Below are 57,671 nucleotides of genomic sequence, written 5' to 3' on the forward strand. Positions count from 1 at the left end.
AGCTAAGAATTGCGAAGCAATTCTGCTTCGTAAGCATAAGCTAAGAATTGCTTCGCAATTCTGCAGCAAGCGCTTGTGTATTGTCTATGCGGCGTGGTGTTACGATATGTTCGCCGCACAGGTTAATATTTCCTGCCGGATTAAACGTCTTTAAGTGCTTTTATAATATTTTCCCGTTCTTCTTCACGTCCGACGAATTGTTCCGGCTTGAACCGGTTTTCCGCCCAATGCATCATTTCAGGTCGGCTTACGAAGGTGTGGCATTCTTCGCCCCACTGGTCGGATATTTCACGGACGATCAAGGTTTTGCCTTGAACCTCCACGGTAAGCATATTGTATTTATCGGTTTTATAAATTTCGTGTTTTTTAAACATTAGCTGACTTCCACCTTTCTTGCCTAGATATACTGTTCATCATAGCCAAATTCATGGGTGGAAATCAATAATAACAAATGGTAGTATTAGGTTATTCCGCCCCGGGGCGGGAATGCTGGGATGCCAGATGCTGCTAATGCAGAGCTGAGATGAGAAGAGATGAGACGAGGAGCGTGTGTGAGATGAGTAGAGATGTGTATCAGCAGGTTGGCGTGGCGATGACATGCCGCGGGTTTGACGAGTACATGAGAATGTTTGATTTAACGGAGAAAGAGCTGAAGTTAGGCCGCGTGCTGGATGTTGCCGGAGGCGGTTCATCCTTTGCGGCAGATGCCGCCCTCCGTGGTTATGACGCGATCGCAGCGGATCCCCGCTATGTGCTGGACACTAACCAATGGATCGAAGAAGCGGCAGCCGAGATTGATACCTCTACAGCAAAACTTGATAAACTGAGAGATTATTTCGATTGGAGCTATTATGGCAGTCTGGAGCAGCACCGGGAAGGGCGGCTCGAATCGCTTCGGCGGTTTCGCGAGCATCTACATTCTGCAGAAGGCCGCAGCCGATATATAGCGGGTTCATTACCCGGCCTGCCATTCCGGAACGATACTTTTTCGCTTGTATTATGCAGTCATTTCCTGTTTCTATATGCCGAGCAGTTTGGCTTTGAATTTCATAAGCAATCCATCTTGGAATTAATGCGCGTATGTAAGCCAGGCGGAGAGGTGAGAGTTTATCCGCTTTATTCATTAGGCTGGAAGCCGTTCGAACGGATGGATGAGCTGCTGGCCGCTATTTTAGAGCATGGCGGAGAGCCGGAGCTTCTGCCATCGAGGCTTCCTTTTATACCCGGTTCCAGTCAATATTTACGGATTACGACTTGTTGATTTTTCCAAATTAGGGAGATATAATGGGTTTACTCGCCGCGACAAGCGGCGGCTATTCTAGGAGGTTGTGTCAGTTGAAGGGAACAGTTAAATGGTTTAACGCTGAGAAAGGCTACGGTTTTATCTCGGTAGAGAATGGCGAAGACGTGTTTGTTCATTATTCCTCTATTCAAGGGGATGGCTTCAAGGCGCTTGAAGAAGGACAGTCGGTAGAATTCGAAATCACACAAGGCAATCGCGGTGCACAGGCGTCTAACGTCATTAAATTATAAGATCAACCGCTTATAAGCACGCAAGAGAGCAAGAGAGATCCTTCTCGTTAACCCGAGAGGATCTCTTTTTTTTTTGCTTATTAAGCGTTGTTCTTTCCAAATAAATGCTTGCATAAGAAGAGTACCGCAGAGAGGAGGGCAAGCGCTGCTCCCATCTGATAAAAGCTGCTCCGTCCAAAATGCTCAAAGAAATAACCGCCTAACGTACCGCTGATGAGTCCGGCTAGTCCTGACCATACCACGGCATACACGGCTTGTCCGGAGGAACGGTATTCATCCGGGATCAATTGAGACAGATAACGCAGCGCCGTTGAGAAATAAATGCCAAAGCTGACACTGTGCATGAGCTGCGTGCTGAGCACAAGACGCGGATCGTCCAGCACCGAGGCAAGCCAAAAGCGCACCATGTACATCAGGCAGGCGAATACGAGTAACGGCAGCTCTTTAAATTTGTGACCGTATTTGCCCATCAGGAACAATACCGGGATTTCACTGATGGCGGAGAACAGCCATGCCAGCCCAACCTGGGAATCGGAAGCGCCCATTTGCCGCAGGGCAACGGCCAGGAAGCTTTCGTTCATCCGGTGGCTGATGGAGACGAGTAATATAATGAAGAAAAAATATAAAATTTCCGGTTTCCGCAGCAATTTGAAGAAGCCCGAAAACTCAATTTTGCGTGTACTGCCGCGGTAATCTTTCAGGAAGAACGACAGCACAATGGTGACCGAAATCGTGCATAAACCGAGCGGCAAAGTCCAGTCGGAGCCATACTCCTTCAGAATAAAACCAAACAGATAAGCGGATACGGCAAAACCAAGTGAACCAAATATGCGGATGAGCGCATAAGGGGTTTTGATACGCTCGCTTGCAAGCAGGAGCAGGCTGTCGCTGAGCGGGTTCATAGGTGTCTGGAAGAAGTAGAAGGCCGTCATGACCAGACAAATAATTGCGAAATGCTGAACCGGGAACAGCAAGGAGATCATGGCCAGCTGTCCAAACAATAGAATCGTCAGCAGCTTCTTTATCGTCTGAAACCGATCGCTGGCCATACCAAGGAGCAGATTGGCAAAGATCGATATAAAGGGACCGGTCGAATAAATAATGCCGATCTGATGCGCTGAGAACCCTTGATCCATAAAGTATAGCGGAATGTAAGATATAAGCAGAGCCTGCGTAGAGTACATCGAGAAACTGAAGGCTCGCAGGGATAACGTATCCCGTTTGACCGTAGCTGCGGAAGGAGCCGCGCTGTCTGAATTATCCATTCGTTTTCCTCCTGAAAAGAATTAACGCACGTTCTTCGCGATAATTCTTACTTCGTAAGCATGTACTTTACAAAACAACATTGTTTAACAGTATAGCATGATAGGCTGGATTATTGCTTGTTGAAATGGTACATTATTGTCTGGAGGTTCACGAATGTTTATGTATCGGTTTGAGTGGAATGAGCGGCTGCTAATCGCTTTGCCGGTGCTTGATGTGGACTGGGAGCAGTATAGTCCCGCAGAGCAGTTGGTCATTGTGGAGCAGTGGGAGCTCATTAGGGGAACAATACCAGATCGGGTAATGGAATTTGAGAGAATCATTAACCGCATGCAAAATGAATTGTTTGAAGAAGAAAATTTCGAAGAGTCTTGCCGTTTAAACGCGGAGATAGCTGAATACGCGAGCCGGATTAACGACTTGCATATCTGGTACCGCACGAATCAAGAGCTGGATTCCCGCCGGCATTCTTAAGGCTGTCTTAGAAGGGGGTGCTTTGTGAGATTAATGACTTTAGCCGGCAATCGGGTTCCCGAGAGCTCTCTTAAGCTCATGCACCGCGTCTATAAGTACATATTGCCTGAAGTCAATATCGAGCTGCGCAAGCTGCGCCGGTTGGCGGAGCAGATTCCCGATCCGGAGCTTCGGACACAAGCTCTGCAAAGTATGGAAAGCAAGAAGTTTCATTGCCAGGGCGGTGCGATTTATGCCGCGATGAATCTGGACGAACGATATGTTCTTATTCCGCTAATTGTGGCGCTGCAGACGATAAGCGATTATTTGGATAATCTGTGCGACAGGAGTACGTCACTCAACCCGGATGATTTTCGGCTGCTTCATCAATCGATGCTGGATGCGATTGATCCGTCAGCACCGGTGCAGGATTATTATGCTTTGCGCCAGGAACGAAATGACGGCGGCTATTTGCATCATTTGGTAAAATTATGTCAACACTGTGTTTCGATGCTTCCTTCGTATTCTGCGGCTCAGCCGTATGTTGCGGAGCTTGTTGGCTTGTACAGCGATCTTCAGGTGTACAAGCATATCCGCAAAGATTTACGGGAGGAGCGGCTGCTCGCCTGGTGGGACAAGTATGCCGGGCAATATCCCGGATTATGTTGGAACGAATTTGCGGCCGCAACGGGCTCGACGCTGGGCATGTTTATGCTGTTTACGGCGGCGAGTGACGAGACATTACGTCCGGAAGACGCGGAAGCAATTAAAAATATATATTTTCCACATGTGTGCGGTCTCCATATTATGCTCGATTATTTAATCGATCAGGAAGAGGACCGCGCCGGTGGCGATTTGAATTTCTGTCACTACTATGAAAGTCAGCATCAGCTTGTCGAACGGATTGTGACGATTGGGAATCGGGCGAGGGAAGATGTGAAGAAGCTCCCGTCAGCCGGCTTCCACCGGCTTATTATTGAAGGGCTGTTAGCTCTTTATTTATCCGATCCCAAGGTTCGGACCCAATCGGATGTGCTTGCCGCATCCCGCAAACTGATGAAGAAAAGTCCGCTTACCCGCCTGTTTTTTTTGGTCAACAGCATCTGGATTCGAAGACAACAGGTTTAGATAAACTACTTGGAGGAATGATTATGTCATCTGTAAAATCTATTGCTGTACTAACGAGCGGAGGCGACTCCCAGGGCATGAACGCGGCCTTGCGCGCCGTAGTCCGGAGTGCTTTGTATAACGGTCTTGATGTATATGGCGTTCAGCGAGGTTACCAAGGTCTGATTAATGATGATTTGTTCAAAATGGATCTGCGCAGCGTAGGCGATATTATCCAACGCGGCGGCACCATTCTTCAAACGGCTCGCTGTAAAGAATTCATGACACCGGAAGGCCAGCAGCGCGGTGCTGATGTTCTGCGTGCACGCGGTATTGACGGCCTGGTTGTAATTGGCGGCGACGGCTCCTATCAAGGCGCGAACAAATTGAGCAAGCTTGGTATCAAAACAATGGGTCTGCCGGGCACAATCGATAATGATATTCCGTTTACGGACTTTACGATTGGCTTCGATACGGCTGTCAGCATCGTGGTTGACGCGATCAACAAAATCCGTGACACGATGTCGTCGCATGAGCGCTCGTCGGTTGTGGAAGTGATGGGCCGTCATTGCGGAGATATCGCTCTTTATGCCGGTCTCGCGAGCGGTGCGGAGACGATTATCGTTCCGGAAGTGCCAATTGATATGGCGGAAGTATCCGAGCGCATGGAGAGCAACTTCGCGAAAGGCAAGCGCCACAGTATCGTAGTTGTAGCCGAAGGCGCAGGACGCGGCGAAGACGTTGCCCGTGAAATTACGAAGGGCTGCGGTCTGGAGCCGCGCGTAACCGTTCTTGGCCATATTCAACGCGGCGGTACTCCTACTGCGATTGACCGGATTCTGGCAAGCCGCCTTGGCGACTTTGCGGTTCATCAGCTGATGGCAGGCGAGTCCGGCAAAGCTTGCGGGATTATCCGCGGCGAGCTGGTTACAACGGATATCGATACCGTTGTTCATTCGAAGAAGCCGTTTAACATGGAAATGTATAACCTGGCTCTTCGCCTTTCCCAATAGGACATGCATAATTAACAGGTCGCCAGAGCAATTATTGCTCTGGCGTCTTTTTGTTTAAATTGGGTTTACAATGTCTGTGTATTCTTTAACTGTAAAGAATGCGATGAGGAGTGAATTCATTTCGATGAAGCAAGAAGAAATCACACGTAAAGGCGGAGGGAGCTGGCGTCCCTTTCTGAGGCTGATTCTCGAGACGAAGCCTTCAAAATGGATGCTTGGGATCGCGATAGGATTAAGCGTCATGTCTACGGTTGTAGGGCTGGCCGTACCTTTAATGACGAAAAATGTAGTGGACAGCTTTTCGATTACCGATATAAGTACTATGCAAATCGTTGGGTTATGCATAGCCTTCTTGGGGCAGGCGGCCGCATCCGGCATTTCCATCTATATGCTGAACCGGATCGGACAGTCGGTTGTTGCTAGTCTCCGTGACCGCTTGTGGAAAAAGCTTCTGGTACTCACCGTTCCTTATTTCGATAAACACCGGACGGGGGACACGGTAAGCCGGGTCATTAATGATACAGGCATTGTAAAAGGTTTGATTACGGAGCATCTGACGGGCTTTTTCAATGGACTTATCTCTATTATTGGGGCGGTATCCATCCTTCTGTTCCTGGACTGGAAGATGACGCTGCTGATGCTGACGGCTGTGCCTATTGCGATGCTTGTCTTTATTCCGGTAGGACGGAAGATGACGAAGATTTCGAGGGAGCTCCAGGATGAGACAGCCGTTTTTACGACGGTATTGGACCAGGCTTTATCGGAAATCCGGTTAGTAAAGGCATCTAATGCAGAAGACTATGAATATAACAATGGAAAATCGTCAATCGGCAAGCTGCTCCGTTTAGGAATCCGCGAAGGCAAGCTGCAAGCGATTATTTTCCCGATTATAGGGTTAGTCATGATGGGGATGCTTGTGCTGATTATTGCATATGGCGGAATGCGTGTATCGTCTGGCGAGCTGTCGGCAGGTGATCTGGTCGCCTTTATTCTATATTTAATCCAGATCGTATTCCCGATTAATCAGATCTCGCAATTTTTCACTCAGATGCAAAAGGCAATCGGGGCAACGGAACGGATTATCGCTACGCTGCATGCGGATGAAGAACCACTTCATCAAGGCCGTGAGCTGCACAACGCAAGACAGCCGATTGTCGTAGAACATGTGTCCTTTGCTTATGGTGAGCAGGATGATGTTCTTGAAAATATAGATTTTACACTCCAGCCGGGGACCGTTACAGCCATTGTTGGACCAAGCGGAGGCGGGAAAACAACCCTGTTCTCGCTGCTCGAGCGGTTTTATAAGCCGCAGCAGGGCACAATCCGGATCGGAAAGGACAATATTTTTGACCTCTCCCTTCATGCCTGGCGCTGCAAGATTGGTTATGTGTCGCAGGAAAGTCCAATTATTGCGGGAACAATCCGGGATAATCTTATCTACGGCACAGGCAGAGCGATTACGGAAGAAGAAATGAAGCAGGCGGCAAAGATGGCTTACGCCGATGTCTTTATTGAGGAGCTGTCTGACCAGTATGAGACGGAGGTTGGCGAGCGCGGCATCAAGCTGTCCGGCGGACAGCGCCAAAGGATTGCGATTGCCAGAGCGATCCTTCGCGACCCGCAAATTCTGATGCTGGATGAAGCAACCTCAAGTCTGGACAGCAAATCGGAGATTGTTGTACAGCGAGCGCTCGACAATTTGATGGTGGGGCGGACAACGCTGGTTATTGCGCACCGGCTGTCTACTGTTGTGGATGCCGATCAGATTTTGTTCGTCGAGAAGGGGACCATTACGGGAAGAGGCACTCATGAAGAATTAATACGATCGCATGAGCTGTATCGTGAGTTTGCCCATCAGCAGCTGCGTCTGGAGACGGTTGAATGAAAGAAGGAGAGATGACGGATGGCAACCATATTGGTGGTCGACGATGATGCTCATATTAGAGAGCTGGTTACTCATTATTTAAAGACAGAAGGTTTTGAGGTTCTGGAAGCAAGCGATGGCCAAGAGGCTTTGGATGTACTGGATTCCGCAAAAGCGGATCTCGTGATTATGGATGTCATGATGCCGAACATGGACGGCTGGGAGTTATGCGCCGAGATCCGCAATCACTATGATCTGCCGCGGCTCATGCTCACGGCGAAGGGGGAAACCGCCCAGAAGCTGAAGGGCTTCGAGCTTGGCGCAGATGATTATCTGGTTAAGCCGTTTGAGCCGCTTGAGTTAATCGCCAGAGTGAAAGCTCTGCTCAAACGCTACCGGATTGCTTCTTCACAGACCGTTCAAGCGGGGGATCTTATTCTTAACCGGAAGACATATGTCGTTCAGGCTAATGGACAGAGCATGACGCTGCCGCTTAAGGAATTCGAGCTGCTGTTCAAGCTGGCCAGCTATCCGGGCCAATCGTTCTCGCGCGGGCAGCTGATAGAAGAGATATGGGGATATGATTTCGAAGGCAATGAACGGACGTTGGATGTGCATATTAATCGGCTGCGCGAAAGGTTCCCGGAGTCACAGCATACGTTCCGGATCAGTACGATCAGGGGCCTTGGCTACCGCATGGAGGTACAGGGGTAAAATATGAGAGATAAGCTGAAGCTCGCGCTAAAGGTAGTCACTAGGCTTGGTCAAATCAGCCTCATGCTGCTGTTTATTACAAGTAGCTGGACGGCCGTCTATTATTTCAGTTACTGGTTATATAACAAAATCGATTGGACTCCTCATCATTATGTTGCTCAACTGCTGAATCTGCTTGGCGGTCTGTTTTTAATGGGGCTCGTGATTCAACTGATTGGCTTTTTATTTTTTCACAAGCGACACAAAGAATTTACGAATTCGATGAAAGACGCCCTTAGACGGATAGCGCAAGGGGACTTCAAGGTGCGTCTAAACTTCGGCAGGATGGATCCCAGATACATGGAGATTCTTGATGAGATTAACTTGATGGCGGACGGGCTTGAGAAGCTGGAGGAGCTTCGCCAGGAGTTCATCTCGGACGTGTCGCATGAAATTCAGACACCGCTGACGTCCATCAGCGGTTTTGCTCGTGCGCTGCAGAATGAATCGATTGATTCTGACACCCGGTTTAAATATTTGCGTATTATCGAAGGTGAAAGCTCCAGGCTGTCCAAGCTTAGCGAGAATCTGCTCCGGCTGGCATCGCTCGATTCGGAGAAGCATCCCTTCGAACCGAAGCGTTACCGGCTCGATCGCCAGCTCGGGACGCTTATTCTTTCCTGCGAGCCGCAGTGGACGGCCAAGTCAATTGATCTTAACGCGGATCTGGATGATATATATGTGGAAGCGGACGAAGATCTGCTCAGTCAGGTCTGGATCAATTTGATCAGCAACAGCATCAAGTTTACACCGGAAGGCGGGCAGATCGACATTACGCTTGCGCAGACCGAAGGCCATGCGGAATTCCGTATCAAGGATACCGGAATTGGGATAGCCGCTGACCAGCAGGCGCTGATTTTTGAACGGTTCTTCAAGGCGGATAAGGCAAGAAGCCGCAAGGTTGGGGGAAGCGGGCTTGGTCTGTCGCTTGTGAAGAAAATCGTAGAGATGCATCACGGCACGATTAAGGTCGAAAGTGAGCTTGGCCAAGGCTCTGTCTTTATCGTTACGTTGCCGACGGATTTGTAAGAACTTTGTAAGAAATGGTTACGAGTTCGTTTAGAATTCGGAGGTATGATAAACGATAGATTCAATAACTGCTGTAAGTCAGGGTGAGTATCGTTTGTCCATTCGAGTGAAGTTGTATTTGTCGTATGTGGCCATGGTATTTCTTCCGATGGTTCTGATCCTAAGTTTTGTGGTGTTTCTGCTGTATGCCGGCGGAATGCAGGATCTTCGGGAATATTTCCGCGTGGAAAAGGAGGAGAAGACGAATCAGTCCCTGATCTACGGGGAGTTGAAATATGTCATTGAGAATGATACCGACAAGCTTTCCTCTCCCGGCTACATCGAAGATCTTCAGCGAAGGCTGGCCGAACAATGGGCGGGTATCATTTTTGCCAAGGATGAAGTCATCACCGATGTTCCGCTCTTTCTGAAGGAGCTGTCGCCGCATGAAGACTGGCAGGCTTTGTTCAACGAATCACCGGATGCTGTATCCTTCAAGGCATTTAAGTTCCAGATCAATGAAATCTCTTTCCAATATCCCGATGGGCACAGCGGCCAGATGCTTCTTCTCAGGCGATATGATGTTGTACCGCCTCTCTGGCGGCCAGTGGGTGCGTTAATTTTTAGTGCGGTTGTTGGACTTACGAGTTTGCTCCTTACTTACTTCGTTTCCCGCAGTATTTTTCGGCCGATTCATGCGCTGAAAACGGCTGCCCTGCAGATCAAAGACGGCGACTTGTCACAGCAGGTTGTTGTCAGGAGCAAAGGAGAAGTCGGTCAGCTCGCTGCCGCGTTTGAAGCCATGAGGATTCAGCTTAAGGAATCCATCGACCAAAGCCTTCAGTACGAGGAGAACCGGAAGCAGCTGCTGTCTCACATTTCCCATGATTTGAAGACGCCGATCTCAGCTATTAAGGGTTATGTGGAAGGGATTATGGACGGAATAGCCAACACCGATGAGAAGCGTCAACGGTATATGGAGACGATCTATCATAAAGCCAACGATATGGATCAGTTGATTGATGAGCTGTTTTTATTTTCCAAGCTGGATTTGCATAAAGTCGCCTTTGATTTCAAGACGATAGACATGACCAAGTATTTGGAGCACTTCCTGGATGAGCAGCGGTTTGATCTGGAGAAATCCGGCGTGTGGCTCAGCTTTGAAAGTTTCTCCGACCAGCCGCTGCTTATTGCAGCTGATCCGGACAAGCTTGGCCGGGTGCTTACCAATATTTTGAACAATAGCGAGAAATATATGAGCCAGCTGCCAGTATCAGCGGACAAGCGAGTAAGGGTATCGGTTTGGGAGCGTGGCGATCATGTGCTGGTCGCAATCGAAGATTCGGGGCCAGGAATTGAGAAGGAAGATCTTCCTTATATCTTCGATCGGTTTTACCGGGCTGAGCAATCCCGTAATTCGGAGACTGGCGGAAGCGGGCTTGGTCTCGCAATCGTCAAACAAATCATTGAAGGGCATGGCGGTAAGGTTTGGGCGGAAAATGTAGAGGCTGGCGGAGCCAGATTCTGCTTGCTACTCCCAAAAGCGCTGCCGGTAAGAACGGTGACAGAGCATGAAGAGCATATTAATCATTGAAGATGAGAAGGCCATTGCCGAGTTGGAGCGGGATTATCTGGAGAGCCACGGCTTCTCCGTGGAGATTGAAGGGCGCGGGGATATCGGGCTGCAGAAGGCATTAGGCGGATCCTATGATTTGATTATTTTGGATGTCATGCTGCCAAAGCTGGACGGGTTCGAGATCTGCCGGCAGATCAGGCAAACGAACAATATTCCTGTACTCATGGTAACGGCTAAGAAAGAAGATATCGACAAGATCAGAGGGCTTGGTCTTGGCGCGGATGACTATATGACAAAGCCGTTTAGTCCCAGTGAGCTGGTCGCAAGGGTAAAGGCTCATCTGGCCCGATATGAACGGCTGACCGCTGACCGTGGCGAGAACCATGAGCAAATCCGTATCCGGGGTCTGCTGATTGATAAAACGTCCAGGCGGGTAACGATCCATGACCGGGAGGCTATGTTGACCTCCAAGGAATATGACTTGTTATTATTGCTTGCCGCACATCCAAACCGGGTATTTGAGAAGGAAGAACTGTTTGAGCGGATATGGGGTCTTGACTCGAACGGTGACGCAGCTACGGTAACGGTTCATATTCGGAGGCTGCGCGAGAAAATTGAACATGATCCGTCGAACCCGCAATATATCGAGACGATATGGGGCGTCGGATACCGGTTCAAAGTTTAGACAATAGAGAAGGAGTGGAAGGTTTGAAGAGCATTATTAAGTTCTCGCTGAACAACAAATTTGCTTTATGGATTATGACGGTAATCGTCCTTTTCGCCGGCCTGTATTCCGGCCTGAACATGAAGATGGAGACACTTCCGGACATCACAGTTCCGATTGTAAGTGTATCGACCGTGCTTCCAGGCGCTGCGCCTGAAGAAGTCATGGAGAAAATAACGAAGCCAATTGAGCAGCGGACACGCAATATGGAAGGTGTCGACAGTGTCAGCTCGACCTCTTACGAGAATGCTTCATCGGTCATTATTCAGTATAAATTTGGTACCGATATGAATAAGGCGGAAAGTGACGTGAAGAGCCTGCTTGCCGATCTGTCCCTGCCTGAAGGGGCACAGGATCCAAGCGTATCCCGAATCAGCCTGAATGCATTCCCTGTTATCTCGCTTAGCATTGCGAATGACAACCAAAGCCTTGAGCAGTTGACGGAACTCGTCAATGGAAGCATCCTGCCGGATCTGCAAGGTATTGCCGGTGTAGCGGATGTACAGATCTCCGGTCAGAACGTCATGCAAGGCGAGATCGAATTTGATCAAGCGAAGCTCGCACAGCTTGGCTTGAAAGAAGATATGGTGAAAGGCATTATTCAAGCCTCGGCCATGAAAGCTCCGCTTGGCATATTCGAATTTGGAGATTCCGAGAAAGCCATTGTTGTCGATGGTAACGTAACGACTGAAAAGGATCTGAACAATCTTGTTCTGATGCCAACGGTCAAACTGAGCGATGTCGCGAAAGTAACCGTGGAAGGCAAAGCGGAATCTGTATCCCGCACGAATGGAAAAGACTCCATCGGGATTAACATTGTAAAAGCAGCTGATGCCAATACGGTTGATGTTGTAAACGATGTGAAAGACGCAATCAAAACCATGGAGGAGAAAAACGACGGTCTTACCATCGTGACAACTCTTGACCAAGGCGCGCCAATTGAGAAATCAGTTGAAACGATGCTTAGCAAAGCGGTTATCGGCGCATTGTTCGCCGTTGTTATTATCATGATCTTCCTGCGCGACATCCGTTCGACTGTCATTGCCGTCGTATCGATTCCGCTGTCGATTCTGATTGCGATGCTTCTGCTCGCTCAAATGGATATTACGCTTAATATTATGACGTTAGGCGCGATGACGATCGCGATAGGACGGGTAATTGATGACTCGATTGTCGTAATCGAGAACGTGTACCGCCGCATGGCCTTAAAAGGCGAGAAGCTGAAGGGTAAAGAGCTTATTCTCGATGCAACGCGTGAAATGTTCGTTCCGATCATGTCCTCGACGATCGTAACGATTGCCGTATTCCTGCCGCTGTCGTTCGTATCCGGCATGGTTGGCGAGATCTTCACCCCGTTTGCCTTGACGGTTGTATTTGCACTCCTTGCTTCCTTGCTGGTAGCTATCACGGTTGTGCCGATGCTGGCGCATATGATGTTCAGAAAAGGGATTAAGGAAGGCAAAGCGGTTGACCACGATAAGCATGGCCGACTGGCAACCTGGTACAAAGGTGTTCTGGCATGGTCCCTTAACCATAAAGTCATTACATCCGTGATCGCGATTGTGCTGCTGATTGGCAGTATCTCGCTCACTCCGCTGATCGGTATGAGCTTCCTGCCGGGCGATGAGCAGAAATCGATGATTGTCACTTATAATCCGGCTCCAGGCGAAACGAAGGAGCAGGTTGAAGAAATGGCCCTTTCCGCGGAGAAAGAATTGATGAAGCGCGAAGGGATCACCATTGTTCAGTACGCGGTTGGCGGGCAAAATCCGTTTAGTCCGGCAGCATCGAAGCAGGCTTTGTTTAACCTGACTTATGATGAAGACATGAAGAACTTTGGGGATGAGAAAGAACAGGTCGTTCCGCTTCTTCAGAAGCTTGGCGGCAAAGGCGAATGGAAAGAGCAGGACTTTGGTGCCGGCGGCGGTGTAGGCGGATCGACCATTTCGATGGTTGTATACGGTCCGGACATGGATTCGCTTGATCCGGTCGTTACTGATCTAATGACGAAGCTGGAAGCGAATAAGGATCTGGAGAAAATAGATTCCAGCCTGTCTGAGCGGTATGATCAATACCGTCTGGTAGCGGATCAGGAGAAGCTCAGCCAATATGGTTTGACGGCTGGTCAAGTTGCGATGGCGCTTAGCCCGGTTAGAGATAATCCGGTGCTGACAACGATCAAGAAAGATAATGAAGATGTGAATGTGTATGTGAAGGTTGATACCAAGACATACAAGGATAAATCTGATCTGGAAAACGTAACGATCAAGTCGCCGGTAACCGGTGCCGAGGTTGCTTTGAAGGATGTTGTAACCTTTGAAGAAGGCAAATCGCCTAATACGATTACCCGCCTCGACGACCGTATTAATGCGGAAGTGTCGGCAGATGTCGTATCGTCCAATGTCGCAGCCGTATCTGCTGATCTGCAAAAAATGATTGATGAAATGAAATTGCCTGCAGGTGTGGATATTGAAATCGGCGGCGTAGCCGAGGATATGCAAGAATCGTTCATGCAGCTTGGACTTGCGATGCTTGCCGCAATCGCGGTCGTATACCTCGTACTTGTTATCACGTTTGGCGGAGCACTTACACCATTTGCAATTCTGTTCTCGCTGCCATTCACTGTAATCGGGGCACTCGTTGGCTTGTACATTGCAGGTGAGACAATCAGCGTTACTGCAATGATTGGTATGCTGATGCTCATTGGCATCGTGGTGACGAATGCGATTGTACTCGTAGACCGTGTTATCCAAAAGCAAAAAGAAGGCTTTACTGTTCGTGAATCCCTTCTTGAGGCAGCCGGCACTCGTCTGCGTCCGATCCTGATGACGGCTATTGCTACTGTAGGCGCACTCTTGCCGCTGGCATTTGGCTTTGAGTCGGGTGGCCTTATCTCGAAAGGGATGGCAATTACGGTTATCGGCGGTCTGATCAGCTCGACGCTGCTCACGCTGATCTTCGTGCCGATGGTTTACGAATTGTTCAACCATAAGAAAAAAGCAAAAGTAGCTGCTGAGTAAAAACAAAACGGCTTCTTCGACCGGTAGTGGTCGAAGAAGCCGTTTTTCTGTTTGTCATGGGAAGCGGAGGTTATTTCGCGTAGGGTGTGACATTTCCCGCGGTTGGCGAATAATTCTTAGTATTTAACACCCTCTGAATAATTGTTGCCGGCATTCCACAATAAGTACTCCTCTACACCGGCATCATGGAGCGCTTTGATCTGGGCTTCCACTTCGGCCGCACCGTATTTGATGTAATGTCCTTTGCCAAGCCAGCTGGCAGTGAAATCTTGAATCCATGGACGGATAATCGGCTTCTTGTCGCCGATCGGATCCAGCTTTCTATGCGTGTCCTTCATCGCTCCGGCAATGGTGGCGTAGGGGCTTTTGTCCGGATCCTGCTGACCGAACCAGCCGGTACTGTAATGGCTTGGATAGATCATAGGCGAGATGACATGGACATCGCTTGAGATCTTTACAAAGTCCTGGCCAATGCCTTCAGCGGCAGGGACAGATGCGGCATAGCCGAAAATATCGACGGATACGCGGACACCAAGCGGTTCAAGCTGCTCTCTCGCGTACTGTACAAAGCCGGCAACCGCATCAACGCGGCTTTGATCGGTTTTCGTGAAGGCAAGGGAATCTGCTTTTTTCTCGAAGCCTTCCGGAAATCTTACATAGTCAAATTGAATTTCTTTGAAGCCTAGGCTGACCGCTTCTTTGGCAATCGCCACATTGTATTCCCACACTTCAGGAATATACGGATTAACGAAGCTGTCTCCGTTGCCGTTGGCCCATAAAGAACCGTCTTCGTGACGATAGGAAAACTCAGGATGTTTCTTGGCAAGAACCGTATCCTTGAACACCACAATCCGCGCGATCGGATAGACCTTATGCGCCTCCAGCTTGGACATCAAAGCGTGAACGTCAGAAATGTATTTCTTCGCCGTACCCAGCTTCAGAAGCTCAGGTGATTGTGTCGGATAGGTTATGTATCCGTTATCATCTTTAATGTCAATAACCATGCTGTTAAGCTCTGTATCGTCCATGAGCTTCAGCAGCGTGTTGAGACGCGCTCCACCAGCGCTGTGCGCCGTTACGAAGACGCCTTTGACTGCGGGTGCATCCGGCTGCGGATCCGTCTTAATGCCGTCTTCAGTCGCCTCTGGTGTAGTTGCGGTGCTGGCGGGCACGGCTGAAATGATGGTTTGACCGGCAGCTGCGTTAAAAAGTGAAGCGGCGAGCTGCTTCGAGGCGGCATTCTCTTCTCCCGTTCCCGTAACAAGATGATACAAAAGCATCAGCGTCGAAAAGATAATGTCCATATTATGCCCTCTCCCCGTTAGCGTTTTCATTCAAAGTATAAAGCAGAAGAAGGTTTCGTGGCATTATTTTTTTCGAGCGGGACCCTTTCTAAGCAGGCAATTGTTTCATGTCCGGCTGCAAACAAAAAAGCCTGCCGGCACGAAGCCGACAGGCTAAACATTCTAAAATCTATACCCCATTTTGTCATTGCAGTAAAGCTTCTATTTGATGCTCGCAAATGCTGTGGTGTACAATTTCCCTTGCATCTTCCGGTTCCAGAACGGCTAATCCATCCCGCAGCACGATGTTGATCGCAAGCTCGCGCTTCGTGAGGAAAGAACTTAGCTCGGGCACCAGCTTTTCCACAATCTGTGACAATGTGACTGTTTCCATATCCACCTGAGCATCACCCTTTCATCATAGGTTCAGGGCAAATCATATGGCAAGAAAACAAAATTAACGGGATAACCACATTATAACAGGATGAATTGTAAAAACATAGGGATATGTATATGATTCCATGTTTGTCTATATTCATTCATGACCTATTCCTTCGACCGGTGGAAATCGCCGATCACCCCTACCGTTTCCACGATGTTAACGAATGCCCGGGCATCGATGGAAGCGATCGTTTTTCGCAACTCAGCCAGCTCGTACCGGGTACGAACGGTCATCAGCATGTCTTTTTCGGTTGAGGTGTAAGCGCCTCTTGTCTTAATTATAGTGATGCCGCGAGGATGGCTGAGCAGCTTCGCCAGCATCTCGTCGGTCTTGGTTGTAATGATAAAGGCAGTGACTTTAATGTGCCGGACATGGATAATATCAACGACTTTGCCGCAGGTATAGATGGACAGCAGGGAATAGAGCGCCAGATTCCAATCCCTTGTAAACAGGACAAGAGCTGCGATGACAAGGCCGTTCAAAGTGAAAATAATGGAACCGACAGGTAAATCCCTTTTGCGTGTTATAATAGATGCGATGATGTCAAAACCTCCGGAGGAGCCGCCGTAACGAAGCGTCATACCAGTGCCTATGCCGAGTATGATTCCTCCGAAGACGGAGCCAAGCACCACATCTTTGGCAATCGCAGTAACCGGGATGAGCTGGAGAAATAAGGTCGAGGCGAGGACCGTGTACATGCTCCAGATAATGAACCGGCGGCCGACGATGAACCAGCCCCAGATCAGCACCGGGAGATTAAGCACCAGATACAGCCATCCGATATTTCCGCCAGTAATATAGCCAATCATCATGGCGACACCGGACAGGCCGCCGCTTAGCAATTGATGGGGAATAAGGAATAAATTAAATGCGCCTGCAATTAGCAAAGCGCCTATAGTCATAACGACTGCCGTAACGGCAGGCTTGAAGGTCCATTTGTTCATTTGTGGTTAGCTCCATGATCATTTCTCGCTGAAATTCAGCGGTTGTTAATCCATGGTAGTATGGCTTTTTGCCCATTGCTGGTATTCGTAAGTTGTTATGTGCTATAATGGTTTGGATATTTTTTAGTAGGCTGCAGATAAAAGGAGTATGAGAAAAGTTTGAAAACATTTGCTGAATTTGGCCTGGAACCTAAAGTGTTGCAGGCAATTACGGAGCTTGGATTTGAGGAATCTACCCCTATCCAGGACAAATCGATTCCCATTGCTATGTCAGGGAGCGATATGATTGGTCAAGCACAGACTGGTACAGGCAAAACGGCTGCATTCGGAATTCCGCTCATCAACAAAATTCCGACTAGTGAAGAACGTATCGTTGCACTGATTATGACGCCGACCCGTGAACTTGCTATCCAAGTAGCAGACGAAATTGGGAAGCTGACTAAATACAAAGGTCTTCGTTCACTGCCGATCTATGGCGGACAAGAAATCGGCCGCCAGATTCGCGCGCTGAAGAAGAAGCCGCAAATCATTATCGGTACACCGGGCCGTTTGCTCGACCATATTAATCGCAAAACGATTAAGCTTGAAGATGTACAAACCGTTGTTCTTGACGAAGCGGATGAAATGCTGGATATGGGCTTCATGGAAGATATTCAATCGATCCTGAAGCAAGTGCCGGATGAGCGTCAAACACTGTTGTTCTCGGCTACAATGCCGGCGAACATTCAAAAGCTGGCACAACAATTCTTGAAAAACCCGGAGCATGTATCGGTTATTCCGAAGCAAGTAACTGCACCGCTTATCGAACAAAACTATATCGAAGTGCACGAGCGTCAAAAATTCGAAGCTCTGTCCCGACTGCTCGATATGGAATCACCAGAGCTCGCCATTATTTTCGGCCGTACCAAGCGTCGGGTTGATGAGCTGAGCGAAGGTCTGCAAAAACGCGGATATTCGGCCGATGGTCTTCATGGTGACTTGTCTCAGAACCAGCGCGACAACGTAATGCGCAAGTTCCGTGACGGCAGCATTGATGTCCTCGTTGCAACGGACGTTGCAGCACGTGGCCTTGATGTTTCCGGCGTAACGCATGTTATCAACTTTGACCTCCCGCAAGATCCGGAGAGCTATGTTCACCGTATCGGCCGTACTGGCCGCGCAGGTAAAGAAGGTTCGGCGTACTCGTTCGTGACGCCTCGTGAAACAGATCACCTGCACTTCATCGAGAAAGTTACGCGTCAACGCATCAACAAAAAACCTTTGCCAAGCCTTGCTGAAGCGATTGAAGGCAAACAACGCCTCACTGCTGAACGCGTTCTGGAAATTGTTCAGAATGATGAATTCACGGAATACAAAGGTATTGCAATCCAATTGCTGGAGCAATACGATTCCGTTCATTTGATGGCAGCTGCCCTGAAATTGCTCACAGGCGAGAAGAAAGACGTCAACGTTGAACTGACGCCTGAAGAACCGCTTCGCGCGAAAAAACGCAAGCCGGATATCCGTTCGAATGGGCGCCGTTACTCCGGCGGATCGTTTGGCGGCGGCAACCGCGGCGGTCAAGGCGGCAGTGGCGGCGGCGGTGGATACCGTGGCCGTGATGACAAACGCAGCAGCGGGGGTTCCCGTGGCGGCTACGAAAGCCGTAATCGCGACAACAACGGTGGAAGCGGAAGCCGCGGACGCAGCGGTGAAGGCCGCAGCAGCAACAGCAGCAGCAACAGTGAGCCGCGCCGTCCGAAATATTCGTCTGAAGACTTCGTAAACAACTAAGTTATCTAGATCAGGGGAAGTCCGTGATGCCTAGCGGGCATCCGGGCTTTCCCTTTTTTTCCTATTAATGAACTTATTCTATGAGGTAGGGGCGAATCAAATGGAACCAAAAGGCCTTGTTGGCGGTTTGTATCGGATTTCCGAATGGATAATGCGTCTGGCGGTCATTAACATCTTATGGCTGGTATGTTCGATTCCGTTTGTATTTATCGCTTGGAGCGGACTTCTCGCTGCGCCGGCAGATACTTCTGATTCTGCGATTACGAGTCAGGTATATGCGACATTAATTATGATGGCGGTTATCGCACCGTTCACTCTATTCCCGGCTACGGGAGCCATGTTTACGATTGCACGTAAATGGGTGATGGGTGAAGTAGATGTACCATTGTTCAAAACGTTCTTCCGCGGTTACAAAGAGAATTATTTTCAAAGTATGATTGGCGGCATTTTTTATTCTTTAGTACTCGGAATCATGATTATTGATTTTGTTGTTTACAAAGATCAATTCAACCTGTTCTCCTACTTGTACCTGGCAATTTGTCTTCTGCTTGTGGTTTCCTTGTTTAACTTTTTCTCGATGCTTGTGCACTATCATATGAAAACGTTTCAATTGCTGAAGAACGCCATCCTCATTACAATTGGACGTCCAATCCGTTCGTTCTCGACGGCTATTATGGCCGCTGCGGTAATGTACTTCAGCACGCAGTATACGTTCCTCATTCCATTCTTCATGGGAAGTGTCATTGCTTATCTATCGTTCTGGAACTTCTTCATGATTTACCGCAAGCTCCAGGATCAGATGGACAAGGAAAAACAAAAAGCAGAAGAAGAGCAAGCAAACGAGTTTGCGGAGCTTGCTGATTCGGAGAGAGACCGGAACCAGTAAATAGCAGCAAGCCCAAGTTTACTTTTGCCGGATTTAAGTCTATAATAGCAATACATCCTGCGATGTTCGTTTCGGCTTTACGTTGTTTTGAACCAATGGCTGTTTCTAGGGAGACCAATATTGGAACGCGGCTGACAAGCCCTCGAAAAAGGGATTTCAAAAACGTTTCTGCGGACACCCACCTGCGAGAGCGGGTTCAGAAACATGTGAGTCGGACGGCATAGGCGGGTTTTTTTCTTGCCATTATAGAGACCGGCAGTTCCTTGGTCATCGTGCTGTGATGATCAAGGGGCTGCTTTTGTATGTTGAAGCATGTTTTCTGGTCTTTTTTCAAGGAAATAAACATGCTACAATTATTTTGACGTACATAGATGCTAGAGGGGGAGATCATCGTTGTTGAAGCGCACTCTAATCGGACTGCTTCGCAGTCACGAAGCGACGGGCGATAAAGCTAAAGACCCACTGCTCAAATCACATATCTACAAGCTCTCAAAGGAAAAAGCGTGGGAGGAAGTTGTGTCCACTCTGAAGAAGATGCAGGGTTACAAGCTGCTCCACGAAGTGAAGTCAGTTGGGGAGATTGTCATGGAGAAACGCACGATGACCGGACGTACAATGGATATTACCGTAACCGTCATTGGCGTGAATCCTGTTACCTCGGCAGTTGATATTTATTCCGCTTCCAAAGGATCGTTAGGGGATCTTGGTTCCAATTACCGGGTTATTCTTGATATTTACCGTACATTGGACAAGAAACTTGCCGCATTCAAGGCATAAAAGGAATCACATAAATAACAAAAAAGCGAGGAAGGTAAGCCTTCACTCGCTTTATTCATGCTTAAATTATACGAGCGCTTTAACCGCGTTAATCGCTTGCTCGTAGTTTGGATGTTCTGTCATTTCGGACAGATATTCTACGTATTGTACTTTATCGTTCTCGTCAATGACGAAGATCGCACGCATATCCAAGCCAAATTCTTTTATGTATACGCCATATGCTTGACCAAAATCATGCGATTTGAAGTCCGACAGCATAACCACTTTATCTACGCCGGCTGCACCGCACCAGCGGGATTGAGCGAAAGGTGTATCTACACTGACAGTCAGTACGATAACTTTATCGCCCAGATTTGCAGCTTCTTCGTTGAAACGGCGGGTTTGTGCATCGCACACGCCAGTATCGATAGAAGGAACAACGCTGATCAGCTTTACTTTACCTGCGAAATCTTTCAAGGAAACGGAGTCAACGAGCGATTTGTTGATTGTGAAATCAGGAGCTTGGTCTCCAACTTTTACTTCCGGTCCGATTAATGTAATAGGATTGCCTTTAAATGCGGCAACGCCAGTGCGTTCTTGTGACATAATGGATATGTCCTCCTTCTCACGTTTAGGGTTTGTAACAGGATATATTATAAGCTTTATGAATCGGCATTGTCCAATGGTTGGAAGGGGAGATTCGTAATGATTTTTTTAAGATATGAAAGCTTTCGCGGATATCTTCGTGCTTATCCGGTTACTTCCGTCATCATTGCGCTCAACCTTATTTATTTCATTGTAATCTTGGTTACCGGGGATATTAACGACAATTACCATTTGGTCCAATCCGGTGCTTTTGTCAGCTTTATGCCGGATAATTCGTTTGGTCTGAATGAGCCGTGGCGGATCATCACTTCGATGTTTATGCACTCGAGCCTCCAGCATATCTTTTTTAATATGTTCTCGATCCTTGTGTTCGCTCCACCACTCGAACGGCTGCTTAAGCCGGTGAAATATGCGATTTTTTATTTGTTATGCGGTATCCTCGCGAATCTGTTTACCGGACTTATACACGGCCTAACCGGGGATGAGCGGATCTTTTATTTATCTACCGGGGCTTCCGGAGCTATCTACGGGGTATTTGGGGCTTTTCTATTTATCGCCATATTCCGTAAAGCATGGCTGGATCAGGGCTCGCGAAGGACGGTTTACACGATTTTGGCGTTTGGGCTTATCTTCTCTGTGCTAACGCCAAGTGTCAGCCTGCTTGGCCATGTAGGAGGCGGAGTTGCCGGGTTTTTGCTTTATGGCTTATTGGACCGCGCTATGACGAAGAAACGGCGCACGTATTAGAATCAGGATGTACGGGAGATAGGAGACATTATGGAACTACGTCAGCTTTATTATTTTGTGAAGGTTGCCAAGAAAGAACATGTGACACAAGCGGCAGAAGAGCTGCATGTTGCGCAATCTGCGGTCAGCCGTCAAATCCATCAGCTTGAGGAGGAGCTTGGCGTTAAGCTGTTTCTGCAGAAAGGGCGCAATTTGCAGCTGACGCCGGTTGGTCAGTTGTTCCTTAAACGTGCGGAAGTGATTCTGGAAGATCTGGAGAAAGCAGTCGTGGAGATCCACGAGTTTATGGATCCGGAGAAAGGGGAGATCCGTCTGGGTTTCCCGCATAGTCTTGGCGTATCTGTTGTTCCTCAGGTTGTGGCATCCTTCCGCAAGCTTCATCCTAATGTCAAATTCCGTTTCCGTCAGGGCATGTACCCGTCTTTGATTCGCGATATGGTGAAGGGGGAGATTGATCTTGCTTTTATCTCTCCATTTCCGGATGAGCATGAGCATGTTTGCGGTCAAGTATTGCTGACAGAGGAGCTGTATGCGATACTTCCTCCTAATCACCCGCTCGCAGGCGAGCAGGAAATTGATCTAAACCAGCTGCAGGAAGATACATTTGTTATGTTCAGCGAGGGATACTCTCTGCGGCCAATTGTATGGGAAGCCTGTCAGGAGGCCGGGTTTACCCCGAAGATCGGTTTTGAGGGTGAGGAGACAGAGACCATCCGCGGTCTGGTTGCGGCCGGCATGGGAGTAAGCCTGCTGCCCGAGATGGCCCTGTATCATGCGGGGGTGCTGCAATCAGCCAAGGTTCGCATTCGTTCGCCAAGGGTAACCAGGAATATCGGCATCATACATCGCTCGAATGAGAAGATGCCTCTGGTGGCTAAAGTGTTCCACAGCTTCTTAATAAAGTATTTCAGTGAGCTTGAAGATAAAAAGGGGAAATCAGAAACGGTAATCACCTAGGTGATTACCGTCAATGATGAAAAAAAGAACGGTATCGCCAATGCGATACCGTTCTTTTGTTATGTTCTATTAGTCATCATCGCTCGATGACGTAAAGATCATAATGTATTTGACCAGCTCAAGCAAAGAGATCAGCGCTGCTGCCACATAAGTTAGGGCTGCTGCGTTCAGTACCTTCGCTACGCCGCGTTCTTCTTCGTTTGTAATAAAGCCTTCAGCAACCATTAGATCACGTGCACGGTTACTTGCGTTAAACTCAACCGGCAATGTGATGACTTGGAAGGCAACAGCAACGGAGAAGAAGATGATGCCAAGTCCAACCAGATTCATCGCGTGGAACAGGAAGCCGGCAATCAGCAGGAATGGTGCGATACCGGATGCGATGTTAACGACCGGGAAGATTCGGTGGCGGAGCACAAGCATCGGATAATGTACTTTGTGCTGAATCGCATGCCCAACTTCGTGGCAGGCAACCGCAACAGCCGAGATGGAGCTCTCGTAATAGACTTGCTCGGATAATCTGACAACACGGTGAATCGGATCGTAGTGGTCCGATAAAGTGCCGCGTACGGGCTCAATGGGTACATCATGCAGGCCATTGGCATCCAGCATACGTCTTGCTGCTTGGTAACCGGTCAATCCGTACGTTGTTTGGACGCCGGCCCATCTGTTAAACGTTCCTTTCACCCGAAACTGCGCCCATATGGATAGAGCGAATGCAATCAGGATGAGGAAGTCCATAGGGTGAAAAAACATGTGATCATACCTCCATTAGAATCATCAAGGATTGTACCGATGGGACAAATGCTTACATGAAAGGTCCCTTGTTAATAAGAAGCATTAACGCTTCGATACAAGCTGCGGTTTGAGGCATCAAGCGTGTATACAAACGATTGGCCTGTCTCGGCTTCAGCTGCTTGATTACCGGCTCCAGCTCCTTCACTTCACGCTCAAGCTGGCTTAAGTGATTCTGCAGATCTGTGAGCTTCTGAGACACCTGCTCCTCGGCTGTAATCTTGCTCCAGCCCTCCAAAGCTTCCCTGATTTCGTCCAGCGTATATTTTTCTTGCTTCATTTGTTCGATACGTTTGAGCCTGACTAAAGTTTCATCATGATATAAGCGATAGTTTTTGGCGGAACGTTCCGATGGTTCTATTAGGCCCATGGATGTGTAGTAGTCAATCGTCCGAGAGCTGACATTCGCTATCTTCGCAAGCTCACCTATTCGATAAAGCTTCGTATCCCCAATCTCTCCACCTTCCTTCTATATAACTGTTCCTTAATCATAATCGGAAACTAACCATACAGTCAAACGTGTTACATGAAAGTACAAATTTCGCCTCTTTATTGAAAGATAGTAAATACTGATTCCAAAGTAATAGATTCAAAATGCGAAGAATATATAGGCTATAGAACCAATTCCCTAGCTCATTTGTGAAAAAACTTAACATTCCGTTCGTTTTCAGACACGAACGTTAGATTTTTTTTCTATTTTAGAAGATTATATATTGTCAAAATAGGTGCTTCTGACTATAATGACATTAAGTCTTTCCTAACATGTTAGTAAACATCACATTAAGGGAGTGGTCGTATTGATTAAGAAAATGGTGTTAACTTTAGCTGCATTATGTTTGGTGTTCCCGGCAATGGCTTTTGCCGATGACCCGACAGCAGGAACACTTAACATGGGAATTAACTCGCTGTGGGTAATGGTAGCTTTCGTGCTCGTATTGCTCATGCAAGGCGGTTTCATCCTATTAGAAACAGGTTCCACCCGAATGAAGAATGCAGGCCACGTTGCCGGCAAAACAATCTTCACAGCAGGTCTTGCAGCATTGATTTACTGGGCAGTTGGTTATGGCTTTTCATTTGGAACTGACAATGCTGAGGGCTCCATCGCCAAATTTATTGGATTCGGAGATTTCCTGTTCGATCCTTCGATCATAAGCGTAGATGATGGACTTCCTACTACATTGTTCTTCCTGTTCCAACTGGCTTTCGCGATCGTATCGCTGTCCATCGCATGGGGCGGCTTCGCAGAACGCGCTAAATTGTCCTCCTACTTTATCTTTACGATTGTCTTTATCGGTGTTATCTATCCTATCGTGGCTCACTGGATCTGGGGCGGCGGCTGGCTGGCAAAAGACGGCGCACAAGACTTCGCGGGCTCGACTGTTGTTCACTTGTCCGGCGCGCTTGCGGCATTCGCAGCTACCGTATTATTGAAACCACGTATCGGCAAATATAACAAAGACGGCTCTGCAAACGAAATTTCCGGTCACAACCAAGTATTCACGGCATTGTCTGTATTGCTCCTTTGGGTTGGCTGGTTTGGCTTCAACGCTGGTTCTACTCTTGCAATCGGCGACGGCTTCTTCGGTTATGTAGGCTTTACTACCATGCTGGGTGCTGGCGCTGGTGCTGTTGCAGCACTTCTTATCTCGTGGGCAGTTAACGGCAAAGCGGAAATCACAACAATGCTCAACGGTACACTTGCTGGTCTCGTAGCTATTACGGCTTCTTGTGCATTTGTAGAGCCTTGGGCGGCCGTTGTTATCGGTCTGGTAGCAGGCGTGCTCGTATTCTACAGCGCGAAATTCTTCGAAAAAATCAAAGTAGACGACCCAATCTATGCGATGTCCGTACATGGTGCTGCAGGTATCTGGGGTACGCTGGCTAACGGTATTTTCGCAACAGATGAGCTTGCTACTAAAGTTGGCGTAGGTCAAGGCGGTCTGATTGATACAGGCAGCTGGCACCAATTGGGCGTTCAAGCACTGTCGGTATTGGTGTGCGGCGTATTCGTCCTGGCTGCATCGTTCCTCGTACTGGGTATTATTAAGTACACTATTGGCTTCCGCGTTACGGAAGAGCAAGAAATTGTCGGTCTTGACCTGAGTGAGCATGGCGCTTATGGTTATCCTGAGCAACTTAAAAAAGGTCAAGGCATCCAAGGTTAATGTAAGGTTTGTTGGACTGACCTGAGGGGAGAGGCGGCGGATGGGCGATCCGGTACGTGTGCAGCTTCTGAAGCAAATCGGCAAAGCCGATAACGTGAATGTACTGCGCAGTTTGCGGGATCAAGTACACGAGCATATGAAAGGTATTCTCCAGATGAGTCCGGTCGAACAATTCAACGAACAATTAAATGAGCTGCATGATTCGGTGATATGCCGCTCTATCATACTAGCGGAAGCGGAAATGGCACGGCTCGGGATTGGTTCTCCCCCCGTGCCTTACGCATATCTATTGTTCGGCAGCGGAGGACGTCAGGAACAGACGCTGTCGAGTGATCAGGACAGCGGTATTGTTTATGACGACTCTGTCATTGATTCGGAGGGGACCAGGGCTTATTTTCAGCAATTAACCTCAATCATCGTCTCGATATTGCAGCAGTCCGGTTATCCGTTATGCGAGGGGAATGTGCTGAGCGATAACCCGGAGTGGTGTATGTCGTTAACCGAATGGAAGGTCAAGCTGAATGGCTGGTTTGCAGAACCGGCATGGGAGGCTGTTCGGTACTTGTTAATCATGGCAGACGGACGATCAGTATATGGTGATCATCGTCTTGCCCTTGAGCTGAAGGATCATTATTTCAATAATGTCCTTGAATATCCGAATATTACACGGCGGATGCTCGATAATACGATGCGACACAAAATGCTGCTCGGAGTATTTGGACATTTGCTGAAAGAACAATATGGAACGGATGCAGGCAGTCTTGATATTAAATACGGTGCGTATATCCCGCTCGTAAACGCGATTCGGTTGTTAGCTATACAGGCAGGCATTCGCGATACGTCTACGCTGTCCCGGATCCGAGCTCTGGCGGTGCATGATAAGCTGCAATCCGACGAGGCGGCTGCTTATGAACAGGCGTTCCGTCTTTTTCTCCGGTTGCGATTAATGACGACCGAGCAGAACGAGGATGGATTGTACGCCAATAACGGGAAGCTGTCCAGCCGGAGCTTGTCGCGGGAAATAACCGAGGAGCTGAAGAGCGCCCTAAGGACAGGGAAGAAGCTGCAGCGCAAAGTATTTAAACGTTCAACAGGAAGGCTCATGTAAGGCGGTGGTGAAAGAATGAAGGAACCAAAAGGCGTCGGGCGGATGTGGAACTTGTATAAAATGGGAGGTTTTACTCCTGCCATAGCCTCCATGATGGGTTCGCAGAATGCACAGCAGATGGCCTTTATCCGTTCTATCAACAAGGAGCAGCGCAAAGGGTCCATGCTTGATATGCCCCTTAAGGAGCTGGACATTGTTGTGTTTGATTTGGAGACGACTGGTTTCTATCCTTCCAATGGGGATGAAATCATCTCGTTTGGAGCTGTTCATATGAAGGGGCTGGAGTTAAACGAAGAGCCTAGGCAGTTCTATAGTCTCGTGAATCCGAAACGTCGAATCCCCCGGCAAATCATAGAGTTGACGGGAATAACCAATGAGATGGTGCAGGATGCGCCGGATCTGATGCAGGTACTGCACGACTTTATGGAGTTTATCGGCAGAAGACTGTTAATTGCGCATGCCGCCGGACACGACAAGCAGTTTCTGAATGCGGCATTATGGCGAACTTCCAAAATCAGCTTGAATCACAGGGTACTGGACACGATGCTGGTTGCCAAATGGCTTGAGCCGAAGCGGGCTTCCTATGCCCTGGATGATCTGCTTGAGGACTTTGGTATCCCGATCACGGAGCGTCACCATGCCTTGCATGATTCCATCATGACGGCAAAGCTGTGGCAACAGTTTTTGATCCGGATATTAGACCGGAACATTACGACATTAGGCGATTTATACGCTTATTTAAGCAAGCATTAATACAAGAGGGCGGAAGGTATGGTTATCTAGCCTATAGGGCTGGACAACGGGAGCGGAACCTCCCGCCATAGAGATAATCCAATAGGAATTCTGACGACCGGAAGCCGGAAAGCCAAGCGCATCGCGCTTTGAAGGTACGGCTGAGGTTGTAGGATGGGAGTGGAAAAAACCGACGAGCGCTTGTCGGTTTTTTTGCATGCCATAATAAACCGATATCCACTCGCCGGGATGAAAGCGAAAGGAGCGCAGCGGGTCTTCATGAATATTCGTAATGGCGTGAATATGAGTAACCGTTGCCGGATTGCCCTCGGCAGCTGCTGTGCCCACGAGGACTCCGCAAGCCTCCTTGGGCAACGCCGCGCGGCAAATGGTCAATAATTGCTCGGATGCTTGATGAGTAATAGCGATCGATTCCATTCTGGCATTCCTTTCCTGCAGGGTACACCTCATTATACAGGGGAGGGTAAGCCTTTAGCTAGCCGGTTTAGCGGTTTTCTCCGGATGAAGAAGACGAATAGCAAAGAGCAGGGCGGCGATGGCCAGTACGACGAGCAGAATAAAAAGTACCGTCACGGAACGGTCAGCCAGCCAGCTGAACAATGGCGGGCCTGCGGCAACGCCAAAAAATCTCAGGCTGCTGTAAAAGGAAGTCACGATTCCCCGGTGAGACTGGTCTACAGAGCCGGTAATCCATGTATTTAAACAAGGCAGCAATAAGCCTGTACCTACGCTGCTTATCGTAATAAATCCGATAAAGACATAAATGAGCCAATAGCTGAACAGACAGCCAATTAATGCAGCGCTCATGAGGGATAGGCCGATGAGAATACAGCGGCGCATTTTTTTGCCGTCTTTCTTAATGCTATGTCCGGTCAGATAAGCAGTAATTACAAGGCCAAGCAGTGGTATGGCAAGAATACAGCCTTTCCATACGCCTTCGATGGAATAAGGGGGCTTCTCGAGCAAGTCTGACAAATAGACCAGTACCCCAAACAGCAGGAATAGACCTAATGCTCCCGTACAATAGGCGGTGATGAGCCAGCGGCCTTTCTCCCGAAAAATTTTTCTCATATCCGTTAAATATTGTTTGAGCTTTAATGGTTCGGATTCAGATTTGGGCTCCTTAATGAAGAACCATACAGCAGCAAGTGAAGCGGCACAGAAGATCGGAAAAGCAAAAAATGGCGCATACCAAATAATCATAGCCAGCAGCGAACCGAGGATCGGACTAACGACTTTACCCGCGCCATTCGAAGCCTCAACAATGCCCAGCGCTTCGCTTTCCTCTCCATCCTTATACATATCTCCAACAAGCGCCATGGCAATCGGAGCTGTTCCAGCTGCAGCTATCCCTTGTATGACTCTGGAAGTGACAAGGAGCCAGTATGATCCCCAAACCGCGGCAAAGCCTGCGAGTATGCCGGCAGCGCCGTATATGGCAAGTGCGGGTATGATGATGACTTTTCTGCGGAATCGGTCGGATAAATAACCTATAGCTGGTATGAAAATAGCCGCGCTAACCGAAAATAGAGTGATAATAAGGCTGGATTGAAGCTCAGATATCTCCATCTTCTTGGCTAAGTCAGGCAAGATTGGGACAAGCATCGAATTGCCGAGCACAAGGACGAGTGGAACAGAAGCAAAGGCAATATATTGCAGCCATTTGTGTTCGGCCATAAAAAGCATCCTCCGATCTTGATGTTGGACATTGACGATTTCATGGCTAATGTGCCCCTCGTCTTGAGCTTCCATTCCTCGCCGTGTTAGGATAGGTATAATATAGAAAAGAATGATGAAAGAAGGGACACCATGAAGCGCGCTACGATGCTGTTTATCGCAGCTTTTGTTTTGGCAGGTTTAGCGGTGTATCAATACGTCGCGAAAGAGGAATCAAGCGTTACCGCGGCTGCCGCAGGCTTCAAGCCAAAGGCAGGATCTGAGGCCGTAACTTTCCAATTGCCCGGACTAGATGAAAAAAACTATGCGATTGGCGGCAAGCAGGACAAGCTGACCTTCGTTAATTTCTGGGCGTCCTGGTGTGGACCTTGCGAGCTGGAAGCTCCGGATCTGCAAAAGCTCTATGAGAAATACGGGGATAAGATCGCCTTTTACGGTGTAAATGCGACGAAGTTTGATAAGGAAAGAGCCGCAAGGCAGTTTGTGGATGATCATGAGTTTACATTCCCAATCCTTATGGACCGGAAGGGGGATGTTACGAATACGTACAAGGTGGATACGTTCCCGACAACCTTCCTCATTGATTCCTCCGGCGTCATTCGCGAACGGATCAATGGTGTCATTACAATTGATGAATGGGAACGGCTCATTGAGCAATACAGCTAAATATAACAATAACGCCCGGCAGATGGCTGCCGGGCGTTTTATTTGGGTTTATTAGTGGTTTACAACACCAATCCGTTCGTTAAAGTCTGAAGGAGCGGTGTTCGCTTTCTCCATGTTTAACAAAGCATAACGGATACTGTCAATAAGAGCTTCCCAGCTGGCTTCAATAACGTTGCTCGATACGCCTACAGTACTCCAAGTATTCTCTGCATTGGAGGATTCTACGAGTACCCGTACCTTTGCGGCTGTAGCATCTTTTTCGTCAAATACGCGAACCTTATAATCGGACAAATGGATTTCTTCAATCTTCGGATAGAATTGGACTAGTGCTTTGCGCAGCGCGTTGTCCAAAGCGTTAACCGGTCCGTTGCCCTCAGCTGCCGTATAGACCTGCTTGCCGTCAACGTTCAGTTTTACGATCGCTTCCGAATTCATTTGGCCTTTCGAGCTTTCAACCAGAATTTTGAACGACTCAACCTTGAATACTTCAACCGGTTCGCCAAAGGCTTGACGGAGTAGAAGCTCCAGGGAAGCATCCGCCGCTTCGAATTGATATCCTTGATGTTCAAGCTCCTTGATATGATCCATAATCGCCTTGGTCTGCTCATTGTTGGCATTAATATCGAGACCAAGCGACTGTGCCTTCGAAATAATATTCGATTGGCCGGCAAGCTCGGATACAAGGATGCGCTGCTTATTGCCGACTAACTCCGGTTCGATATGCTCGTACGTTTTCGAATCTTTCATGATCGCCGACACGTGAATGCCGCCTTTGTGGGCGAATGCCGCATTGCCGACGTAGGCTTGGCCAACCGGCATATTGACGTTTGCGATTTCGCTCACATAACGTGCTGTGCCAGTCAGCGTACGAAGCTTCTCTTCAGGGAGGACATCGTAGCCCATCTTGATCTGAAGATTGGGAATGATCGAGCAGAGGTTTGCATTACCGCAACGTTCGCCATATCCGTTAATGGTGCCCTGCACCTGGCGGGCACCGGCCTGAATGGCAGCCAGGGAATTGGCTACTGCCAGCTCGCAGTCGTTGTGAGTATGTATGCCGATAGGTGCAGTCAGCTCCTGGCGAATCCGGCTGACGATCTCATGAATCTCGCCCGGCAGTGTGCCTCCGTTCGTATCACAAAGCACAAGCCAGTCTGCGCCGGCTTCCTGGGCTTTGCGTAATACCGCTACGGCATATTCCGGATTGTTCTTGTAGCCGTCGAAGAAATGCTCGGAATCAAACAAAGCTTCCATGCCTCTTTGCTTCAGGAAAGCGATGGAATCGTAAACCATGGATAAGTTCTCTTCCAGCGTGGTCTGCAGTGCCGTATGCACGTGGAAATCCCATGATTTGCCGACAAGCGTAGCTGCCGGTACACCGGATTCAGCGATGCGCACAAGGGAAGAATCATGCTCAGCCAGACTGAATTTACGGCGCGTGCTTCCGAATGCCGTAATTTTGGATTGAAAATTCAAGCTTTTAACCCGTTGGAAAAACTCGATATCTTTGCCGTTGCTTCCAGGATTCCCGCCTTCAATATAGTGAACGCCGAGCGCGTCAAGTTTTTGAGCAATTTTTAGCTTATCATCCGCCGACAGGCTGATTCCTTCGCCTTGCGTACCGTCGCGCAGCGTAGTATCAAATATGGTTATCGATGTTGTCATAGCCGGGACGCCTCCTTTTTCACTGTTCGCCTACACAAATATAATTAACTATTATAACACTTGTTGATTAGAATGTAGAGAGGAGCAAGGAATTTTTTATAATATAAGCCAATATAAATTTTCTCTATACCGAGCTTATATTATACCTAGAAACGGTTATAATACGGCGCACTTGTTTAAGCCGGTTTAAACCTGATTTGACGCACCTTCCTGCGGGACGGTATGCTGGGAGGAGTAGGAAGGTGATTACTGGCTATGGCGGACGCACACAAAGATTATCCGGCCAAAGGGCGCGTCATTCTTCATTTGGACATGAATGCATTCTATTGCTCCGTACACGAAGCGGAGGAACCAGAAAAATATAAAGGGAAGCCAACGGCTGTTGCCGGTAGCGTAGAGCTCCGCAAAGGGATTATCGTTACTTGTTCTTATGCTGCGCGGGGTAAAGGAATCAAGACGGGCATGACCGTCAGACAGGCGATGCGGATTTGTCCTGATCTGATCATTATCCAGCCGGATTTCGACCTGTACCGCAAGTTCTCCCGCGGGTTTATGAGCATCGCAAGGCAGTTTACACCGCTGGTGGAACCGATCTCGATTGATGAGTGTTACATGGATATTACGGGTTCCAAAATCTTCGGTTCCCCCCTTGAGATCGCCAAAACGCTGCAGCAGCGAATTGCAGAGGAGTGGATGCTTCCATGCTCGATTGGCGTCGCTCCTAATAAACTGCTCGCCAAGATGGCGTCGGATATGAAGAAGCCTAACGGTCTGACGGTACTGAGGCTGCGGGATGTGCAGGCTGTATTATGGGATAAACCTTGCGATGTGCTGCACGGGATCGGGAAGAAAACGGCGGATAAGCTGGAGAGACTGCGCATTCGGACAATTGGTCAGCTGGCTGCCGCGGACGAAGAGCTGCTGATCCGTCAATTCGGCACATACGGCTCGTGGATGAAGTCGGCGGCCCATGGTATTGATCATTCGGAGGTTCGCGCGGACCGTGAGCAGAGCAAGTCTATCGGGCACACGACAACCTTGCCTTATGATGTAACGGTCCGGGAGGATGCTCATCGCATACTGCTTAATCTGGCCGATCAGACAGCCCGCAGGCTGCGGCGGCAGAAGCTGATGGCATCTACCGTCCAGATCACGGTCAGGAAGCCGGATATGACCACTATAACGCGCTCAAGCACACTTCGAGTCCCGACCCATTCAACGGATGTTGTTTATCATCAAGCTTGCCGGCTGTTTGATGAGCATTGGCCGGCAGGCGATCCGGCACGGCTGCTCGGGGTTACTCTGCAAAATCTGACGGCGGAGGAAGAAACTGCCGTACAGCTTGATTTGTTCGACTACAAGGAGCAGCCGCGGAAAGAAGCTTTGACGAAAACGATGGATGTTCTGAGGGACAAATTTGGCGAGAATGCGGTGCTTACGGCCGGAATGCTGGGGGATGATCCCTCAGCGCTTATCCGCAATAAAAAATTGCGCGGAACATCTCTCCAAAAGGATGAAATCTAACAATTGTACAGGTATAGCTTGTTGCCAATGTGGACGGTTTGTTATATATTGATGAGTGAAGGTTCACACTAATTATAGCGAGCGGAAGATACAACAAGACGTTTGCAGAAGCATTTTTATGTCTATTTTTTTGTGGGAGGGAATACCAATGGCTAAATTTACATGGGTAGAGAAAGACACCTGTATCGCTTGTGGAGCTTGCGGCGCTACAGCACCAGATATTTATGATTATGACGATGAAGGTATTGCTGAAGTCATCTTCGGAAACGACGGCAACCATGGTAATACAGAAATTCCTGAAGATCTGTACGACGATTTGCAAGATGCTTGCGACGGCTGCCCTACAGACTCGATCAAGATTGCTGACGATCCGTTTAATATGTAAGCTGCAATAATAAACTCCATGCCAATCAGCTTTAAGCTGAGGGCATGGAGTTTTTTTGTGAACGATTATGAATTGAGGATGAGAAGGACGGTAACAGCGGCAATGATGACAACAACGATTGAACCGATCCAGGCGAGCGCCTTGACGTTTATCTCTTCTTTTGGCTTCGTTTTCATAGCGGGAGCTTTCCGTTTGGCTGTGCTCATCATCAATCAACCTTCCCGTGGAAAAATGTTTACAATATATTCTCATTGTAATCGGTTTCTTGCACAGCTGCAACAATAGGATGAGCTTTGCGCACGAGCGCCGGCCTTTTCTTTTTCTTATAAAAAAGATAAACTGTCAGATAGGAAAGACAACTTGAAACGGAGTGTGTAATCTTGCTTTATTCTTCTATTCTAAAACCGGCATTATTTCAAATGGATCCTGAGAAGGCCCATCATCTCGTCATAGACGGACTGCATACTGCCGGACGCGTTCCGGGCATGAACGGCATGCTGCATGCCATGTATGGCGTTGCTGATGCGCCTGAACTCGCCGTTGATCTGTTTGGTATTCATTTCCCTCATCCGGTTGGCCTCGCTGCCGGGCTGGATAAGAACGGCGTAGCCGCGGACGGCTTCTCCAGCATAGGCTTTGGCTTCGCTGAAGTTGGAACGGTGACGCCTAAAGGACAGCCGGGCAATGAACTGCCGCGTTTGTTCCGACTGCCTTCCGACGAAGCGCTTATTAACCGGATGGGCTTCAATAATGAAGGTGCTGAAGCGATGGCGCGCAAGCTGTCCCAGCGCAAGATTCACCGGATTCCGATTGCCGTTAACGTCGGTAAAAATAAAGCAACACCTAATGAACGGGCTCACGAAGATTACCGTTCGTGCATACAAGTGTTATATCCGCATGGCGATTTCTTCGTCGTGAATATCAGTTCCCCGAACACCCCGGATCTGCGCGCGCTGCAGCATGGCGACGAGCTGCGCACGCTTCTTGGCGAAGTATTGGAGGAAATCGGACTCCAAGCGTCGAAATTAGGTAGCAAAGCAAAGCCGGTTCTGGTGAAAATTGCTCCTGATATGACGGACGAGCAGCTTGAGCTTACCGTCTCGACAATTAAAGACAGCGGCGTATCGGGCATTATCGCCTCGAATACGACGATTTCCCGAGAAGGGCTTACACATCCGAATGCCAAGGAAACGGGCGGATTAAGCGGATTGCCGCTGCGCGAGCGCTCAACGGAGGTCGTAAGAGCGGTTTACCGGCAGACGGAGGGCAAGCTCCCGATCATTGGATCGGGCGGTATCTTTACAGCGGAGGACGCATACGCCAAAATCCGCGCCGGAGCCTCGCTCGTCGAAATTTATACCGCTTTGATCTATAAAGGTCCAGGAGTACTCCGCGAACTGACGAACGGCTTAAAAGAACGATTGCGTAAAGACGGCTACCGTAATATATCGGAGGCAGTGGGCGCAGATCATCGATAGGAACAGGAGGCGGCCGGATGGATGGTAGAGATTGGAATCTTTTTTTGCAGCCTTATGAGCAAGCAGTAGAAGAATTAAAAGTGAAATTAAAGACGATGCGGGTTGAGCTTAAGATGCGTGAGGCGTATGCTCCCATCGAGTTTGTTACCGGTCGTGTCAAAAAAGTATCAAGCATACTGGAGAAGGCAAGGCGGCTAAGTGTTCCCGCAGATCAGCTGGAAAAAGGCATCGAGGATATCGCAGGCATTCGGATTATGTGCCAGTTCGTGGACGATATTCACCGTGTAGCCGGATTTATACGGACGCGGAAGGACCTGTCTCTCGTCTACGAGAAGGATTATATTACGAATTTCAAGGACAGCGGCTATCGCAGCTACCATATGATTGTAGAATATCCGGTACAGACCGCGCTTGGCCAAAAATTCGTACTCGCCGAAATTCAGATCCGGACGCTTGCCATGAATTTCTGGGCTACAATTGAGCATTCGCTTAATTATAAATATAAGGAAAGCCTTCCGGAGGACGTTCGCAAGCGGCTTAAAAAAGCTGCTGAAGCCGCATTTCTGCTGGATACGGAGATGTCGAGCATCCGCCATGAAATTCTGGATGCACAACGTGACTTTGAGGAACGATCCAATGTGGTGTCCAAAGTGCTGAGCTCGATTCAGGATCTGTACTTCTATCATCGGGTGAGAGAAGCAGCGCAATTCCAGATGAAATTTAATGAGCTGTTTGAGCAGGAAGATTTATACGGTCTCAAGCAGTTATCGTATGATATTGAATCGGCGATCTTGCGCGCGAAGAAAAATAATCATAATACTTAGCTTCAAATGAAAATCCCGTTGCCTGCTCAATGATGCAGGACACGGGATTTTTTGCATTCTATTTGACAAAAGCTTGCATCCGTCCTATCTTTACGTTGTAAGGTTAACGATAAATAAGCGAAGTTTACCAGCCGGAGGCATAGGCATGCAAAATAATATTACGATGCGGGATATTGCAAGCAAATTAGGTGTCAGCAGTGTAACCGTGTCTAAGGCGTTAGGCGATAAAGAAGGCGTAAGCGAAGAGCTCAAGCAGAAGATTAAGGAGCTTGCCCAGGAAATGGGCTACCGGTACAATACGGCGGCCAGGACGATGAAGGAAGGTTTCTCATACAACATTGGCGTTGTGATCGCCGACCGGTATGCAAGCAGGACGCAATCATTTTATCTGCAGTTCTATCAATTTCTGGCAACAACACTCGAAGAAGAGCAGTACTCAGGCATCCTGCATATGCTTAGCGAGGAAGACGAAGAACAGCTCGTATTGCCTAGAATCTACCATGACCGGAAGGTGGACGGGTTTATTATACTCGGCCAGCTGAGCAATGCGTATATTGAGGCATTTGCCAATACGGAAATCCCGCTTGTGTTCCTGGATTTCTATACGGATCAGACGGAACTGGACTATGTAATTACAGATAATTTCTACGGCATGTATGAGATGACGAACTATTTAATCAGCTGCGGTCACCGGGATATTGCGTTTGTCGGCAATGTGCATTCGACGAGCAGTATTCAGGACAGATTCCTTGGCTATTACAAATCGCTTCTGGAACACCGTATACCGCTACGGGAAGAGTACATCATGAATGACCGGGATAAGAAGGGCAAATTTATTGATATAGCTATTCCCGACAAACTGCCAACCGCGTTCGTCTGTAATTGTGACCAGGTTGCGTACATGCTGATTAATACGCTGCGCAAGCAGGGCATTCAGGTGCCGGAGGACTGCTCGGTAGTTGGCTTTGACAATGATATTTATGCAACGCTTGCTGAGCCGGGGCTGACTACGGTTGAAGTGGACAGGAAGGAAATGGCAAAGGCGGCGGTTAACAAGATTGTGAACAAAATCAGATCGACTGCCACCAGCAGCGGCAGAGTGCTTGTAAGAGGGAAAATGATTTACCGGCAGTCCGTAAAGTCCATTCTTTAATTTAACGATTAGCTAAATTCGCATAGAAACATGAGGTGACTTCGGTCGCTTCATGTTTTTTTGTTGACGGGAAAACCGTATCCTTTTACAATGAGTTTGTAACTTAATCGATAACTTAATAAATTACCTAAATTCGATGACGGGAGATTGAGAAACGTGGAACAGCCTGATATCAAGAGCTGGCAGCAGGAAATAGAAAGCGAGTTAAAGGATAATATTCTATCCTTTTGGATGAAGCATACGCGGGATGAGAGATACGGCGGGTTTGTTGGCGGGATTACGAATGAGCTGAAGGTGAATGATGCTTCTGAGAAATCACTGGTGTTAAACGCCAGAATTTTGTGGACGTATGCGGCTGCCTACCGGAAGTACAACGATCCTGCTTATTTGGAAATGGCAGAGCGTGCTTACGAGTATATAATCTCGCATTTCCAAGACCGGGAAAACGGCGGTTACTATTGGCTGCTCGATTATGCCGGAGAGCCGGTGCAGACGAAGAAGCAGATATACGGCCAGGCTTTTATGATCTATGCGTTGGCTGAATATGTACAGGCGCGTCCGGATGAACTGGCACTGCAGCAGGCGGAACAATTATTTGGGCTGATTGAGCAGCACAGCTATGACGAGAAGTACAAAGGTTATATTGAAGCGCTTAGCCGCAGTTGGGAGGCTACGGATGATCTGAGCCTCAGTCATACGGATCTGAATGAGAAAAAATCGATGAATACGCACCTGCATGTGCTTGAGGCTTATTCGAATTTGTTCCGCGTATCGCCGTCGGCACGCCTGGCGGGCAAGCTGAAGGAATTGATTGAAACGATGCTCGACCATATCGTTGATGCAGAGTCAAATCATTTCAAGCTGTTCTTTGATGAAGCGTGGCATTCCAAATCGCATGAAATTTCATACGGGCATGACATTGAAGGCAGCTGGCTGCTGGTGGAAGCGGCAGAGGTGCTCGGCGATCAGGAGCTGTTCCGCCGCACGGAGAGAATCGCGCTTGCGATGGCGCAAGCCGTTTACGAAGAAGGCGTGGATTCGGATGGCGCGGTCGTTAACGAAGCTGATCCGCATGGCTGGACGGATACCGATAAGATCTGGTGGCCGCAAGCGGAGGCTGTGGTTGGTTTCCTGAACGCGTATCAGATGTCGGGTCAGGAGCATTTTTTGCAGGCCGCTTACCGGACGTGGGAATTTATAGACCGCTGCATTGTGGACAAAACAAACGGGGAATGGTTCTGGAAGGTGAATCAGGCGGGAGAGCCCAGCTATGAGCAGATGAAGGTCGATCCGTGGAAATGCCCGTACCATAACGGACGAATGGGCCTCCAAGTACTCGAACGATTAGCAAAGCTGGATAAACAAACAAATAAGGAACATGGGGGAGCACATCATGTATAATCCATCGTTTATGAATAAATTAAAAAGCATTCATGCCGGGCATCAGGAGCTTCTGAAGAGACCAAATGTAATTGCAGCAAGCGGCAACGGGATTTATGACCGGTATGAGAATCCGGTTCTTACTGCGGCACATACTCCGATTTATTGGCGGTATGATCTTAATCCGGAGACGAATCCGCATCTGATGGAGCGGATTGGCGTGAATGCGGCTTTTAATCCGGGCGCTATTGAACTGGACGGAAAGTTTTATCTCGTTGTCCGTGTGGAAGGGCATGACCGCAAATCGTTTTTCGCCGTTGCGGAGGGTGATAACGGAATAGAGGGCTTTACATTTTGGGATTATCCCATTGTGATGCCGGAAACGGATAATCCTGATATTAATGTCTACGATATGCGGCTGACGAAGCATGAGGACGGATGGATCTATGGGGTGTTCTGTACAGAACGGAAGGATCCGGAAGCGAAGAAGGGCGATACGTCAAGTGCCGTAGCCAGCGCAGGTATCGCAAGAACCAGAGATCTGAGAACATGGGAACGGCTGGACGATCTTCGTACCCCTTCACCCCAGCAGCGAAATGTTGTCCTTCATCCTGAATTTGTGGACGGCAAATATGCCTTCTATACAAGGCCGCAGGACGGATTTATTGACGCAGGCTCGGGCGGAGGAATCGGTTGGGGCTTGTCAACAAGCATCGAGCATGCGACTATTGAGATGGAAACGATTGTGGATGAGAAAATATACCATACCATCAAGGAAGTAAAGAACGGACAAGGTGCGGCGCCGATCAAAACAGATAAAGGGTGGCTGCATATTGCCCATGGCGTTCGGAATACAGCAGCAGGACTGCGATATGTGATCTATGCGTTTATGACGGATTTGAATGAGCCAAACAAGGTGATCTATGCGCCTGGAGGTCATTTGATAGCGCCGGATGGTGAAGAGCGGGTTGGTGATGTTTCGAATGTCGTTTTCACCAATGGTCTGATCGCCAGAGATAATGGTGAAGTGTTCATTTATTACGCTTCCTCGGATACGCGCTGTCATGTTGCGGTCACGACTATAGAGAAGCTGATCGATTATGTCGTACATACGCCATCTGATCCGCTTCGCAGCTATGCCTGTGTGCAGCAGCGCAACGAGTTGATCACGAGCAATCTGAAGCTGATGGAGCGTCCGGAATTTAACTTCCTTAGAAAATAAGCCCTGATCAGGCAGGGTTAACAGAAGGGGAAACCATCTATGCCGCTAATTGACATGCCGCTGGAACAGCTGTACAGCTACAAAGGACGCAATCCGCGTCCGGAGGATTTCGACGCTTATTGGGAGCGCGCGCTTGAAGAGATGCGTGCCGTTGACCCGCAAATTGAACTTGTTCCCAGCAGCTTTCAGGTACCGTTTGCAGACTGCTTCGACTTGTATTTCACAGGTGTTCGCGGAGCAAGAATCCATGCCAAATATGTCCGTCCGAAACATGCGCCAGAGCCGCATCCGGCTATTGTTCAATTTCATGGTTATTCCTGGCATGCAGGGGACTGGTCGGATAAGCTGAATTATGCAGCCCTTGGCTTTTCCGTCTTCTCGATGGATTGCCGCGGTCAAGGCGGATCCTCGGAGGATACCGGCGGCGTAAAAGGTACAACGCTGAACGGGCATATCGTCCGCGGGCTGAACGACCATCCGGATAATCTGCTTATGCGCCATATCTTCCTGGATACCGCACAGCTGGCGGGCATTGCGATGAATATGCCGGAAGTTGACGCGGACCGGGTTGGGGCAATGGGCGGCTCTCAAGGCGGGGCTTTGACGCTTGCTTGTGCGTCTCTTGAGCCGCGTGTTCGCAGGCTTGCGCCAGTCTACCCGTTCCTTAGCGATTACAAGCGGGTATGGGAAATGGATTTGGCGAAGGATGCTTATGCGGAGCTTAAAACCTACTTCCGTCATTTTGATCCAAGGCATGAGCAGGAGGAACAAATTTTCGAAAAGCTTGGTTATATCGATCTTCAGCATTTGACGAACCGGATTAAAGGGGAAGTGCTGATGAGCGTCGGCCTGGCGGACACGATATGTCCGCCGTCCACGCAATTTGCAGCGTATAACAACATCACCTCGCCCAAAACAGCAGATATTTATCCGGATTACGGCCATGAGCATATTCCGGAAGTGTCCGATCGTACGATTCAGTTCATGCTGGAACTGTAAAGGAAAGACAAGAGGAGGTTGTCCGTTTGGACGACCTCCTCTTTAGCTTCTAGACCGGATCCGCTGTTCGGCTGTTTGATTAAATTTAAGCAGCAGATTTCCGAAGATCCGCACTTCTTCCTCGTCCCAATCCGTCAAAAGCTCCTTGAAGAAAGCCTCTCTTGATGCACGTACCTCAGCAAGCAGAGCGGGGGCTTCCTCGGTTAATTGCAGCAGGCTGATCCGCGCATCATTCGGATCGGTCAGCCGGGAGATAAGTCCTTTTGCCTCTAACGCCGCGATTTGTCTGCTCACCGTTGAGATGTCCAATTGAAACGTGGTGGAGATTGTCTTGATTCCGGCTGCTCCCGCCTTCTCAAGAAACTGCAGAATCAGATAGGAGGAGCGGTCCATCTCTTTGCCCATAATATTGGAAAGCCTGACCGCCTCGGCGCGGCGCACAAAGAGCGATATCTGGCTTTCCAGCACGCTGAAGGGTGAATTCTCCCTATTATGTTTGTTGTCGCTATCCATGTTCATATCCGTATTCTCATTCCTGTTCTCGAGTTATTACCGTTAGCTTACCGTTCGTACTTGCATAATGCAAGCAAGCTTGGTAAGTATTGCTGGACGAGAGAGCATCTATTTGCATTCCGGCAATAAACTTGTATAATACAATGGTTATTACTTGTATCATACAATTAATTTATTTGGGAGTGTATGTTGAATGAAAGGGAATTTGTTCTGGTATAACCTGAAACTGATGGCTAACCATAAAACTTTGCGGATCGGTTCGATCGTACTGCTGTTTATTCCGCTGCTGTACACGGGCATGTTCCTGGCCGGTTATTGGGATCCATACGGTCATTTGGACAAGCTGCCGGTAGCGATCGTGAATGAGGATAAAGGGGTTGTATCCGGCGGCAAATCGCTTCATCTGGGTCAAGATATGGTGGACAATATGAAGAGTACCCATACGCTGGATTATCATTTTGTGGAGCGGGAACAAGCGGAGAAAGGCTTGTATGACGGCGATTATTATTTAACGATTGTCATCCCGGACGATTTCTCGCAAAGCGCAGCAACGTTGACGGAAGACGACCCGCAGCCCGCAGATCTGACCTACATGACCAATCCGGGTAATAATTACGTATCGGGTCAGATCGGAAGCAATGTGCTGAAGGAATTAACCAATAAGGTGAGTCAAAATATCGTAAAAAGCTACACGCAAACGGTTTACGGCAAAATGCAGCAAATGGCCGATGGCTTCACAAATGCCAGTAATGGCGCGGAGAAGTTAACGGCAGGGACGGAATCGGCTCAGGACGGCGCAAGCAAGCTGAATCAGGCGATTGCAGTATTAGCCAGTGGTGCCGGCAGGCTAAACGACAGCAGCCTTACGCTGCAGCAGGGGTTGAAGTATCTCGGCAGCGGGTCTGAAGGTTTGGCAGAAGGGTCTGCCGCGTTAACGGAGAACCTCGGGACATTAAAAGAGACAGGGGCAGATTTGGCCAAAGGAGCTAGTGCCTTGCAGAAGAATGCGGCGGAATGGAAGATATCTGCGGATACTGCTTCTAAGGCTGCTTCAGGAGTGAACGGATCCGCTGAAAAGCTGGCCTCTCAGCTCAACGCTTATCTCGATCAGCATCCGGAGCTGAAGGAGGATCCGGCTTTTGCCGCGATCGCAAGCAGCAGCAAGGAGCTTGCCGAGGATACGGCGAAGGTTAGCACGTCCATGAAGGAGCTCCAGCAGCCTGCCGCTGCCATTCAGCAAGCGGGAGCGAAGCTGGCCGCAGGACAATCGTCAATAGCTGGCAGCCTGACGGAAGTCTATAACGGAAGCAGCAACCTGGCAGAAGGCAGCAGCAAGCTGGAAGATGGATTGCACAGCTATAGTGAAGGCGTCGGTAAGCTGCAGGACGGGATAACCCGGCTTGCCGTAGGAGCGGAGAAGCTGAATAACGGTTCGAAAGAGCTGCTTGGCGGAGTCATCCGCCTGGTCGACGGTTCCCAGCAGCTGACCAATAAGCTGTCGGATGCGGCGCAATCGACGGCAGGTATAAAAGCCAGCGATGCAGAGCTTAATAGGTATGCCCAGCCGGTTCAGCTGGAGCAGCAGGAATTAAATACGGTGAAGACATATGCCACAGGATCTGCGCCTTATTTTCTGGCGTTGGGACTGCTGGTTGGTTCTTTGATGGCTTCAAACATTATTCATTTCCAGGAAGGACAGGTCCGGTCGGCTTGGCAAAAGTTCTGGGGCAGAATTGGCGTCTTTTATGTCGTTGCCCTGCTGCAGACCATTGTGCTTGACCTTATTGTTCTCTATGCGATTGGGCTTGAAGTGCAAAGCGTGCCGAAGTTCTTCCTGTTTACCTTGCTTACAGCCTGCATGTTCACTACGCTTATTCTTATGCTCGTCTCTATTTTCGGGACGCTTGGCAAGCTTGTCGGGATTGCTCTGGTCGTTACCCAGCTGGCAAGCAGCGGCGGCACCTTCCCGATGGAGCTGGCTCCGCAGTGGATTCAGGCGGTTGGCCAATGTCTGCCGATGACTTATGTGCTTCGCGGCATGAAGAGCGTCATCTCAACAAGCAATTGGGAGATGTACTGGAGCAATACGGGTATTCTGCTGGCGTATCTTGTTGGATTCATGGTAATCATGCTTACGGCTTATCTGCTTCGTTCTGCGAAAGAAGCACCGGCTTCAGCAGCTGCGGCTCACTAGAAAGGCTTGCGAACTTGCCCTTTTCCGGGTAGTCTCAATATAAAAGAGAAGTAAGTACATGGGCAGGAGGCTGACGGGAAAGATGAAAGCTTTACAGGACAAAATTCGGAATGAAGGTATCGTATTGAGCGAAACGGTGCTCAAGGTGGATTCCTTCCTAAATCATCAGGTAGATCCGCAATTGATGCTGGATATCGGGCATTGTTTTGCGGCCGCCTACGAAGGGGAAGGCGTAACGAAAGTATTAACGCTTGAATCCTCGGGAATTGCACCCGCGGTAATGACGGCACTTGCGCTTCAGGTACCGCTTGTATTTGCCCGCAAGCAGAAGTCGCTTACCCTTCGCGACGACTTGTATGTCGAAGAGGTCTACTCCTTCACGAAGCAGGTGAAAAGCGAGGTTGCGATTTCACGCAAGTTTTTATCGGAAGGGGAGCGGGTGCTCATTATTGATGATTTCCTTGCATACGGTGAAGCAGCCTTTGGGATGGCGAGAATTGTTGAAGCGGCAGGAGCAAGTGTAGCCGGGATCGGCATTGTCATTGAGAAGTCGTTCCAAAGCGGGGCAGACAAGCTGAAGGAAGCCGGATACCGGGTAGATTCGCTGGCCCGTATTACGGTCTTGTCTCCGGAAGGGATTCAGTTTGTAGAGGAATAAATAATAAAGCGGAGGCTCTATTTGAACAGGCTCCTTAGTCAAGGACATATTGAAAAGCAAGAGTTACGCTGCACGCAAAAGATGATTCCTGCATTGTACAGGAGTCATCTTTTTTAAACCCTACAGATATCTTCTTGCTAGTCGGAGAATCGATTCGTCTTGCAGGATGTTGACCTTTGTGGTTTTCGATCGATATAATAAGTGTACTGTTCACAAAATGCCACAATTTTTTCATCCGGCGATATTCCCGAGAGCAGGGGCTGAAAAGGATGAAAATTTAACAAAGAACTTGTATATTTATTCTGATGCCTGTAAGGTGTACGTTGTTAAAAACGGTTCACACCGCAGAAGAGAGAAAAAAGCTGATTATAAAGAGGGGGTAGGCTATGATAGCATCGCAGCGCAGAAATGTAATCAAGGAGATGCTGCTGGAGGAGCGAAGCGTGAAAGTAGTCGATCTCGCCAAGCACTTTAACGTATCGGAAGAGACGATCCGCCGAGATCTCTTGCAGTTAGAACAGGAAGGCTTTCTAGAAAAAAATTACGGCGGCGCGGTCTTGGCCGAGGAATTGCAGCAAACGATGTCGATTGTGCCGCCCGTGAATCAGCGCAAATTTCAGTATTACGAAGAGAAGGACGCAATTGCCAAAGCGGCCGCGAGTCTCATTAAAGAAAGTTCGAATATTATACTGGACTCCGGTTCCACCACCTGGTGCGTAGCCCGGCATCTCAAACAGGTCCCCGATCTGACGATTGTGACGAATGGCATAAACATAGCTGAGGAATGCAGCGCGAATGAGGAACGAAGCATTTTTTTGATCGGTGGCAAGCTGATCCGTAAATCGATGTGTCTGGTCGGACCGCAAGCCGAAGACGAACTGCGAAAGTATGACGCCCATTACGCGATTCTCGGCACGTCGGGCATTTCTATGCGTAGAGGATTTATGAGCTCCGATCTCTATGAGGCACAAGTGAAACGAGCCATGATATCGGCCGCCCAGAAAGTTATCGTCGTCGCCGATCACAGCAAGTTCCTCAAGAACGGCTTTGTATCGTTTTCCGCCTTCCAAGAGATAGATGTCCTCATCACCAGCGAGCTTGCCGACATGGCGGTCATGCACGAAATCGAGCAGCACGGCGTTCAAATTATCGTATGTCCAATTAAAAAATGATCGAAAATTCTTGATAGGTTGACTAACAAAATAGGAAACATGCAGAACCGTCGAAGCCATGAATTCGACGGTTATTGGTGTTTGTTACTTAGAAAATTTTAATGGGAGTCAATCCCTAGAAAACACTCAAACAAATCAATAAATACCACAAAAGATGTTGACATTTTGACTGATTAGATTTATAAATGACTCAGCAACATAAAATCCCACATGTAAGCGCTTATATTAAAGGTGTGATCGTGGGATTGGTTCTGGTTTTGACAAAAGGGAGGTCTATGGGATGAAGAAAGTGAACAAAGCTGCAATTGCATCACTTGTTTTAACTTTGACGACCGGTGTGCTCTTGACCGGGTGCGGAAACAACGGCGACAAAAACGCTGCCGCTTCGCATGCACCTGAAGACAACAATGCCCCAAAAGAAAAGGTCGTTCTGGATTTCTGGACATTCTGGGGATCGGAAACGCGCCGGCCGCTAATCGAGAAAATCATTGACGATTTTAACAAAGCGCATGAAGGCAAAATCGAGGTTAAGCACTCTTACTATCCTTACGGAGACATTTGGACGAAAGCGCTTGCGCAAACGGCGGCCGGCAATCCCCCGGACGTCATCGTGAACAGCATCGAAGAGGCCGGACTACGCGCGGCGAAGAAGCAAAACACGAATTTGGCTGAATTCCTTGCTAAGGATCCGGATGTAAAGGACCGTTTCCGGGAGGACCTCTGGAACACGGTGCTCTACAAGGATGATCCGTACGCACTGCCATTCACGACGGATACGCGCATGATGTTCTATAATAAAACCGCTTTCAAGGAAGCTGGACTCGATCCGGATAAGTTCCCGGCTACGTGGGACGAACTGGAGCAAGTCGCAATGAAGCTCGATAAGAAAGACGCGAAAGGCAAGTACACGCAAATAGGCTACGCGCCTCAATTCGCTGGATTCGATGCAAAGAGCATCGCGGTCAATTTCGACGGCGGAAATGGCTGGTTGGATGACAACGGCAAAGCGAACATCAGCACGCCGAATAAAATCGAAGGATTCAATTACGTGCAGCGCTATACCGACCGCCTCGGTCAGAAGACCATTGATGAATTTAAAGCGGCTTTCGGCAGCAAAGAAGCAAATCCGTTTATTGCGGGCAAAGTGGCGATTTGGCCGGACGCCGTCACCTTCGCAACGCAAATTCGCGATTTCGGCAAAGGCATGGACGTAGGCATCGCGCCGATTCCCGAAACGAAGCCGGGCGCAGGCCATTGGAGTGCCGGCGGCGGCTTTGTGGTCGAGATTCCGGCCGGAGCCAAGCACCCTGCCGAATCATGGGAGTTTATTAAGTACCTGACTGATACCGCGGCTCAAACCTACTGGGCGAAAATGAATTACGATAATGTGGCAAACGTGCAGGCTTCCAACGATCCGGAATTGATCAAGGATCCGATCTACAAAGCGTCGGTCGACAATTTGACGAACACCCGCGTTTACCCGCGTCCGGCGGCTGCCGCGGATTTGTTTAAAATGCTCGATCCCCAGGTAGACGCCATTTTGCAAAAGAAAGTCACCCCTCAAGAAGGGCTTGACCAAGCACAAAAAGACATATCCGATCTGATTGCTCAAAACGGAGGCTAATACGAATAGCCGAAAGTTCAGGGGGAGTGGTTGGTTATCAGCCGCTCTTCCTTTCTTTAAGCGAACGAACTGCCTCCGCGTAACGGCTTGAAAGCATTGTAAAGAGGAAGGTGATTGACTTGTCCAATACAAAAAGGAACATCAAGAGGAGCCGGTTGTCGCTGGAACGCAAAGACGCATTGTGGGGTTATGTATTTGTTTTGCCTTGGATCGTTGGATTTCTGGTGTTTACGTTTGGTCCGCTGCTTTTCTCTTTGTATGCGAGCTTCACGAACTACGACATTACCTCACAGATGGATTGGGTGGGGATCCGCAACTACCGAAACATGTTTACTCATGATTCTTTGTTCTGGAAATCGCTTCACAATACGTTGTACTACGTGCTGTTTAACGTTCCGTTAACGACCTTCGCGGCTTTGCTCCTGGCCGTCACGATGAATCAGAAAATACCCGGTATGCGGATCTTCCGAACCGTTTTCTATTTGCCTTCCGTCCTTGCGGGCGTCGCTGTTTTTTATTTGTGGATGATGCTTTTGAATCCCAGCACGGGACTTGTCAATATGGCTTTGGGCTGGGTCGGAATCGACGGACCTGCGTGGATGACCGATCCGAATTGGACGAAGCCTGCGGTTATTCTAATGAAGCTGTGGGGAGCAGGAGGCGGCATGCTGCTGTATCTCGCCGCGCTTCAAGGCGTTCCGGAGCACCTGTACGAGGCGGCTGAGCTTGACGGCGCAAGCCCGATACGCCGTTTCTGGCATGTCACGGTGCCGATGATTACGCCCGTTATCTTCTTCGAGCTGGTGACCAATCTGATCGGCGCGTTCCAAATTTTCCAGGAAGGTTATGTCATGGTGCAGGATCAGTCGACGCCGGGCTCGCCGATGAATTCGCTCCTGTTCTTCAACCTTCATATGTTCTTGAAGGCTTTTCAATCCTTCCAAATGGGCTATGCGACGGCAATGGCCTGGTTCCTCTTTATCGTCGTTATTGTCTTGACCTTGATTAACATGGCCTTGTCGAAGCTGTGGGTTCACTACGAAGGAGGAGATAATCGATGAGAATGCCCGCAACGTCATCTTCCAGAAGTTATTATCGCAGCCGACGAGCGCGGAAAAGAATCGCGAATATCGTCATTGCCATCGTCCTGATCGGATTGGGCATCATTAGTCTGGCGCCATTCTGGTGGATGCTTTCCACATCGCTTAAATCCATGCAAGAGATCATGAGCTTTCCGCCGACGAAATATCCGCATGCCATCATTTGGAGCAACTACGAGCATGCTTGGGTGAGCGGCCGATTGAGCCGCTATGCCTTGAATACGCTCTTTCTGTCCTGCGTGGGCGTGTTTGCTCATGTCCTATCCAACACGTTTATTGCGTACGGATTCGCCAAAATCAAATTTCCCGGGAAAAATTTTCTGTTTTCCTTGATGCTTGCCACGATGATGATCCCGGGTTTTTGCACGCTTATTCCTCAATATATTTTGTTCTCCAAATTACATTGGGTAGGAACCTATTTGCCGCTTACGATTCCGGGCTTTTTCGGCAGCGCCTTTCAAATCTTCATGCTTCGCCAGTTCTACTTGGGCATTCCGAACGATTTAATAGAAGCGGCCAAAATCGACGGGGCGAACCACTTCTATATCTGGTCCAGGATTATGGTGCCGCTTGCGAAGCCGGCCGTCATTGTCATCGCCATAATGACATTCCAAGGGGCTTGGAACGATTTTCTCGGTCCGCTGCTTTACGTGAACAAGGAATCCATGTTCAACATTCAAATCGGGCTTACGGCATTCCGCAGCGCCGAGTTGACACAGTGGAATTACCTGATGGCTGCTTCGTTGATTGCATTGGCGCCTGTTATCCTGCTTTTCTTCTTCTTCCAACGCTACTTCATTGAAGGCATGAACATTTCGTCGGGAACAAAAGGTTGATTAGAGGCGTGCGTTCATAGGATAGGTTGCTAATCTTTGAAACTTTCAGCTAGGAGTGATTCCGCTTGAGTATAACCAGCAAGCCTCAAAACGTTGTTACCTTGAAACAGGCGTCCGAAATGGCAGAGAAAGGAATGTACGCGATCGGTTCTTTCTCGCCGCGTTATACGCCGGTCATTAAAGCGGTGCTGCGCGCCGCGCAGAAAGCGCAGTCGCCTTTTATATGCCAGATTTCGCAGAAAGAGCTTGAACGCTACCGCATTACTCCGAAGGAATTCGCGGGTGAATTCTACGCTCAAATGAAAACGGAGGGAATTACGGTTCCTGCCGTTCTTCATCTCGATCATACGAAGACGTTTTCGGTCATTCAGGAAGCGGTTGAAGCGGGGTTTACGTCCGTTATGATCGATGCTTCCGAGAAGCCGCTTGACGAAAACATTCGTATTTCGAAGGACGCGGCTGTTTTCGCGCATGCGCATGGCGTTTCCGTAGAAGCGGAGCTTGGCATGATCGGCACGACGGATTTTATCGAAACGGACAATGACGAGGAACTATATACGGATCCTCAGGAAGCGAAGCGTTTTGTGGAAGAAACAGACGTGGATTCGCTGGCGGTTTCCGTCGGAACCGCGCATGGGGTCTACATGGTGAAGGAACCGAAGATCGATTTTGCCCGTCTGGAGGCCATCCGCGAGCTGACGCCCGTGCATCTCGTGCTACATGGGGGTTCAGGCGTTCCGGCCTGGATGATCAAGAAGGCGGTGCAATTGCCAAAAGGCGGGATCAGCAAGGTCAACATTGCCACGGATCTCGAACTTTCTTTGCTTGACGCGCTCGGACGGAAAGAGCGGATGACCAACGCGGAGCTCAAGGCGCTTGCGCCGGAGGAGCTGAGCTCAGGTCTGGCCGCGGTAGAAGCCACCGTTCTCGATAAGATTTCGAATTTCCTCGGCAGCAAGGATCGGGCAGGGGACTTCTTGCTTTAGGTTCATTTCAATTGCAGGGTACGCTGTTGTTCACCGCTGTCTGCAAAACGAATCGTTGGTTCAGCACTAGACTCCAACTGAAGGAGATTATGATATGTCTACGAGAAAGAAGCTTCATATGATCGGCAACGCGCATCTGGATCCGGTATGGCTCTGGCAATGGCAGGAGGGCTTTCAGGAAGTGAAAGCAACGTTTCGTTCGGCGCTTGACCGGATGAAGGAGAACGACGATTTCCTGTTTACGTCCAGCTCAGCTGTTTATTACGAGTGGGTAGAGAAGAATGATCCGGCCATGTTCGAAGAAATTCGCGAGCGCATCAAGGAAGGCCGCTGGGAGATCGTCGGCGGATGGTGGATTCAGCCGGACTGCAACCTGCCAAGCGGCGAATCTTTTGTCCGCCAAGGCTTGTACGCGCAGCGCTTTTTCAAGGAAAAATTCGGGGTTATCGCAAAAGTCGGCTACAATGTGGACAGCTTTGGCCATTTCGGCATGATGCCGCAAATTTTGAAGAAATCCGGCATGGACTATTATGTCATGATGCGTCCGATGCCAAACGAGAAGGGACTTCCCGGGCGTCTGTTCCAATGGGAATCTGATGACGGTTCGCAGGTGTTGACCTTCCGTATCATGTTCGAATACTGCACGTGGGGCAAGGAGCTGGATCAACATGTCGCGCGCTGCGCCGCGGAACTGCGCGAGCCCGTGGACGAATTGATGTGCTTCTACGGCGTCGGCAACCACGGGGGCGGCCCGACAAAGGAGAACATCTCCAGCATTCGACGGATGAACGAGGATCCGGCTCTTCCCGAGCTCGTATTCAGCACGCCCAACCGCTTCTTCGAGGCAATCGAGAACAAAGACGCGCAGTATCCGGTGGTTCATGACGATCTCCAGCATCACGCAAGCGGCTGTTACGCGGTTCATTCCGAAATCAAGAAATATAACCGCAAATCCGAGAATATGCTGATCGCTGCGGAAAAATTCTCGGCTATAGCGGAGCGGGCTGCCAATCAGCCTTATCCGAAGGATTTCATTACCGCGTGGAAAGGCGTGTTGTTCAACCAGTTCCACGATATTCTGGCCGGTACTTCGATTGAGCCGGCCTACGAGGACGCGCGCAATTTATATGGCGAAGCAATTGCCATCGCGGACCGAAATTTGAATTACGCGATCCAATCGCTCTCCTGGAACATCGGCATCGAGGAAGAACAGGGAATGAAGCCGATCGTCGTGTTTAATCCCCATTCCTGGGCGTATTCGGCGTCTATCGAGCTTGAAATGGGCGGCAGCGTGAAGGACGGCACGATTTTGGTGGATGAAGCCGGCACGCAGGTTGCGTTCCAGAGCGTGCAATCGCTTGCGACGGCAAACAACCGTTACCGTCTGAGCTTTATCGCCGATTTGCCGCCGATGGGCTATAGGGTATATAAGCTTCGCACGGAAGTCACGGAAGCGCGGCTTCAAATCCAACCGATCAAGGGCAACGATTATGCCATGGAGAACGAACGCTTTCGCATCGAGTTTGATCCCGAGACCGGCTTCGTCAGCAGCTTGAACGACAAGAAGCTCGGCTTTGAAGTGTTTCGTCCCGAGAATGGCGGAGCGGCAAGGCCGGTCGTGATCGAAGACAAGAGCGATACTTGGAGCCACAACGTGTTCCATTTCCATAAAACGATCGGCGAATTCAAGGCGACCAGCGTGAAGCGAGTCGAGCACGGTCCGGTCAAATCGGTCATCCGCGTCATTTCCGCTTACGGCAGCTCCAAGCTGGTCCAGGATTTCACGATGTACCGGGAGCTTGACTATATTGATGTGAAAGTTACCGTCGATTGGCGCGAGCAGTTTAAAATGCTGAAGTTGGTGTTTCCGATGAATTTCGTCTTCACACGCCAAACCTATGAAATTCCGTACGGCTTCAAAGAACGCGAGCACAACGGTGAGGAAGAGCCGGGTCAATCCTGGGTTGATTACGGCGGCATCGCGCGTGACAAAGGCGTGCTGTACGGATGCAGCATTATGAACGACGCGAAGTACAGCTACAGCATCATGAATAAGGAGCTGGCGATTACGGTGCTTCGCAGCGCGATTTACGCGCATCACGACCCGATAGTTCCGGAAGCAAACGGCCACTATACGTTTATTGACCAAGGCATCCAGACTTTCAACTACCGGATTATGCCGCATGAAGGTAACTGGGAGGAGGCTGGCACGGTCAAGAGAGCGCAGGAGCTCATTCAGCGTCCGGTTTCGATTATCGAGACTTATCACAACGGGACATTGCCTCAAATCCATTCGTTCCTGTCGATCGACAAGGACAATGTCATTGTAGGCGCTATGAAAAACAGCGAAGACGGCGACGATCTGATCATCCGGTTGTACGAAACCTCGAAGTCGGCGACGGACGCCACGATTACGCTGCCGCAGTGGGGGCGCTCCATCAAGACAACTTTTGGGCCTTGCGAGATCAAGACGCTTCGGGTTCCGAAGGATCAAGCCGTTCCGGTCGCCGAAGTAAATATGATCGAATGGTAGTCTGCGAAAGGATGAGAAGCACGTGATGAATAAGGGACCATTGATATGGCAAGTCGGCGAACCGAACAGCGACCTGCGCGGCTTTCATGACAATTACCGCGATCCGGATACTGTCACCAGGCGGGTATGGACAATCGGTGAGAACGGCAAGCCAATGGATGCCGAACCGTGGCCATTGTTCCATGTCAGCAACGCCGATCCGGACGGCGGTTACAAGCCGCATCCATACACCGTCCGTTTTTTGCTGGAGGAGCTTAGGGCTCCAGCATTCCGGCTATCGATCCATTATATTATCACCACGCCGCGAACTCCGTACGTTGCCGTTAATGTTAACGGCGTGGAGGGAAAGGGGTTTTTGCACCCTGCTCCGTCGGCTGACGGCATCATGAAGCCCAAGCATTCGCTGCACACAACCATTTTCGCGAAAGGCACCATGGAAATGATCATTCCCGCAGAAGGGATGCAGATCGGGTGGAACGAGTTGACCGTGGAGGCGCGTGACGACGATCCAATCGTGCATGTTCACAATCCGCAAGCCGTTCTGCGGTTGGACAGAATGGCGGATGCCGCAGGCTTCTACTACGATTGGATGGACTTCGAGGCGCTGTCCGCCCTGCCGGATCAGACCATTGTCCGGCATCGCGTGAAGCCGTCTATCCTGTACCGGCAGGAGGGCGAGAAGTTGCTCGAACGGGTTGATGCGTATCTCGAATTCGGGCGTTCGTATGCGGGCGAACCGCTTGAATTCGCGGTCTCCGGAGTGAATGGCCGCGAGATCCGAATTCCCCTTCGCCCCGCCGCCTGTCAGTTCGGTCACGCCGCGTTTTCCTTCGAGATCGAGGATGGTGAAGGCCCTGTGTCGTACCGTCTGTCCGGAAGCGCAGGCGTCGTTCCGATCGAAGAGAACGGGCAATTCAAGCGCAGGCGTAAATGGCAGGTCTATACGACGCCCCACGTCCATACCGATATCGGTTATACCCATCGGCAATGGGAAGTGGCTGAGCGGTTATGCCGCAATCTGGATAAAACGATCGAGCTTGTGCAGGCGGAACGCGAAACGAGCAAACGATGGGGATACCCGCCGTTTACGTACGTGCTGGATTCGTCCTGGGCGCTCGAAGAATTTGCCGCCTATCGCGATGAAAACAGGCAAGCCGCACTGAAGGACGCTGTCCGGCGAGGCGAAATCGGTGTGCCCAGCAACTACACCGATCTGCTTACGCAATTTGCTTCGCTTGAGGATTTAATCCGTAACGGCGAATTCAGCGACAATTATTTGAGGGGGCTGGGACAACGCGCCGATCACGCGGCCATCGTCGACGTGGCATCAGCGAGCGGCTCGCTTCCTGCTGTTCTGGAAGGGATGGGCGTGCGCTATCTGGTGCATGCCAATAACCAAGACCGAGGGCCCTTCCGATTAAACGGCAATTTGCATCACCTGAACCCGTTTTATTGGGAAGGCGTGAACGGGGGATGCGTGCTCGTTTGGCTGGCCAAAATGTACTGTGAACTCAAAAAGGTATGCGGGTCTCCGGCAACGAAAGAGACGGCCGCCAAAGGGCTGCAGGTATGGCTGGACGAGTTCGAGCATGAGCAGTACGCGCCCGATGCCGTCATGCTGTACGGTCAGGACGCGGACAATACGGATATCGATCCGTATCCGATCGGCTTCATCAAGGAGTGGAACGACACGTATGCCTATCCAAAACTGATCCCTTGCGACGTGAGCGCCTTCTTCCGTTATGTCGAAACGAACTTCGGCGACACGTTTAGAACGGTCAAAGGCGACCAAGGCGCCTATTGGGAAGACGGCGTGGGCTCCAGTATAGCCGAATCGATCATGGTTCGCCGTGCGCAAGCGATGCTGCCCGCAGCCGAGAAGCTGGACTCGCTGGCCGTCATTCATGGCGAGGGAGCGGCTTACCCATTGCAGCATTACAATGCCGCCTGGCGAGAAGTGCTTTTGTACGATGAGCACACTTGGGGCGCGTTCCTGGCGGGCTCGGAACCGCAAGCCGTGCTGCAGCAAGATCAGTGGAAGGTGAAGAAACAGATGGCGGAATCGGCAGAGGGCTGGGGTGAGCGCCTTCTTCTTGCGGCTGCGACCAGGCATAGTTTGCGGTGGAATAATAACGGCCGCGAAGTGGTGGTCTACAATCCGCACAGCTGGCCGTTAAGCTCGGAAGTAACCGTGGAAATCGCAAGAGGGGAACAGGTTGTCGATCCGTTGTCAGGGCAGCCGCTGTCTTTGCGCCTTCTGCGCGAAACTAACTCTCAGGCGGTCGTGAGGCTTTGGGTGGACGAATTGCCGGGCATGAGCTATCGGCGATATATCCTTCAGCCGGCTCCTGCTCGGATGTTGTCGGAACAAGTCGAAATAGACAGCGGCTCGCCGATTGTGCTGGAAAGTCCTCACTATCGCGTGGCAATCGATACCGAGCGCGGCCGCATCCTATCCTGGATCGATCTGGAGACGGGGGTAGAGCTGGTGGAGTCGGACGATCCGCATGGATTTGGCGCTTTTCTCTACGCGCGCGGCGGCGAAGGCACGAAGCTGCTTGGCAATCATGCGGACAAATCGGATCATGGAGCCGAGCTGCTCGGCGACTTCGAGCTGAAAAACGTTCGCTGCGAGGAGAACGTCACATCGGCATGGGTATCACTATCAGGCCTTGTTCCGTTGGGGGAACTGACAATCGAATTGGAGCTCTTCCGCAAGTCCAAGCGGCTGGACATTCGCTATCAATACGCGAAACAGGAAACAATCGCAACGGAAGCGGTGTATATCGCGTTTCCGTTCAAGCTTGCGAAAGCTTCCGTGCTGTCGGATTCGCAGCTCGGCTGGGTGAACTGGGGCCGGGATCAGCTGCCCGGCGCCTGCAAGGAATGGCTGCCGTTGCAGACAGCTGTGCTCGTGCATGGCGCTGAAGCCGCCGTGACGATCGCTTCGCCGGATATTCCGCTCTTCACGGTGAATGATGTGGTTAAAGGACGTTGGCCGAAAGAACTTAAGCTGTCTGGCAGCAAAGTGTACTCTTACGTGCTGAATAATTATTGGAAATCGAATTACAAGCCGTCCCAGGGAGGGCTGATTCGATTTGCCTATTCGTTGACGAGTTCGGATGAGCTTAAGCTGGACGAGTCCTACCGTTTCGGCCATGCCAGGAGACTCGGCTTGTACGGACAGAGAATGAGCTTCCAAGAGCAGCGCAAGGAGCGGGCGCCGTACCTGTCGGACGGCGGAGGGACGATGGCCGTCATAGAGCCTTCGCAAGTTGCCGTGACGACGATCAAAGGGGCAAGAAATAAAGATGGTATCATCGTCCGCGTGCAGGAAATTTCCGGACGGGAGCAGCATGCATCCCTATCCTTCCCCGGAAGACGGATTCAAAGGGCATGGCTTGCGGATCTCCTCGAATATGACGGCGAAGAGCTGCAAGTGGAGCCGGGCGGTTCCGTTCGGGTTCCCGTCGGTCCTTGGGCATTGGCTACGGTACGTTTGCATTTTGCTTGATTGGATCAATGGAGTGGGATGGCATTCAAGTTGTGGGATAATAAATGAAAAAGCGGAAGCTCCGTAATAAGAGCTTCCGCTTTTTTTGTATCAAATGGCTTGCAGCCCTGCCTGATTAAGCAGGTTCCAAGGTTTGTTGTAGTGCGGCTGGAAGAAGAAGTCGACAAAGGTGAGTTCGCTCATCGTCATGCCGTTCTGAATGCAGACCGACATCGTATTAATCGCTTGGGTTAGATCATCCTTCGACATCACCTGGGCGCCGACGATCCGGCCGGTGTCCGTCTCATAGACGACCTTGAGGAGCACTTTCTCATAAGTCGGCATAAATTCAGGGCGGTCGTTGTCTTCAACCGTGACGGTCTTCACGTCTAATCCGGCATCAAGAGCGGCCAGTTCGGTTAAGCCGGTCGATGCGATATTGTAATCGTATATTTTGATACCCGATGTGCCTTGCGTACCCATATAACGGACTGTTGGTTCCATCAGGTTGCGGGCGACCAGCGTGCCCATCCGGACCGCGTTTGTTGCGAGCGGAATGTAGGCATGCTTATGAGTCGGGTTGTAAAAGACAGCGCAGCTGTCGCCGGCAGCGAATACATCAGGGTTGCTGGTGCGCATATACTCATCTACAATAATGGCGCCGTTAGGGAGCATCTCGATTTGGCCTCTTAACAGATCCGTATTGGGGCGGAAGCCGATGCATAATACAACCAGATCCGTATCGTATTCTCCGGCAGTTGTGACGACTTTGGCGACACGGCCTTCTTCACCGCGGAAGCTGGTTACCGTCTGAGCCAGCTTAAGCTCGATGCCGCGTTTTTGCAGCTCCTGCTCGGTCGCATCCGTAAATTCACGGTCCAAATATTTGAACAGGATCCGGTCCATATTATCTATAAGAGTCACTTGCTTGCCAAGCTGCTCGAAGGCTTCAACAAGTTCGATGCCGATATAACCTGCGCCAATAACGGTGATGCGGCTTGCTTGCTTCGCTTTTTCGATAATAGTCTGGGCATGATTGTAGTTTTTGCATAAGACGATGTTCTCAAGCTCCATTCCTTTCAGCTTCGGAATAATCGGCCACGAGCCGGTTGTCACGACAAGCTTGTCGTAATGGTCGAGTTGTTCTTCGTTGGTATCAAGATTACGTGCCAGAATGGTTTTCGCTTCCGTATGCACTTCCAGTACATCATGGCGAATCTTCATCCGAACTCCCATGTCCATGAGCTGCTGAGGCGATGCGTAGAACAGCTTCTTCACGTCCTGTACAACTCCGCCGACATGAAGAGCAATGCCGCACGAGAGGAACGATACGTTGTCATTGCGCTCATACACCGTAATTTGCGCCTCGGGATAAAGCTTAGCCATCTGGGTAACAGCGGCGGTACCTGCATGTGTGCAACCAATAACAGCGATCTTCATAATAAATTCCTCCTTAAATTTCCTGTGAAATAATTCACATACTACTGTGCGTAAAATGGAAGGCCGCCATGATAGGGGATTGCAACCTGTATGCCGGCTTCCTTTTGGCTCAATGGAGATGCGGATGAGAGCTTGCATCAATTCGTTATGTGATTTAATTCACAATCTCTTGTTGCTCTTATCATATGCCGGATTTCCGAAATTGACAAGGGGTTGTGATTAATTTCACATATTGATCACAAATGTCCGATGATTGAGCCGGGCGACGAAAATGTTGATTGTTCTTTGAATTATAGAAGCATTGGAGTATACTCGATGTTATATTTCTAACGTATATTAGCTGCTTGCAAGGGGATGACCAGATGTCCGGCTATTTGCCGATTGCTTTTACAACAAAAATGAAATCGCTGCTTGGGGAAGAATTTGACCGGTTTATGTCCTCCTACGAGGATCCGCGCGTTTACGGCATACGGATAAACCGTCTGAAGCTTGATGCCGAGGATTGGAGGAGCCTGTCGCCGATGGGAGAATCGGTACGTCCGATTCCGTGGGCGCCTGACGGCTTCTATTATGAAGAAGGCGCACGTCCGGGCAAGCATCCTCATTATCATGCCGGCCTT

52 protein-coding genes and 1 other RNA gene (1 of these 53 only partly in view) are annotated in these 57,671 nt (G+C 49.6%); 39 read left to right on the top strand and 14 right to left on the bottom strand.

Translation table 11 applies throughout. The annotated features are described in order from the left end of the window. Positions 1 to 140: 140 nt before the first annotated feature. Complete coding sequence (locus BM200_RS21660) at positions 141 to 374, bottom strand: hypothetical protein (RefSeq protein ID WP_091188747.1); 234 nt, start codon at positions 372 to 374, stop codon at positions 141 to 143. A 182-nt stretch (positions 375 to 556) separates the two neighbouring features. Between BM200_RS21660 and BM200_RS21665 the strand changes: the two genes are divergently transcribed. Next, positions 557 to 1,261 carry a class I SAM-dependent methyltransferase gene (locus tag BM200_RS21665; RefSeq protein WP_091188748.1) on the top strand — a complete coding sequence of 235 codons (705 nt, stop codon included), beginning with the start codon at positions 557 to 559 and terminating at the stop codon, positions 1,259 to 1,261. Positions 1,262 to 1,335: 74 nt separating this feature from the next. Then, positions 1,336 to 1,533, top strand: a complete 198-nt coding sequence (locus BM200_RS21670; protein WP_015843721.1) for a cold-shock protein — start codon at positions 1,336 to 1,338, stop codon at positions 1,531 to 1,533. A gap of 80 nt (positions 1,534 to 1,613) precedes the next feature. Here BM200_RS21670 and BM200_RS21675 read toward each other — a convergent pair whose 3' ends face one another. Further along, complete coding sequence (locus BM200_RS21675; RefSeq protein WP_091188749.1) at positions 1,614 to 2,798, bottom strand: MFS transporter; 1,185 nt, start codon at positions 2,796 to 2,798, stop codon at positions 1,614 to 1,616. Between the two features lie 154 nt (positions 2,799 to 2,952). Between BM200_RS21675 and BM200_RS21680 the strand changes: the two genes are divergently transcribed. The 9 genes from BM200_RS21680 to BM200_RS21720 all read left to right on the top strand — a co-directional run bounded on the left by BM200_RS21680 (position 2,953) and on the right by BM200_RS21720 (position 14,314). Beyond that, positions 2,953 to 3,270, top strand: coding sequence for a hypothetical protein (locus BM200_RS21680; RefSeq protein ID WP_091188750.1), 318 nt, complete (start codon positions 2,953 to 2,955; stop codon positions 3,268 to 3,270). 33 nt (positions 3,271 to 3,303) lie between these two features. After that, complete coding sequence (locus BM200_RS21685) at positions 3,304 to 4,377, top strand: tetraprenyl-beta-curcumene synthase family protein (RefSeq protein WP_091188751.1); 1,074 nt, start codon at positions 3,304 to 3,306, stop codon at positions 4,375 to 4,377. Between the two features lie 23 nt (positions 4,378 to 4,400). Continuing rightward, a complete protein-coding gene (pfkA, locus tag BM200_RS21690) occupies positions 4,401 to 5,369 on the top strand; it encodes a 6-phosphofructokinase (protein ID WP_091188752.1) in 969 nt (322 codons plus the stop codon). A gap of 124 nt (positions 5,370 to 5,493) precedes the next feature. Further along, positions 5,494 to 7,254: an ABC transporter ATP-binding protein gene (locus tag BM200_RS21695; protein ID WP_091188753.1), complete on the top strand. Its 1,761-nt coding sequence runs from the start codon at positions 5,494 to 5,496 to the stop codon at positions 7,252 to 7,254. An 18-nt stretch (positions 7,255 to 7,272) separates the two neighbouring features. Further along, the gene (locus BM200_RS21700; protein WP_091188754.1) at positions 7,273 to 7,947 is read left to right on the top strand and encodes a response regulator transcription factor; all 675 of its coding nucleotides are present in this window, start codon (positions 7,273 to 7,275) and stop codon (positions 7,945 to 7,947) included. 3 nt (positions 7,948 to 7,950) lie between these two features. Then, positions 7,951 to 9,015, top strand: a complete 1,065-nt coding sequence (locus BM200_RS21705) for a sensor histidine kinase (RefSeq protein WP_091188755.1) — start codon at positions 7,951 to 7,953, stop codon at positions 9,013 to 9,015. A 94-nt stretch (positions 9,016 to 9,109) separates the two neighbouring features. After that, a complete protein-coding gene (locus BM200_RS21710) occupies positions 9,110 to 10,588 on the top strand; it encodes a sensor histidine kinase (protein ID WP_091188756.1) in 1,479 nt (492 codons plus the stop codon). Further along, entirely contained in the window at positions 10,566 to 11,255 is a 690-nt protein-coding gene (locus BM200_RS21715; RefSeq protein WP_091188757.1) for a response regulator transcription factor, read from the top strand. Before BM200_RS21710 ends, BM200_RS21715 begins: the two co-directional genes overlap by 23 nt. A gap of 23 nt (positions 11,256 to 11,278) precedes the next feature. After that, positions 11,279 to 14,314, top strand: coding sequence for an efflux RND transporter permease subunit (locus tag BM200_RS21720; RefSeq protein ID WP_091188758.1), 3,036 nt, complete (start codon positions 11,279 to 11,281; stop codon positions 14,312 to 14,314). A gap of 116 nt (positions 14,315 to 14,430) precedes the next feature. Here BM200_RS21720 and BM200_RS21725 read toward each other — a convergent pair whose 3' ends face one another. The 3 genes from BM200_RS21725 to BM200_RS21735 all read right to left on the bottom strand — a co-directional run bounded on the left by BM200_RS21725 (position 14,431) and on the right by BM200_RS21735 (position 16,983). Continuing rightward, positions 14,431 to 15,618: a putative glycoside hydrolase gene (locus BM200_RS21725; protein ID WP_091188759.1), complete on the bottom strand. Its 1,188-nt coding sequence runs from the start codon at positions 15,616 to 15,618 to the stop codon at positions 14,431 to 14,433. A 184-nt stretch (positions 15,619 to 15,802) separates the two neighbouring features. Further along, positions 15,803 to 15,991, bottom strand: coding sequence for a hypothetical protein (locus tag BM200_RS21730; RefSeq protein ID WP_091189279.1), 189 nt, complete (start codon positions 15,989 to 15,991; stop codon positions 15,803 to 15,805). A gap of 152 nt (positions 15,992 to 16,143) precedes the next feature. Beyond that, positions 16,144 to 16,983, bottom strand: coding sequence for a YitT family protein (locus BM200_RS21735; RefSeq protein ID WP_091188760.1), 840 nt, complete (start codon positions 16,981 to 16,983; stop codon positions 16,144 to 16,146). Between the two features lie 159 nt (positions 16,984 to 17,142). On the opposite strand from BM200_RS21735, the gene cshA reads away from it, so the two are divergent. The 4 genes from cshA to BM200_RS21755 all read left to right on the top strand — a co-directional run bounded on the left by cshA (position 17,143) and on the right by BM200_RS21755 (position 20,419). Next, positions 17,143 to 18,756, top strand: coding sequence for a degradosome RNA helicase CshA (gene cshA, locus BM200_RS21740; RefSeq protein ID WP_091188761.1), 1,614 nt, complete (start codon positions 17,143 to 17,145; stop codon positions 18,754 to 18,756). Positions 18,757 to 18,856: 100 nt separating this feature from the next. Continuing rightward, entirely contained in the window at positions 18,857 to 19,642 is a 786-nt protein-coding gene (locus BM200_RS21745; RefSeq protein WP_091188762.1) for a YesL family protein, read from the top strand. A 51-nt stretch (positions 19,643 to 19,693) separates the two neighbouring features. After that, positions 19,694 to 19,877: non-coding RNA, 6S RNA (gene ssrS / locus BM200_RS21750), on the top strand. A 158-nt stretch (positions 19,878 to 20,035) separates the two neighbouring features. After that, the gene (locus tag BM200_RS21755; RefSeq protein WP_091188763.1) at positions 20,036 to 20,419 is read left to right on the top strand and encodes a DUF1499 domain-containing protein; all 384 of its coding nucleotides are present in this window, start codon (positions 20,036 to 20,038) and stop codon (positions 20,417 to 20,419) included. Positions 20,420 to 20,485: 66 nt separating this feature from the next. On the opposite strand, the gene tpx is transcribed toward BM200_RS21755, so the two are convergent. Next, on the bottom strand, positions 20,486 to 21,004 hold the full coding sequence (tpx, locus tag BM200_RS21760; RefSeq protein WP_091188764.1) for a thiol peroxidase: 519 nt from the start codon (positions 21,002 to 21,004) through the stop codon (positions 20,486 to 20,488). A 99-nt stretch (positions 21,005 to 21,103) separates the two neighbouring features. Here tpx and BM200_RS21765 point away from each other — a divergent pair, with 99 nt between their 5' ends. Beyond that, positions 21,104 to 21,751, top strand: coding sequence for a rhomboid family intramembrane serine protease (locus tag BM200_RS21765; RefSeq protein WP_091188765.1), 648 nt, complete (start codon positions 21,104 to 21,106; stop codon positions 21,749 to 21,751). Between the two features lie 30 nt (positions 21,752 to 21,781). Continuing rightward, the gene (gene gltC / locus BM200_RS21770; RefSeq protein WP_091188766.1) at positions 21,782 to 22,708 is read left to right on the top strand and encodes a glutamate biosynthesis transcriptional regulator GltC; all 927 of its coding nucleotides are present in this window, start codon (positions 21,782 to 21,784) and stop codon (positions 22,706 to 22,708) included. A 69-nt stretch (positions 22,709 to 22,777) separates the two neighbouring features. Here gltC and BM200_RS21775 read toward each other — a convergent pair whose 3' ends face one another. Next, positions 22,778 to 23,464, bottom strand: a complete 687-nt coding sequence (locus BM200_RS21775) for a zinc metallopeptidase (protein WP_091188767.1) — start codon at positions 23,462 to 23,464, stop codon at positions 22,778 to 22,780. A 52-nt stretch (positions 23,465 to 23,516) separates the two neighbouring features. Next, positions 23,517 to 23,957 carry a MerR family transcriptional regulator gene (locus tag BM200_RS21780; protein WP_091188768.1) on the bottom strand — a complete coding sequence of 147 codons (441 nt, stop codon included), beginning with the start codon at positions 23,955 to 23,957 and terminating at the stop codon, positions 23,517 to 23,519. Between the two features lie 343 nt (positions 23,958 to 24,300). Here BM200_RS21780 and BM200_RS21785 point away from each other — a divergent pair, with 343 nt between their 5' ends. The 3 genes from BM200_RS21785 to BM200_RS21795 are packed head-to-tail and all read left to right on the top strand — an operon-like array spanning position 24,301 to position 27,529. Then, positions 24,301 to 25,668 carry an ammonium transporter gene (locus BM200_RS21785; RefSeq protein ID WP_091188769.1) on the top strand — a complete coding sequence of 456 codons (1,368 nt, stop codon included), beginning with the start codon at positions 24,301 to 24,303 and terminating at the stop codon, positions 25,666 to 25,668. Between the two features lie 40 nt (positions 25,669 to 25,708). Further along, positions 25,709 to 26,776, top strand: a complete 1,068-nt coding sequence (locus BM200_RS21790) for a DUF294 nucleotidyltransferase-like domain-containing protein (RefSeq protein WP_091188770.1) — start codon at positions 25,709 to 25,711, stop codon at positions 26,774 to 26,776. Positions 26,777 to 26,791: 15 nt separating this feature from the next. Further along, complete coding sequence (locus BM200_RS21795) at positions 26,792 to 27,529, top strand: 3'-5' exonuclease (protein ID WP_091188771.1); 738 nt, start codon at positions 26,792 to 26,794, stop codon at positions 27,527 to 27,529. Here BM200_RS21795 and BM200_RS21800 read toward each other — a convergent pair. Both BM200_RS21800 and BM200_RS21805 read right to left on the bottom strand, forming a co-directional pair. Beyond that, positions 27,515 to 27,946, bottom strand: coding sequence for a M67 family metallopeptidase (locus BM200_RS21800; protein ID WP_175532965.1), 432 nt, complete (start codon positions 27,944 to 27,946; stop codon positions 27,515 to 27,517). The two genes, BM200_RS21795 and BM200_RS21800, sit on opposite strands and share 15 nt — an antisense overlap. A gap of 54 nt (positions 27,947 to 28,000) precedes the next feature. Next, entirely contained in the window at positions 28,001 to 29,206 is a 1,206-nt protein-coding gene (locus tag BM200_RS21805) for an MFS transporter (protein WP_091188773.1), read from the bottom strand. A gap of 132 nt (positions 29,207 to 29,338) precedes the next feature. Here BM200_RS21805 and BM200_RS21810 point away from each other — a divergent pair, with 132 nt between their 5' ends. Beyond that, positions 29,339 to 29,872 carry a TlpA family protein disulfide reductase gene (locus BM200_RS21810; protein ID WP_091188774.1) on the top strand — a complete coding sequence of 178 codons (534 nt, stop codon included), beginning with the start codon at positions 29,339 to 29,341 and terminating at the stop codon, positions 29,870 to 29,872. Between the two features lie 51 nt (positions 29,873 to 29,923). Here BM200_RS21810 and cimA read toward each other — a convergent pair whose 3' ends face one another. Next, positions 29,924 to 31,537 carry a citramalate synthase gene (cimA, locus tag BM200_RS21815; RefSeq protein WP_091188775.1) on the bottom strand — a complete coding sequence of 538 codons (1,614 nt, stop codon included), beginning with the start codon at positions 31,535 to 31,537 and terminating at the stop codon, positions 29,924 to 29,926. A gap of 255 nt (positions 31,538 to 31,792) precedes the next feature. Between cimA and BM200_RS21820 the strand changes: the two genes are divergently transcribed. Both BM200_RS21820 and BM200_RS21825 read left to right on the top strand, forming a co-directional pair. After that, a complete protein-coding gene (locus tag BM200_RS21820) occupies positions 31,793 to 33,061 on the top strand; it encodes a DNA polymerase IV (RefSeq protein ID WP_091188776.1) in 1,269 nt (422 codons plus the stop codon). Between the two features lie 148 nt (positions 33,062 to 33,209). Next, the gene (locus BM200_RS21825) at positions 33,210 to 33,446 is read left to right on the top strand and encodes a ferredoxin (RefSeq protein WP_015843751.1); all 237 of its coding nucleotides are present in this window, start codon (positions 33,210 to 33,212) and stop codon (positions 33,444 to 33,446) included. Positions 33,447 to 33,511: 65 nt separating this feature from the next. On the opposite strand, the gene BM200_RS30100 is transcribed toward BM200_RS21825, so the two are convergent. Then, positions 33,512 to 33,655 (bottom strand): hypothetical protein, encoded by a 144-nt coding sequence (locus tag BM200_RS30100; RefSeq protein WP_175532955.1) that lies wholly within the window; start codon positions 33,653 to 33,655, stop codon positions 33,512 to 33,514. Between the two features lie 171 nt (positions 33,656 to 33,826). Here BM200_RS30100 and BM200_RS21830 point away from each other — a divergent pair, with 171 nt between their 5' ends. From BM200_RS21830 to BM200_RS21855, 6 genes are all read left to right on the top strand, one after another. After that, positions 33,827 to 34,924 (top strand): quinone-dependent dihydroorotate dehydrogenase, encoded by a 1,098-nt coding sequence (locus BM200_RS21830; protein ID WP_091188777.1) that lies wholly within the window; start codon positions 33,827 to 33,829, stop codon positions 34,922 to 34,924. A 17-nt stretch (positions 34,925 to 34,941) separates the two neighbouring features. Then, positions 34,942 to 35,748: a GTP diphosphokinase gene (gene yjbM / locus BM200_RS21835; RefSeq protein ID WP_091188778.1), complete on the top strand. Its 807-nt coding sequence runs from the start codon at positions 34,942 to 34,944 to the stop codon at positions 35,746 to 35,748. A 145-nt stretch (positions 35,749 to 35,893) separates the two neighbouring features. Continuing rightward, entirely contained in the window at positions 35,894 to 36,901 is a 1,008-nt protein-coding gene (locus BM200_RS21840; RefSeq protein WP_091188779.1) for a substrate-binding domain-containing protein, read from the top strand. 156 nt (positions 36,902 to 37,057) lie between these two features. Next, on the top strand, positions 37,058 to 38,302 hold the full coding sequence (locus BM200_RS21845) for an AGE family epimerase/isomerase (protein WP_091188780.1): 1,245 nt from the start codon (positions 37,058 to 37,060) through the stop codon (positions 38,300 to 38,302). Then, positions 38,295 to 39,503, top strand: a complete 1,209-nt coding sequence (locus tag BM200_RS21850) for a glycoside hydrolase family 130 protein (RefSeq protein ID WP_091188781.1) — start codon at positions 38,295 to 38,297, stop codon at positions 39,501 to 39,503. Before BM200_RS21845 ends, BM200_RS21850 begins: the two co-directional genes overlap by 8 nt. Positions 39,504 to 39,542: 39 nt before the next feature. Then, entirely contained in the window at positions 39,543 to 40,502 is a 960-nt protein-coding gene (locus BM200_RS21855; RefSeq protein WP_091188782.1) for an acetylxylan esterase, read from the top strand. Between the two features lie 42 nt (positions 40,503 to 40,544). Here the strand turns inward: BM200_RS21855 and BM200_RS21860 are convergent, their stop codons facing one another. Continuing rightward, positions 40,545 to 41,021 carry a MarR family winged helix-turn-helix transcriptional regulator gene (locus tag BM200_RS21860; RefSeq protein ID WP_245773121.1) on the bottom strand — a complete coding sequence of 159 codons (477 nt, stop codon included), beginning with the start codon at positions 41,019 to 41,021 and terminating at the stop codon, positions 40,545 to 40,547. A 187-nt stretch (positions 41,022 to 41,208) separates the two neighbouring features. On the opposite strand from BM200_RS21860, the gene BM200_RS21865 reads away from it, so the two are divergent. The 9 genes from BM200_RS21865 to BM200_RS21905 all read left to right on the top strand — a co-directional run bounded on the left by BM200_RS21865 (position 41,209) and on the right by BM200_RS21905 (position 55,632). Then, positions 41,209 to 43,209: a YhgE/Pip domain-containing protein gene (locus tag BM200_RS21865; RefSeq protein WP_091188783.1), complete on the top strand. Its 2,001-nt coding sequence runs from the start codon at positions 41,209 to 41,211 to the stop codon at positions 43,207 to 43,209. A gap of 82 nt (positions 43,210 to 43,291) precedes the next feature. Continuing rightward, entirely contained in the window at positions 43,292 to 43,867 is a 576-nt protein-coding gene (locus BM200_RS21870; protein ID WP_091188784.1) for a xanthine phosphoribosyltransferase, read from the top strand. A gap of 386 nt (positions 43,868 to 44,253) precedes the next feature. Beyond that, positions 44,254 to 45,039: a DeoR/GlpR family DNA-binding transcription regulator gene (locus BM200_RS21875; RefSeq protein WP_091188785.1), complete on the top strand. Its 786-nt coding sequence runs from the start codon at positions 44,254 to 44,256 to the stop codon at positions 45,037 to 45,039. A 280-nt stretch (positions 45,040 to 45,319) separates the two neighbouring features. Further along, positions 45,320 to 46,663 carry an ABC transporter substrate-binding protein gene (locus tag BM200_RS21880; protein WP_091188786.1) on the top strand — a complete coding sequence of 448 codons (1,344 nt, stop codon included), beginning with the start codon at positions 45,320 to 45,322 and terminating at the stop codon, positions 46,661 to 46,663. Positions 46,664 to 46,773: 110 nt separating this feature from the next. Then, positions 46,774 to 47,724: a carbohydrate ABC transporter permease gene (locus tag BM200_RS21885; protein WP_425434597.1), complete on the top strand. Its 951-nt coding sequence runs from the start codon at positions 46,774 to 46,776 to the stop codon at positions 47,722 to 47,724. Continuing rightward, positions 47,721 to 48,599 (top strand): carbohydrate ABC transporter permease, encoded by an 879-nt coding sequence (locus BM200_RS21890; RefSeq protein ID WP_217649581.1) that lies wholly within the window; start codon positions 47,721 to 47,723, stop codon positions 48,597 to 48,599. The genes BM200_RS21885 and BM200_RS21890 overlap by 4 nt, the downstream gene beginning before the upstream one ends. 65 nt (positions 48,600 to 48,664) lie before the next feature. Beyond that, entirely contained in the window at positions 48,665 to 49,585 is a 921-nt protein-coding gene (locus BM200_RS21895; protein WP_217649582.1) for a class II fructose-bisphosphate aldolase, read from the top strand. A 94-nt stretch (positions 49,586 to 49,679) separates the two neighbouring features. Further along, positions 49,680 to 52,118 (top strand): alpha-mannosidase, encoded by a 2,439-nt coding sequence (locus BM200_RS21900; protein ID WP_091188787.1) that lies wholly within the window; start codon positions 49,680 to 49,682, stop codon positions 52,116 to 52,118. Positions 52,119 to 52,143: 25 nt separating this feature from the next. Continuing rightward, positions 52,144 to 55,632 carry a glycoside hydrolase family 38 N-terminal domain-containing protein gene (locus BM200_RS21905; protein ID WP_091188788.1) on the top strand — a complete coding sequence of 1,163 codons (3,489 nt, stop codon included), beginning with the start codon at positions 52,144 to 52,146 and terminating at the stop codon, positions 55,630 to 55,632. Between the two features lie 90 nt (positions 55,633 to 55,722). Here BM200_RS21905 and BM200_RS21910 read toward each other — a convergent pair whose 3' ends face one another. Further along, positions 55,723 to 57,051 (bottom strand): FAD-dependent oxidoreductase, encoded by a 1,329-nt coding sequence (locus BM200_RS21910; protein ID WP_091188789.1) that lies wholly within the window; start codon positions 57,049 to 57,051, stop codon positions 55,723 to 55,725. Positions 57,052 to 57,413: 362 nt separating this feature from the next. On the opposite strand from BM200_RS21910, the gene BM200_RS21915 reads away from it, so the two are divergent. Next, positions 57,414 to 57,671, top strand: the start of a protein-coding gene (locus BM200_RS21915) for an RsmB/NOP family class I SAM-dependent RNA methyltransferase (RefSeq protein ID WP_091188790.1). The gene runs 1,353 nt beyond the window's last position; the window shows 258 of its 1,611 coding nt (coding positions 1–258); its start codon is at positions 57,414 to 57,416; its stop codon lies off the right edge, out of view.

The sequence above is a fragment of the Paenibacillus catalpae genome (assembly GCF_900112695.1).
GTDB lineage: Bacteria > Bacillota > Bacilli > Paenibacillales > Paenibacillaceae > Pristimantibacillus > Pristimantibacillus catalpae.

Coding starts and splice junctions, on each gene's coding strand:
- BM200_RS21660 (WP_091188747.1), bottom strand. CDS start 374: ATGTTTAAAAAACACGAAATTTATAAAACCGATAAATACAATATGCTT.
- BM200_RS21665 (WP_091188748.1), top strand. CDS start 557: ATGAGTAGAGATGTGTATCAGCAGGTTGGCGTGGCGATGACATGCCGC.
- BM200_RS21675 (WP_091188749.1), bottom strand. CDS start 2,798: ATGGATAATTCAGACAGCGCGGCTCCTTCCGCAGCTACGGTCAAACGG.
- BM200_RS21680 (WP_091188750.1), top strand. CDS start 2,953: ATGTTTATGTATCGGTTTGAGTGGAATGAGCGGCTGCTAATCGCTTTG.
- BM200_RS21685 (WP_091188751.1), top strand. CDS start 3,304: ATGACTTTAGCCGGCAATCGGGTTCCCGAGAGCTCTCTTAAGCTCATG.
- pfkA (WP_091188752.1), top strand. CDS start 4,401: ATGTCATCTGTAAAATCTATTGCTGTACTAACGAGCGGAGGCGACTCC.
- BM200_RS21695 (WP_091188753.1), top strand. CDS start 5,494: ATGAAGCAAGAAGAAATCACACGTAAAGGCGGAGGGAGCTGGCGTCCC.
- BM200_RS21700 (WP_091188754.1), top strand. CDS start 7,273: ATGGCAACCATATTGGTGGTCGACGATGATGCTCATATTAGAGAGCTG.
- BM200_RS21705 (WP_091188755.1), top strand. CDS start 7,951: ATGAGAGATAAGCTGAAGCTCGCGCTAAAGGTAGTCACTAGGCTTGGT.
- BM200_RS21715 (WP_091188757.1), top strand. CDS start 10,566: ATGAAGAGCATATTAATCATTGAAGATGAGAAGGCCATTGCCGAGTTG.
- BM200_RS21725 (WP_091188759.1), bottom strand. CDS start 15,618: ATGGACATTATCTTTTCGACGCTGATGCTTTTGTATCATCTTGTTACG.
- BM200_RS21730 (WP_091189279.1), bottom strand. CDS start 15,991: ATGGAAACAGTCACATTGTCACAGATTGTGGAAAAGCTGGTGCCCGAG.
- BM200_RS21735 (WP_091188760.1), bottom strand. CDS start 16,983: ATGAACAAATGGACCTTCAAGCCTGCCGTTACGGCAGTCGTTATGACT.
- BM200_RS21745 (WP_091188762.1), top strand. CDS start 18,857: ATGGAACCAAAAGGCCTTGTTGGCGGTTTGTATCGGATTTCCGAATGG.
- tpx (WP_091188764.1), bottom strand. CDS start 21,004: ATGTCACAAGAACGCACTGGCGTTGCCGCATTTAAAGGCAATCCTATT.
- BM200_RS21765 (WP_091188765.1), top strand. CDS start 21,104: ATGATTTTTTTAAGATATGAAAGCTTTCGCGGATATCTTCGTGCTTAT.
- gltC (WP_091188766.1), top strand. CDS start 21,782: ATGGAACTACGTCAGCTTTATTATTTTGTGAAGGTTGCCAAGAAAGAA.
- BM200_RS21775 (WP_091188767.1), bottom strand. CDS start 23,464: ATGTTTTTTCACCCTATGGACTTCCTCATCCTGATTGCATTCGCTCTA.
- BM200_RS21790 (WP_091188770.1), top strand. CDS start 25,709: ATGGGCGATCCGGTACGTGTGCAGCTTCTGAAGCAAATCGGCAAAGCC.
- BM200_RS21795 (WP_091188771.1), top strand. CDS start 26,792: ATGAAGGAACCAAAAGGCGTCGGGCGGATGTGGAACTTGTATAAAATG.
- BM200_RS21800 (WP_175532965.1), bottom strand. CDS start 27,946: ATGGAATCGATCGCTATTACTCATCAAGCATCCGAGCAATTATTGACC.
- BM200_RS21805 (WP_091188773.1), bottom strand. CDS start 29,206: ATGGCCGAACACAAATGGCTGCAATATATTGCCTTTGCTTCTGTTCCA.
- BM200_RS21810 (WP_091188774.1), top strand. CDS start 29,339: ATGAAGCGCGCTACGATGCTGTTTATCGCAGCTTTTGTTTTGGCAGGT.
- cimA (WP_091188775.1), bottom strand. CDS start 31,537: ATGACAACATCGATAACCATATTTGATACTACGCTGCGCGACGGTACG.
- BM200_RS21820 (WP_091188776.1), top strand. CDS start 31,793: ATGGCGGACGCACACAAAGATTATCCGGCCAAAGGGCGCGTCATTCTT.
- BM200_RS21825 (WP_015843751.1), top strand. CDS start 33,210: ATGGCTAAATTTACATGGGTAGAGAAAGACACCTGTATCGCTTGTGGA.
- BM200_RS30100 (WP_175532955.1), bottom strand. CDS start 33,655: ATGATGAGCACAGCCAAACGGAAAGCTCCCGCTATGAAAACGAAGCCA.
- yjbM (WP_091188778.1), top strand. CDS start 34,942: ATGGATGGTAGAGATTGGAATCTTTTTTTGCAGCCTTATGAGCAAGCA.
- BM200_RS21840 (WP_091188779.1), top strand. CDS start 35,894: ATGCAAAATAATATTACGATGCGGGATATTGCAAGCAAATTAGGTGTC.
- BM200_RS21850 (WP_091188781.1), top strand. CDS start 38,295: ATGTATAATCCATCGTTTATGAATAAATTAAAAAGCATTCATGCCGGG.
- BM200_RS21855 (WP_091188782.1), top strand. CDS start 39,543: ATGCCGCTAATTGACATGCCGCTGGAACAGCTGTACAGCTACAAAGGA.
- BM200_RS21860 (WP_245773121.1), bottom strand. CDS start 41,021: ATGAACATGGATAGCGACAACAAACATAATAGGGAGAATTCACCCTTC.
- BM200_RS21865 (WP_091188783.1), top strand. CDS start 41,209: ATGAAAGGGAATTTGTTCTGGTATAACCTGAAACTGATGGCTAACCAT.
- BM200_RS21870 (WP_091188784.1), top strand. CDS start 43,292: ATGAAAGCTTTACAGGACAAAATTCGGAATGAAGGTATCGTATTGAGC.
- BM200_RS21875 (WP_091188785.1), top strand. CDS start 44,254: ATGATAGCATCGCAGCGCAGAAATGTAATCAAGGAGATGCTGCTGGAG.
- BM200_RS21880 (WP_091188786.1), top strand. CDS start 45,320: ATGAAGAAAGTGAACAAAGCTGCAATTGCATCACTTGTTTTAACTTTG.
- BM200_RS21890 (WP_217649581.1), top strand. CDS start 47,721: ATGAGAATGCCCGCAACGTCATCTTCCAGAAGTTATTATCGCAGCCGA.
- BM200_RS21900 (WP_091188787.1), top strand. CDS start 49,680: ATGTCTACGAGAAAGAAGCTTCATATGATCGGCAACGCGCATCTGGAT.
- BM200_RS21905 (WP_091188788.1), top strand. CDS start 52,144: ATGAATAAGGGACCATTGATATGGCAAGTCGGCGAACCGAACAGCGAC.
- BM200_RS21910 (WP_091188789.1), bottom strand. CDS start 57,051: ATGAAGATCGCTGTTATTGGTTGCACACATGCAGGTACCGCCGCTGTT.